At 63.7% G+C, this 57,202-nt stretch carries 54 protein-coding genes and 1 tRNA gene; 21 read left to right on the top strand and 34 right to left on the bottom strand.

Going from position 1 to position 57,202, the window contains the following annotated elements:
* Positions 1-117: 117 nt before the first annotated feature.
* The 9 genes from H1B27_RS32450 to H1B27_RS32410 form a co-directional block, all read right to left on the bottom strand.
* Positions 118-279: a DUF2934 domain-containing protein gene (locus H1B27_RS32450; RefSeq protein ID WP_082821920.1), complete on the bottom strand. Its 162-nt coding sequence runs from the start codon at positions 277-279 to the stop codon at positions 118-120.
* Between the two features lie 467 nt (positions 280-746).
* Positions 747-1,493 (bottom strand): SDR family NAD(P)-dependent oxidoreductase, encoded by a 747-nt coding sequence (locus tag H1B27_RS32445; protein ID WP_061877167.1) that lies wholly within the window; start codon positions 1,491-1,493, stop codon positions 747-749.
* Positions 1,494-1,545: 52 nt separating this feature from the next.
* Positions 1,546-2,508, bottom strand: a complete 963-nt coding sequence (locus tag H1B27_RS32440) for a carbohydrate kinase family protein (protein ID WP_197968857.1) — start codon at positions 2,506-2,508, stop codon at positions 1,546-1,548.
* Positions 2,509-2,540: 32 nt separating this feature from the next.
* Positions 2,541-3,233 (bottom strand): L-fuculose-phosphate aldolase, encoded by a 693-nt coding sequence (locus H1B27_RS32435; RefSeq protein ID WP_197968924.1) that lies wholly within the window; start codon positions 3,231-3,233, stop codon positions 2,541-2,543.
* 20 nt (positions 3,234-3,253) lie between these two features.
* Positions 3,254-3,913 carry a hypothetical protein gene (locus tag H1B27_RS32430; RefSeq protein ID WP_311977342.1) on the bottom strand — a complete coding sequence of 220 codons (660 nt, stop codon included), beginning with the start codon at positions 3,911-3,913 and terminating at the stop codon, positions 3,254-3,256.
* Positions 3,914-4,039: 126 nt separating this feature from the next.
* Positions 4,040-4,609 carry a peroxidase-related enzyme gene (locus tag H1B27_RS32425; protein WP_197968855.1) on the bottom strand — a complete coding sequence of 190 codons (570 nt, stop codon included), beginning with the start codon at positions 4,607-4,609 and terminating at the stop codon, positions 4,040-4,042.
* Positions 4,610-4,623: 14 nt separating this feature from the next.
* A complete protein-coding gene (locus H1B27_RS32420) occupies positions 4,624-6,936 on the bottom strand; it encodes a molybdopterin-dependent oxidoreductase (protein WP_197968854.1) in 2,313 nt (770 codons plus the stop codon).
* Positions 6,933-7,691, bottom strand: coding sequence for a CoA transferase (locus tag H1B27_RS32415; RefSeq protein ID WP_197968853.1), 759 nt, complete (start codon positions 7,689-7,691; stop codon positions 6,933-6,935). Before H1B27_RS32415 ends, H1B27_RS32420 begins: the two co-directional genes overlap by 4 nt.
* Positions 7,691-8,500 (bottom strand): CoA transferase subunit A, encoded by an 810-nt coding sequence (locus H1B27_RS32410; RefSeq protein ID WP_061877173.1) that lies wholly within the window; start codon positions 8,498-8,500, stop codon positions 7,691-7,693. The genes H1B27_RS32415 and H1B27_RS32410 overlap by 1 nt, the downstream gene beginning before the upstream one ends.
* A 246-nt stretch (positions 8,501-8,746) precedes the next feature.
* On the opposite strand from H1B27_RS32410, the gene H1B27_RS32405 reads away from it, so the two are divergent.
* From H1B27_RS32405 to H1B27_RS32390, 4 genes are all read left to right on the top strand, one after another.
* Positions 8,747-9,901 carry an ABC transporter ATP-binding protein gene (locus H1B27_RS32405; RefSeq protein ID WP_197968923.1) on the top strand — a complete coding sequence of 385 codons (1,155 nt, stop codon included), beginning with the start codon at positions 8,747-8,749 and terminating at the stop codon, positions 9,899-9,901.
* Positions 9,898-11,688: an ABC transporter permease subunit gene (locus H1B27_RS32400; RefSeq protein WP_197968852.1), complete on the top strand. Its 1,791-nt coding sequence runs from the start codon at positions 9,898-9,900 to the stop codon at positions 11,686-11,688. The genes H1B27_RS32405 and H1B27_RS32400 overlap by 4 nt, the downstream gene beginning before the upstream one ends.
* A 31-nt stretch (positions 11,689-11,719) precedes the next feature.
* The gene (locus tag H1B27_RS32395; protein WP_197968851.1) at positions 11,720-12,814 is read left to right on the top strand and encodes an extracellular solute-binding protein; all 1,095 of its coding nucleotides are present in this window, start codon (positions 11,720-11,722) and stop codon (positions 12,812-12,814) included.
* Between the two features lie 113 nt (positions 12,815-12,927).
* The gene (locus tag H1B27_RS32390) at positions 12,928-13,743 is read left to right on the top strand and encodes an IclR family transcriptional regulator (RefSeq protein WP_131869492.1); all 816 of its coding nucleotides are present in this window, start codon (positions 12,928-12,930) and stop codon (positions 13,741-13,743) included.
* A gap of 105 nt (positions 13,744-13,848) precedes the next feature.
* Here H1B27_RS32390 and H1B27_RS32385 read toward each other — a convergent pair whose 3' ends face one another.
* From H1B27_RS32385 to H1B27_RS32370, 4 genes are all read right to left on the bottom strand, one after another.
* On the bottom strand, positions 13,849-16,359 hold the full coding sequence (locus H1B27_RS32385) for a two-component system VirA-like sensor kinase (protein WP_197968850.1): 2,511 nt from the start codon (positions 16,357-16,359) through the stop codon (positions 13,849-13,851).
* On the bottom strand, positions 16,356-17,285 hold the full coding sequence (locus tag H1B27_RS32380) for a cytochrome-c peroxidase (protein WP_247800977.1): 930 nt from the start codon (positions 17,283-17,285) through the stop codon (positions 16,356-16,358). Before H1B27_RS32380 ends, H1B27_RS32385 begins: the two co-directional genes overlap by 4 nt.
* 8 nt (positions 17,286-17,293) lie before the next feature.
* The gene (locus H1B27_RS40465; protein WP_246515855.1) at positions 17,294-17,995 is read right to left on the bottom strand and encodes a DUF1127 domain-containing protein; all 702 of its coding nucleotides are present in this window, start codon (positions 17,993-17,995) and stop codon (positions 17,294-17,296) included.
* A 155-nt stretch (positions 17,996-18,150) separates the two neighbouring features.
* Entirely contained in the window at positions 18,151-18,915 is a 765-nt protein-coding gene (locus tag H1B27_RS32370) for a response regulator (protein ID WP_061877181.1), read from the bottom strand.
* 328 nt (positions 18,916-19,243) lie between these two features.
* Between H1B27_RS32370 and H1B27_RS32365 the strand changes: the two genes are divergently transcribed.
* A complete protein-coding gene (locus H1B27_RS32365; RefSeq protein WP_197968849.1) occupies positions 19,244-20,389 on the top strand; it encodes an aldo/keto reductase in 1,146 nt (381 codons plus the stop codon).
* A gap of 244 nt (positions 20,390-20,633) precedes the next feature.
* Here the strand turns inward: H1B27_RS32365 and H1B27_RS32360 are convergent, their stop codons facing one another.
* A complete protein-coding gene (locus H1B27_RS32360) occupies positions 20,634-21,614 on the bottom strand; it encodes a helix-turn-helix domain-containing protein (RefSeq protein WP_197968848.1) in 981 nt (326 codons plus the stop codon).
* Positions 21,615-21,864: 250 nt separating this feature from the next.
* Between H1B27_RS32360 and H1B27_RS32355 the strand changes: the two genes are divergently transcribed.
* From H1B27_RS32355 to benB, 3 genes are all read left to right on the top strand, one after another.
* On the top strand, positions 21,865-23,202 hold the full coding sequence (locus H1B27_RS32355; RefSeq protein ID WP_197968847.1) for an SRPBCC family protein: 1,338 nt from the start codon (positions 21,865-21,867) through the stop codon (positions 23,200-23,202).
* Between the two features lie 56 nt (positions 23,203-23,258).
* Entirely contained in the window at positions 23,259-23,999 is a 741-nt protein-coding gene (locus tag H1B27_RS32350) for an SDR family oxidoreductase (protein ID WP_061877184.1), read from the top strand.
* A 192-nt stretch (positions 24,000-24,191) separates the two neighbouring features.
* Positions 24,192-24,683, top strand: coding sequence for a benzoate 1,2-dioxygenase small subunit (benB, locus tag H1B27_RS32345; RefSeq protein ID WP_061877186.1), 492 nt, complete (start codon positions 24,192-24,194; stop codon positions 24,681-24,683).
* Between the two features lie 78 nt (positions 24,684-24,761).
* Here benB and H1B27_RS32340 read toward each other — a convergent pair whose 3' ends face one another.
* The 5 genes from H1B27_RS32340 to H1B27_RS32320 form a co-directional block, all read right to left on the bottom strand.
* Positions 24,762-25,865: an NAD(P)H-dependent flavin oxidoreductase gene (locus tag H1B27_RS32340; protein ID WP_197968846.1), complete on the bottom strand. Its 1,104-nt coding sequence runs from the start codon at positions 25,863-25,865 to the stop codon at positions 24,762-24,764.
* Between the two features lie 42 nt (positions 25,866-25,907).
* Entirely contained in the window at positions 25,908-26,624 is a 717-nt protein-coding gene (locus tag H1B27_RS32335) for an SDR family NAD(P)-dependent oxidoreductase (RefSeq protein ID WP_197968845.1), read from the bottom strand.
* A gap of 180 nt (positions 26,625-26,804) precedes the next feature.
* Positions 26,805-27,626: a response regulator gene (locus H1B27_RS32330; protein WP_197968844.1), complete on the bottom strand. Its 822-nt coding sequence runs from the start codon at positions 27,624-27,626 to the stop codon at positions 26,805-26,807.
* A gap of 86 nt (positions 27,627-27,712) precedes the next feature.
* A complete protein-coding gene (locus tag H1B27_RS32325; RefSeq protein ID WP_197968843.1) occupies positions 27,713-28,612 on the bottom strand; it encodes a helix-turn-helix domain-containing protein in 900 nt (299 codons plus the stop codon).
* Positions 28,613-28,815: 203 nt separating this feature from the next.
* A complete protein-coding gene (locus H1B27_RS32320; RefSeq protein WP_246515853.1) occupies positions 28,816-30,009 on the bottom strand; it encodes a pyridoxal phosphate-dependent aminotransferase in 1,194 nt (397 codons plus the stop codon).
* Positions 30,010-30,333: 324 nt separating this feature from the next.
* On the opposite strand from H1B27_RS32320, the gene H1B27_RS32315 reads away from it, so the two are divergent.
* Positions 30,334-31,680, top strand: a complete 1,347-nt coding sequence (locus H1B27_RS32315; RefSeq protein WP_197968842.1) for a glycosyltransferase — start codon at positions 30,334-30,336, stop codon at positions 31,678-31,680.
* Positions 31,681-32,745: 1,065 nt separating this feature from the next.
* Positions 32,746-33,468 carry a response regulator gene (locus H1B27_RS32310; RefSeq protein ID WP_197968841.1) on the top strand — a complete coding sequence of 241 codons (723 nt, stop codon included), beginning with the start codon at positions 32,746-32,748 and terminating at the stop codon, positions 33,466-33,468.
* Between the two features lie 147 nt (positions 33,469-33,615).
* Here H1B27_RS32310 and H1B27_RS32305 read toward each other — a convergent pair.
* The 4 genes from H1B27_RS32305 to mnmA all read right to left on the bottom strand — a co-directional run bounded on the left by H1B27_RS32305 (position 33,616) and on the right by mnmA (position 36,516).
* Positions 33,616-33,692, bottom strand: a tRNA-Met gene (locus tag H1B27_RS32305).
* 266 nt (positions 33,693-33,958) lie between these two features.
* Complete coding sequence (locus H1B27_RS32300; RefSeq protein WP_197968840.1) at positions 33,959-34,315, bottom strand: hypothetical protein; 357 nt, start codon at positions 34,313-34,315, stop codon at positions 33,959-33,961.
* 46 nt (positions 34,316-34,361) lie between these two features.
* Entirely contained in the window at positions 34,362-35,000 is a 639-nt protein-coding gene (locus H1B27_RS32295) for a class I SAM-dependent methyltransferase (RefSeq protein ID WP_197968839.1), read from the bottom strand.
* A gap of 334 nt (positions 35,001-35,334) precedes the next feature.
* Positions 35,335-36,516 (bottom strand): tRNA 2-thiouridine(34) synthase MnmA, encoded by a 1,182-nt coding sequence (gene mnmA, locus H1B27_RS32290; RefSeq protein ID WP_197968838.1) that lies wholly within the window; start codon positions 36,514-36,516, stop codon positions 35,335-35,337.
* 349 nt (positions 36,517-36,865) lie between these two features.
* Here mnmA and H1B27_RS32285 point away from each other — a divergent pair, with 349 nt between their 5' ends.
* From H1B27_RS32285 to H1B27_RS32245, 9 genes are all read left to right on the top strand, one after another.
* Entirely contained in the window at positions 36,866-38,461 is a 1,596-nt protein-coding gene (locus H1B27_RS32285) for a flagellar hook-length control protein FliK (RefSeq protein ID WP_197968837.1), read from the top strand.
* Positions 38,462-38,474: 13 nt separating this feature from the next.
* Positions 38,475-39,182, top strand: coding sequence for a flagellar hook assembly protein FlgD (locus H1B27_RS32280; protein ID WP_061881322.1), 708 nt, complete (start codon positions 38,475-38,477; stop codon positions 39,180-39,182).
* A gap of 444 nt (positions 39,183-39,626) precedes the next feature.
* Positions 39,627-39,902 carry a CtrA inhibitor SciP gene (gene sciP / locus H1B27_RS32275; protein WP_002714638.1) on the top strand — a complete coding sequence of 92 codons (276 nt, stop codon included), beginning with the start codon at positions 39,627-39,629 and terminating at the stop codon, positions 39,900-39,902.
* Positions 39,903-40,083: 181 nt separating this feature from the next.
* Complete coding sequence (gene fliF / locus H1B27_RS32270) at positions 40,084-41,700, top strand: flagellar basal-body MS-ring/collar protein FliF (protein WP_061881323.1); 1,617 nt, start codon at positions 40,084-40,086, stop codon at positions 41,698-41,700.
* Between the two features lie 45 nt (positions 41,701-41,745).
* On the top strand, positions 41,746-42,837 hold the full coding sequence (gene fliG, locus H1B27_RS32265) for a flagellar motor switch protein FliG (RefSeq protein WP_028180684.1): 1,092 nt from the start codon (positions 41,746-41,748) through the stop codon (positions 42,835-42,837).
* Complete coding sequence (locus tag H1B27_RS32260; protein WP_061881324.1) at positions 42,837-43,460, top strand: FliH/SctL family protein; 624 nt, start codon at positions 42,837-42,839, stop codon at positions 43,458-43,460. Before fliG ends, H1B27_RS32260 begins: the two co-directional genes overlap by 1 nt.
* 3 nt (positions 43,461-43,463) lie before the next feature.
* Positions 43,464-43,814, top strand: a complete 351-nt coding sequence (fliN, locus tag H1B27_RS32255; RefSeq protein WP_057027996.1) for a flagellar motor switch protein FliN — start codon at positions 43,464-43,466, stop codon at positions 43,812-43,814.
* 49 nt (positions 43,815-43,863) lie between these two features.
* Complete coding sequence (gene flbD / locus H1B27_RS32250) at positions 43,864-45,249, top strand: sigma-54-dependent transcriptional regulator FlbD (protein WP_197968836.1); 1,386 nt, start codon at positions 43,864-43,866, stop codon at positions 45,247-45,249.
* Between the two features lie 313 nt (positions 45,250-45,562).
* Positions 45,563-46,711 carry a M20 family metallopeptidase gene (locus H1B27_RS32245; protein ID WP_061881326.1) on the top strand — a complete coding sequence of 383 codons (1,149 nt, stop codon included), beginning with the start codon at positions 45,563-45,565 and terminating at the stop codon, positions 46,709-46,711.
* A 140-nt stretch (positions 46,712-46,851) separates the two neighbouring features.
* Here H1B27_RS32245 and H1B27_RS32240 read toward each other — a convergent pair whose 3' ends face one another.
* The 8 genes from H1B27_RS32240 to H1B27_RS32210 form a co-directional block, all read right to left on the bottom strand.
* A complete protein-coding gene (locus H1B27_RS32240; protein WP_166813576.1) occupies positions 46,852-47,007 on the bottom strand; it encodes a hypothetical protein in 156 nt (51 codons plus the stop codon).
* 94 nt (positions 47,008-47,101) lie between these two features.
* On the bottom strand, positions 47,102-47,683 hold the full coding sequence (locus H1B27_RS32235) for a flavin reductase family protein (protein ID WP_197968835.1): 582 nt from the start codon (positions 47,681-47,683) through the stop codon (positions 47,102-47,104).
* 33 nt (positions 47,684-47,716) lie between these two features.
* Positions 47,717-48,553 (bottom strand): ATP-binding cassette domain-containing protein, encoded by an 837-nt coding sequence (locus H1B27_RS32230; RefSeq protein WP_197968834.1) that lies wholly within the window; start codon positions 48,551-48,553, stop codon positions 47,717-47,719.
* 21 nt (positions 48,554-48,574) lie between these two features.
* A complete protein-coding gene (ssuC, locus tag H1B27_RS32225) occupies positions 48,575-49,381 on the bottom strand; it encodes an aliphatic sulfonate ABC transporter permease SsuC (RefSeq protein ID WP_197968833.1) in 807 nt (268 codons plus the stop codon).
* Complete coding sequence (gene ssuD, locus H1B27_RS32220; RefSeq protein WP_197968832.1) at positions 49,378-50,541, bottom strand: FMNH2-dependent alkanesulfonate monooxygenase; 1,164 nt, start codon at positions 50,539-50,541, stop codon at positions 49,378-49,380. The genes ssuC and ssuD overlap by 4 nt, the downstream gene beginning before the upstream one ends.
* Positions 50,542-50,551: 10 nt before the next feature.
* Positions 50,552-50,674, bottom strand: a complete 123-nt coding sequence (locus H1B27_RS40900; protein WP_256469019.1) for a hypothetical protein — start codon at positions 50,672-50,674, stop codon at positions 50,552-50,554.
* A 2-nt stretch (positions 50,675-50,676) separates the two neighbouring features.
* The gene (locus H1B27_RS32215) at positions 50,677-51,627 is read right to left on the bottom strand and encodes a sulfonate ABC transporter substrate-binding protein (protein WP_197968831.1); all 951 of its coding nucleotides are present in this window, start codon (positions 51,625-51,627) and stop codon (positions 50,677-50,679) included.
* A gap of 556 nt (positions 51,628-52,183) precedes the next feature.
* Entirely contained in the window at positions 52,184-53,350 is a 1,167-nt protein-coding gene (locus H1B27_RS32210; RefSeq protein WP_061881332.1) for a cytochrome P450, read from the bottom strand.
* Positions 53,351-53,806: 456 nt separating this feature from the next.
* On the opposite strand from H1B27_RS32210, the gene H1B27_RS32205 reads away from it, so the two are divergent.
* Positions 53,807-54,058 (top strand): hypothetical protein, encoded by a 252-nt coding sequence (locus H1B27_RS32205; protein WP_061881334.1) that lies wholly within the window; start codon positions 53,807-53,809, stop codon positions 54,056-54,058.
* 363 nt (positions 54,059-54,421) lie between these two features.
* Here the strand turns inward: H1B27_RS32205 and H1B27_RS32200 are convergent, their stop codons facing one another.
* Positions 54,422-55,291, bottom strand: a complete 870-nt coding sequence (locus tag H1B27_RS32200; RefSeq protein ID WP_197968830.1) for a L,D-transpeptidase — start codon at positions 55,289-55,291, stop codon at positions 54,422-54,424.
* Between the two features lie 371 nt (positions 55,292-55,662).
* Positions 55,663-56,067 carry a VOC family protein gene (locus H1B27_RS32195; protein WP_197968829.1) on the bottom strand — a complete coding sequence of 135 codons (405 nt, stop codon included), beginning with the start codon at positions 56,065-56,067 and terminating at the stop codon, positions 55,663-55,665.
* A 325-nt stretch (positions 56,068-56,392) separates the two neighbouring features.
* Here H1B27_RS32195 and H1B27_RS32190 point away from each other — a divergent pair, with 325 nt between their 5' ends.
* On the top strand, positions 56,393-56,863 hold the full coding sequence (locus H1B27_RS32190) for a hypothetical protein (RefSeq protein WP_197968828.1): 471 nt from the start codon (positions 56,393-56,395) through the stop codon (positions 56,861-56,863).
* Between the two features lie 153 nt (positions 56,864-57,016).
* On the opposite strand, the gene H1B27_RS32185 is transcribed toward H1B27_RS32190, so the two are convergent.
* On the bottom strand, positions 57,017-57,202 hold a 186-nt coding region (locus H1B27_RS32185), incomplete at its 5' end, for a transposase (protein ID WP_197965826.1).

The raw sequence follows: 57,202 nt of genomic DNA, 5'->3' as shown, positions 1-57,202 counted from the left end.
AGGTGCAGGGCATGCCCTCGCCTCAGCGGCAGCCGGCCAGCTTCTCACTCCAGACCCGGAGCGGATGGTTTTCGCAGACCCATCCCAGTCCGTGGCAGGAGGGGCAGGTCTTGTCGGTCACAGCGTATCCGGCGTCCGCAACGTGTTCGACTTGTCCTCGTTGCGCAGCTCCTGCTCGGCGGCCTGCCAGAACTCTTCCTCGCGGCCTTCAGGCCTGCCGGCTTGCTCCCACAAGCGATGCGCACGTTCTCTGATCTCTTGCTCGGTCGGCTCGGACAATTGCACCTCCTGCTTTGGAAGCACGGCCCCACCCTTGGGGGGTTCCCGTGGGGGTCCTGGGGGGCTTGGAGGCGAGGCCGTGCAGGCCAGCCATCGGCGGCGACGCTGGCCCGCAGAGTCAAGCTTCGACCATGTGCAAGAGTTCCTGCGCGCCCGTCCACGCCGGGCGGAATCCATTCTCACCAGCGAAATTGCGGCTGACGCGGGTTATCAAATAGCGGCTTCGCGCTCTCGCGGCGCAATCCGCCCAAGGTTTGCTTGATCGCTCCACCCTCTAAAGCCATGAGGCGCAGGAAAGCCAGGAGCTGACCTCGCACCCGCGGTCTGCTGCGCGAAAATAGCGAAAAGGGAGACCGCACAGCAGCATACAGGTCGTGCCAATCACTCGGCCTTCCCTGCGCGATGGTTGCACGGCCTATGCCGTACTCGCGGGGCCAGAAACTTGCTGGCGGCGCACGGTCCGGCCGCTAGCTGTAGAAGATGCCTCCATCCACGTTGAGGGCCTGGCCGGTCACGAACGCGGAATCATCCGACGCAAAGAACGCTACTGGACCGACGACGTCCTCCGGTTGCCCGAGCCGGTGCAGGTCGGTGACCTTCTCGAAATAGGCAACTCGTTCGGGATCGCGGAGATTGTTGAGCCCCATCTCCGTCACGATGATGCCCGGACATACGGCATTCACGGTGATGCCGTGGCCTCCGAACTCCATGGACGAGACGCGCGTGAAGCCGACCACGGCCGACTTCGATGCAGCGTAGTGGGACTGTCCCGGACCGCCCGTTCGGGCGGCGAGCGAAGCGATGTTGACGATCCGTCCGTATTTGCGCTCCTTCATATGGGCCACCACGGCCTGGGTCATCTGGAACACGCCGCGCGTGTTGACGGCGAACGTCTGGTCCCACGTGTCGGTCGTCAGCTCGTCGATGGACGCCAGCCTGAGGATTCCCGCATTGTTGACGAGGACATCGATGTGCCCAAGTCCCTGGATGGCTTCAGCCGCGGTCCGCCTGCAATCGCCGGCATCGCTCACATCGCCCAGCACCGGGATGCATCGGCCGCCAAGCTTCCCGACCTCTGCAACGGTCTCGAGAAGGACCTTCTCCTGGGCAGCGATGTCGGTCAGCGCGAGATCGTAGCCGCGCCTTGCAAGGCCGATGGCTATCGCGCGGCCAATTCCACGGCTTGCTCCCGTCACGATCGCATGTCGGGCCATGTTGCGTTCTCCCCTGTTGTTCGGATGAATAGTTTCTGCCGGTGTGAATGGATCAGGCGCGAGCGGCCTTGCGGACCGGGAGGGTGTTCATGGCCTTCACGGTCTCCTCGAACGAGACGAGATTGGCGCCCGAACCCAGCCCGGTCGCGACGATCGCGGCCGTCGCGGTCGCGAGCCTGGCGCAGTCGAGCAGGTCCCAGTCGCGAACCAGACCGGCGATGAAGCCGCCCGTGTAGGAATCGCCGCATCCCGAGGTATCGCGGACCGCGACCTCGAACGCCGGCACCGTGAACTGACGTCCGTCGCGTGTCATCACGAACGAGCCATCGGCACCGAGAGAAATGGCGCAGGCCCCCGCGCCCTTGTCGATGAAGAACCGCGCACACGCGGCGGGATCGTCGGTTCCCACCATCGCACTGGTCTCATCGATGCTCGGCATGAAGAAGTCGACATAGGGCAGCAGCGGCTCGACCAGCGCCAGCGTTTCGCGCCGCGCCTGGATGAGATCGAGCGTCGTCGTGCAACCGGCCGCCTTCGCATCGCGCAGCAATGCGACAGAAGGCGCTCCATCCATCGCGAGCAAGGAACCAACCCCGCCGAGATGCAGAATCTTGCTCCGGCAAGCGGCCTTTTGCGTGTCGGGCGCGATACGCCAGCGGGCGGAGGCGCCCCTTGCGTGCATGACCGGACGCGAGCCGTCGGGCCGGATCGGCAGGATCGTGGCCGAGGTCGGACTGCCGGCCATCCGCTCCATGAGAGAGATGTCGATACCTTCACGCTCCAGCGCGTTCAGCATCCAGTCGGCCTTCTCATCGGAGCCGACGGCGCCGACCGCGAGCGCCTTCAGACCGAGACGCGCGCAAGGGACGACCGTTCCGCCGGCGGTACCCGCGACCGCGAGCCGAATTTCTTCGATCAACAAGCGGCCGCCACCGGGCGGAATCTCGGTCACCGGGACCCCCAGAATATCCAGAATATAAGTACCGCAGACGCTGACGTCGTGAGTGTAGGCCATGAGTTCTCGCAGGACAGTGGTTGGATCGTGATCTAGCTCGACAGCTGAGGGACCTTGGGCGTGCCCTCGCTATCGCGCAGGCCGTATTGCCCCCATCGCTTCAGGATGCTGTCGATTTCCTCGTCCGGCAGCAGCGGAGGAGAGCCAAGTTGAAGACAGCCGTGATACTGCTTGGCGAGCACTTCGACCTCCACCGCGAGCCACATGGCCTTGCGCAGGTTGGGACCGACGGCGATCAGCCCGTGATGCGCGAGCAGGCAGGCGCGGCGATAGCGAAGCGCGTCCAGCGCAGCCTGCGACAGCTCCGCCGTGCCGTATTGGGCATAGGGCGCGCAGGGAATGTCGTTTCCGCCGGCAGCGGCGATCATGTAGTGAATCGCGGGGATCGAGCGATTCATGATCGCGATGATCGTGCAGAAGATCGGATGGGCGTGAACCACGGCGCCAACCTCCGGCTTCGACCTCAGGATGTCGAGGTGAAAACGCCATTCCGTCGAAGGGACGTTGCCGGCCGACGCGGTCCACGAGCCGTCCCACTTCATGGCCACGATGTCCTCGGGCCTCATGCGGTCGTAGGGAAGACCGGACGGCGTGAGCAGGATGCCGTCTTCGGTTCGGACGCTGATGTTTCCGGACGTTCCCTGGTTGATGCCCTGCGCCGCCATCTCGCGACACGCGTCGATGATGGATTGACGAAGTTCGAGCTCCGTATCGCAACCGCTCATGCCCTGCTTCCCATTCGCGTTCATGCACTTGCTCCGAGCTGGACCTGCCGGTCGACCAACAGCCAGGTGGCGCGCGCGGTTGCCAGCACCTCCTGCTCCGCATCAAGCAGGGCGCTTTCGGCAAATAGCTTGCGGCCTTCCCGCCCCGTCGGCCACGCCACCACCACGCATCGATCTCCGGGACGCGGCCGGCGATCGATCCGAGCGGCCATGCGTCCGAGCAGAACCGTCTCGTCACCGTTCAATCCGAGGTGACGGGCGCCCACGCTGCAATAGCCGGTCGGGCAATCGAGAGCGGCCCAGACGAATTCGGGCGCGACATGACCGTCCTCGCCGGACAGACTGCCATGAGGCATCCAGGAGGCCGCGAACACGACGGGCTTGCCCGGGACTGCCCCCGCCTGCAGCGGACCTGCGAAGATCCGGAGACCGTCGCCATGGCCACGTGCGGGGCCACAGACGAAGCATCCCGGAAGATTGTGGGTCTGCTCGTCGTAGGGTGTTCTACCGACCGCCTCTTCGGCCGCCGCGTAGCTCACCCTGGGAACGTCCGACACATCGATGCCTGCTGCACGCGCCGTCGCGAGCAGTTCGTCTTTTTCGCGCAACTCGATCGCGCCGTCGGCCTTCGTCAGCACGTCGAGCGGCCGCTCCAGCGGCGGCGGGGCACGCAACGTCACTTCGGCGTCTCCGGCGACGTGCCTTGCGAGACATCCGCAAACGTAGCCTCCGTTGCCGGAATTGGGCGGGCCCCGGAAGCGTCTGTCGATGACCAACGATACCATTTCAGCTTTCGTCCGCGGCGTTCAGCGTCCCATCGCGAAGAACTCGTCGTTCGGACGCATGCTGGTGACGTTGGCGAGGCGGTTCGACATGCCGAAGAATGCCGCGATGGCGGCAATGTCCCAGACGTCCTCCTCGGTGAATCCGTGTCCCTTGAGATCGACGATGTCGGAGTCGTCCACCTCATAGGCGCGCGCCGAGACCTTCATCGCGAAATCGAGCATCGCCCTTTGTCGCGCGGTGATATCGGCCTTGCGGTAATTGACGGCGACCTGGTCCGCGATCAGCGGATTCTTCGCTCGCACCCGCAGGATGGCGCCGTGCGCCACGACGCAATACTGGCACTGATTGGCGCTGCTGGTCGCGACAACGATCATCTCGCGCTCGGCCTTGGTGATCGGCCCCGGCTTGTCCATCAGCGCGTCGTGATAGGCGAAGAACGCCCGGAACTCGTCAGGACGATGCGCGAGTGTCAGAAAGACGTTGGGGACGAAGCCGGACTTCTCCTGAACCGCCTCGATCCGCGAGCGGATATCCGTAGGGAGCGTCGCGATATCGGGGACGGCAAAGCGGCTGATGGCGGGCGCAGACATGTTCCAAGCTCCTGTTAGACTGCCGCGAGCGCGACGAGCGATTCCTGATAGGCCTCGAACGCATCGCGCCGATCGGCGGCGTACGGCTCGACTCGCACGAGGCAGGTGTGAGCCGAGCAGCCCTGGCCGAATTGAGAGGTGCCGATATCGAGCGTGAGCACGTTCGGATTGCCCGCGACCTCCAGGCCGCTATTGCCCGTCGGCGTGAACCAGGCACCGGTCGGAAGCACCAGTACGCCCTGACGGACCTTGTCGGTGACCTCCGCCGTCGCGAGGCACTCCCCGCGGCCGTTCCAAATGCGGATCGTCTTGCCGTCGGCGATGCCGAGAGCAGCCGCGTCGTCAGGATGAAGGCGAGCCTGTTCGCGGCCGTTGCGTTTCATCGCCCGGCTCGATGCGCCGGTTTCGAGCTGGCCGTGAAGTCGGCCGGCCGGCTGGTGCGAGATGAGGTGCATCTGGCCGGCGTCGGAGGCATTGCCGAGCCATTCAGCCGGCTCGATCCACGCGGGATGCGGGCGACAGTCGGCATAGTCCAGCCTGGCCAGAGTCTCGCTGCCGAGCACGATCTTTCCGCTTTCGGTCCCGAGCGGATGCGCCTCCGGCTCGTTGCGAAAGTCGGCCAAGAAGGTGTGTTTTGCCTTGACCGGGCAGCGGGCATAGCCGGCTTCCCAGAACGCATCGAAATCCGGCATCGCGAAGCCGAAGCGCTGCGAGGCATCGCTGCGGCAGGCCTCGTAGAGATGCCGGACCCAGCCCATTTCGCCCCGGCCCTCGTTGAACCGATCGGCCACCCCGAGCTTGCCTGCGATCGCGTTGAAGATTTCGAAGTCGGAGCGGGATTCGCCCAGCGGCTCGATCGCCTTCTTCATCGCCAGGATGAAGTCGGAGCGCCTGTTGCCGGCAAGATCGTTGCGCTCGATCGACGTGGTTGCCGGCAGCACGATGTCGGCCCGCTGGGCTGTCGCCGTGAACATCGGGTCCTGCACGACGATCGTTTCGGGCCTCGTCCAGGCTTCCGACAGGCGATTGAGGTCCTGGTGATGATGGTAGGGATTGCCGCCCGCCCAATAGACCAGCCTCGTATCCGGATAGGTGCGGATCTCGCCTTCGTAGCTGAACGGCCTGCCGGGATTGAGCAGCATGTCGCTGATCCGCGCCACCGGAATGAAGCTGTCGATCGGCCTCGTCAGCTGTGAAATGGCAGGAGAGCGGCCCATATTGAGCGGCGCCCCCACGCCCCCCAGTGAGGCGTAGCCGTAACCAACGCCGCCGCCCGGCAATCCGATCTGGCCGACCACCGATGCAAGTCCGAGCGCCGCCCAGAACGGCTGTTCGCCGTGATGGGCCCGCTGCAGGCTCCAGCTCACCGTCAGCATGCTCCGCGTGTCGACAAGGCGCCTCGCCAGCGTCGCGATCCGGTCCGCATCGAGGCCGCAGATGTTCGCGGCCCACACGGCGTCCTTGCGCACGCCATCCGTCTGGCCTTCGAGATAACCAAGCAGGCGATCCGCGCCGCTGGTGCAGCGCGCGAGGAAATCCGCATCGTGCCGGCCCGCCTTCACGATCTCGCCGGCAAGCCCGAGCATCAGCGCAGCGTCCGTATTCGGTCGAACCGGCCACCATTCGGCGTCGACCCAGTCGGGCAGATCGTCCTTCAGTGGCGATACGTGGACGACCTTGACGCCGCGCTCGACGATCTCCCTGAGATAAGTCTCGAGGCGATGGCTGCCAATTCCTCCGGCCTCGTTTTGCGCGGTTCGCGGCGACAGAGCGCCGAACACCACCAGCGTCTCGGTGTGCTGCGCGATGGTGTCGAGCGTATTGGCGCGGCCGCCGCAGGCGTCGTCGCTGCCCAGCGTGTGCCGCAGGATCACGGGACCTGCCGCGATGGAATAGGTGTCGACGTGCCTGGTGAAGCCGCCAACCAGGTTGAGCATGCGCTTCAGAAGTGATGAGGCATGGTGCAGGCGGCCCGAGTTTGTCCAGCCATACGAGCCCGCGAATATCGACGCGTTGCCGAACGTGCCGGCGACGCGGCGCACTTCGTCGGCGACCAGCGTCGTCGCCTCGTCCCAGCTGACCGGCACGAATTTCTCACGGCCGCGGCCCCGACGATCGCTTTTCTCGCGCTTGTCGAGCCAGCCCGAGCGGACCATCGGTCGCAGCACGCGCCGTTCGGGGTTGGCCCATTCGGCAATGGAATGGATGATCGGGGAAGGCGCCGGATCGTGCTCGAATGGCTCGACGCCGACGATGCGATCGTCCTCGACGAGGATCGTGTATGCACCCCAATGGCTGCAATGCGGGACCCGCTTGATCCTGCTCATGCGTCGACCGCCACAAGATCGCGCCGCATCTGCGCGGCGAATTCGGGATAGGTCTCGGCGAGCTCGTCGAAGACACGGCCGCGAAGCAGGTCGAGCGTCGATCGATCGGGCAGCGGGGTCTGCCGCGGCTCGGCATCATGGCCAAACCGGAAACCGGTCGCCTGCTTGATCTCCGCAAGATCGTGCCCGGGATGAACGCTCTCGAGATCGAATCCGGGCCGGGTCTTATCGAACCGAAAGAGGCCCTTACCGGTCAAGAGAGCAACGGGGCCGCCGCTCCGAAACACTCCCTCGGGACTGACGCCCGGCGCACTGATGAAGTCCACGTGCTCGACGAAGACGCGGGGCGTATGCTCCTCGCGGAAGAGGATGACCCGCGGCACGACGAAGTAGAGATAGGCCGACCCGAACGAGCCGGGCCAGCGCACGCTCGAGCGCGGATAATCACCGGTCCCGACGAGGTTCACGTTGCCGAAGCCGTCGATCTGGCCCCCGCCGAGGAAGAACGCGTCGATCCGGCCCTGACCGGCACAATCGAACAGCTCCGCCGAGCCGTTGGTGAAGAAATTGTGCTCGACAGAACCGAGAATGGAGATGCGTGGGCCGACGGTGCCGCCCGCTTCCTTCATGGCACGCAGCAGCATCGCGCCGGCGGCGGGAATCGGAGAGGAGGCGCCTACGGCGACGTGCCTGACCCCGTCGAGCAACCGCGCGATCGTGCAAATCAGCACTTCGCGAGGGAGAACTTCAGCCATCACGCGGGCTCCATCTGCGCCTGCGTCATATAGGCAGAGAAGCCGTCGGCCGTTCGCGCGGCCTTCGCATAGCGGGCGATCTCTGCGCTATCGGCCGGATATTCGCCCCACAGACCGTAGGGCCACGCGCCCCTTGGCGCGCACGCGACCGCCGTGACGTAGAGTGCCGGCAGCACACCGGCCGCGCTCATCTCGTCGGCGAGCAGATTCTCCTCGACGATTCGCTCCACCGTGACGAGAACCGTCTGCGAGGCGTAAGCCATGGCGGCAAGCTCTCGGCGCCGCCCGATCCAGACATTGCCGAAGCGATCGGCCATGGGCACATGGAAGATCGTGACGTCGGGCTTGATGGCGGGAATCAGCACGATCGGATCGCCGCCGTCCGCCAGCGGATTGTCGACGACGCGCCAATCGTCGCGATGGCGGAGCAGATCCGTTCCAATCAGCCCTCGGAGCGGCATGAAGGGACTGCCCTTCTGCGCCGCGATCAGGCCCGCATGGATCGCAGGACACGTCGCGTCCTTCAGTCGAACCGCGCCTTCCTTGACTGCGGCGTTGAAGCGGGGCGCTCCACCCGCTTCGCCGAGCGAGACGGCGCTGGTCTCAACGGTCCGGACCAGACCCGCGCCGACAAGCTGGTCGACCTGCAATCCACCGGTAGGCACGCAGACGAGATCGAGATTGCCCGCGCCATGCTCGATGATGGGCCGCGTCATGGCCATGGAGACGCCGGCGTAGTCGACCGGCAGCGCCACGCGCATGCCCGGCTCGATGTGCTTCGCCATTGCGCGAGGCTCGCTCAACACCATCATCCTCCCTGCGTTGCGTTCTATATTGTAGAACGCTATTCCAAGTTTATGTTAGGCGGATCGAGACGACCCTGTCAATCTGGCTTCACCAATGGCGCCTTCGTTTGCAGGGGATCCCGCCTCCGCATGGATCGCAGCGGCGCGCCATTGCGCCGCGATCGGGTGTCTCGACTTGACAAGACGGCGCGCTGCGCCAACAATAATTGGAATAGTGTTCTACAATATAGAACGATTTGGGAGGAGAGAATGGCTGAGCCCGCGGCTCTGCGCGCAATGCGCTCCGGCGATGCGAACGTTGGGACGTCGCCGACCGGCCGCCTCCGGGAACGCGACGCCATCGGATCGAGCATCGCGGTCCGCGACGCGGTGAAAAGATACGGCAGCTTCCACGCGGTCGACCAGATCAGCATCGACATCGAGCCGGGCGAATTCATCACGCTTCTTGGCCCTTCCGGCAGCGGAAAGACGACGCTGCTCAATCTCGTGGCCGGATTCCAGAGCCTCGACAGCGGCGAAATCCTCGTCGACGGCAAGCCTGTCCACAACGTTCCGACGCACAAGCGCGGCTTCGGCATGGTGTTCCAGAGCTACGCGCTGTTTCCGAACATGACGGTCAGCCAGAACGTCGCGTTTCCACTTCGCATGGCCGGTGTCGACCGGGCGACCGCGGAGCGACGTGTCGCCGAAACGCTGGAGATCATGCGGCTGACGGAGCATGCGACGAAGTCTCCTTCGCAAATGTCGGGCGGGCAGCAGCAGCGTGTCGCGATCGCCCGCGCGATCGTCAGGAGGCCCAAGGTCGTGCTGATGGACGAACCCCTCAGCGCCCTGGACCGGCGGTTGCGCGAGCAGATCCAGATCGAGATCCGCGACCTTCACCGGACCATCGGCAGCACGATCCTGTTCGTCACCCATGACCAGGGCGAAGCCCTGACGATGAGCGACCGCATCGCGGTACTCAACGCCGGCAAGATCGTTCAAATCGGCCGCCCGCTGGACATCTATCGGCATCCGATCGATCGCTTCGTCGCCTCGTTCGTCGGCGAGAGCAATCTGATCGAGGCTGAGATTCTGCAGAAGCGCGGATCGACGCTGACGATGAAAAGCCGCACAGGATACGTGTTCAACGCCGAAAGCCGGGACACGATCGACGTCGGGCGAGCAACGGTGCTCGTGCGTCCGGAACGCATCGCCGTGTCGAACGAACCGACTGCGAATTCCGCGCCCGTCAGCGTCACGTCTGCGATCTTCCTTGGCGAGATCCTGCGGATCGAGGCCCAGATGGAGGGCGGAGAGCCGCTCCTGATCAGGTGTACCGACATGGCCGACCGGCCCCTGCCGACCGTCGGGGATCGTCTCCACGTGAGCTGGGGCGCCGCGGACTGCTGGGTGCTTGCATGACCTCGGCATCGATCGGCGTCCAGGCGGACCGTCCTGCGGATCTCGATCTCGTCAGGAGGTTAAGGGATCCTGCGCTGCTGCTCGTGCCCGCGCTTGCGTTTCTGGCCTTCATCTACCTGCTGCCGCTGATCGATCTCATCCGCATCAGCGTGAGCGGGCCGTCGTGGTCGTCCTACTTTGAGCGGGTGTTCGCGATACCGCTCTATTGGGATTCGCTCGTCCGCACGATGCAGATCTCGGTCACCGTCGCGGGCCTGTGCCTGCTGTTCGGATATCCGACTGCGCTGCTCATCCACCGCAGCCGCGGCCTTGCGCAGGCCCTGATCGCGACCGCGATCGTGCTGCCCTATTTCATCGCCATCCTGATCCGGACCTACGCCTGGATGGTCCTGCTCGGCCGCAACGGGCCGGTCAACAAGCTGCTGGTTTCGATCGAGATATTGAGCGAGCCCGTGCAGCTGCTCTTCAATCGCGGCACGGTGCTTCTCGGCATGACCGCGGTGCTTCTGCCGTTGATGGTGCTGACGATCTATTCCAGCGTGGCGCGGCTTGATCAAAGCCTGACGCGCGCGGCGCTGGCCAGCGGTGCCGGACCCATTGCGGCGTTCTGGCGCGTGATGCTGCCACTGACCTTGCCCGGCATGGGCGCCGGCTTCCTGCTCGTCTTCGTCGCCGCGATCGGCTTCTTCATTACGCCGACCCTGCTCGGCGGACCCGGCGACCAGATGTTTGCCATGCATATCACCCAGCAGGCAGACTCGGTCACATCGGAGGGATTCCTGCAGGCGTTGGGCGTGGTGCTGCTGACGATCACCTTGGCAGTGGTCGCGGTGGCCGGACGCTTTCTGGGGTTCGAGTTCATTTGGGGCGGCCGCAAGTTGACGGAGGCTACACCAGGGAAGACAGACCTCCGCGCCGCCGATGGCAGCCGCCGCAGTCTCGGCGCCTCAGCGGCCGACGTGATCGGCTGGCCGCTTCTGAGGCTGTTCGGGCGCCTGCCCGCGAGCTGCGGGACCTGGACCGTCCGCATCATGGGCGGCCTGGTCATTGCCATACTGATCCTGCCGATCATCGTGGTGATGATCATTTCGTTCAGCAGCGCAAGCTATCTGACCTTTCCGCCGCCGGGCTTCTCGCTGCGCTGGTATGAGCAGTTCTTCTCCGACTCGAACTGGATGCGGGCGTTCTGGACCTCCCTGGTCGTCGCGGCGATGTCCGCCGGCATCGCGATCGTGCTGGGCGCCTCGGCGGCCCTCGGCATCGTCAGGAGCAGCATTCGCGGCAAATCAGCCATCATGCTGCTTCTCGTAAGTCCGATCATCGTCCCTCCGGTCGTGCTCGGCCTGTCGCTCTACAGCCTGTTCCTGCGCTTCGATCTCGTCGGCTCCGTCTTCGGCCTTGCCGCGGCGCATGCGATCGGCGGCCTTCCCATCGTCGTGGTGATCCTGTCAGCATCGCTTCAAGGCGTCGATGCCAGGCTCGAACAGGCGGCTGCCGTCCATGGCGCATCATCCCTGACGGTGTTCCGCCTGGTGACGCTGCCTGCCATCATGCCGGGCCTGGCTGCCGCGACATTCTTTGCCTTCCTGCACTCGTTCGACGAGCTGGTGCTGACGCTGTTCCTGTCGAGCGCGGAGCTGAAGACGCTTCCGCTCATGCTGTGGGGCGACATCAACTATCGGCTCAATCCGGTGCTGGCCGTGGTCTCGACGCTGGAGGTGCTTCTGGTGGTCGCAGGGCTCGTCCTCGCACGACCCGTTCTCGCCACGTCACGGAAGGCGACGTGACGCAAATCAATTTCAACTGGAGGAAAGAGAAATGCTGGGAATGAAACGCTTGCGACTATCGGCTTCCGTATTGGCCTCGGCCCTGTTCGTCGCGATGGGGACGGGCCTGGCTCAAGCGCAGAGCAACGTCGTGATCATGCAGGATCCGGGCGGCGGCTATGGCGATGCATTGCGCAAGGTCATGTACGACCCGTTCGAGAAAGAGACCGGCATCAAGGTGGTCACCGTCCAGGAGGCCCGTAGCGGCCCGCGCATCAAGGCTCAGGCCGAAGCCGGCAAAGCGCAATGGGATCTGACGTTCATCTTCGACCAGGAGACGAAGCTGCTCGGCGACTGCTGCCTGGCCGATATCGACTATTCCAAGCTGTCGGACGGAGCGAAACAGACGCTGGCGGCGATGCCGGACAAGCTGAAGCGCAAGAAGGGCGTGGCACTGCAGGTAATCGGCGTCGGCCTCGTCTACAACAAGGACAAGTACAAGGGTGAGAATGTACCGACCACCTGGGCCGACTTCTGGGACGTGAAGAAATTTCCCGGCCGGCGCTGCATGCCCGCCTGGCCGCGTTTCGTGTTCGAAGCGGCGCTGATGGCCGACGGCGTCGAGAAGAACAAGCTCTACCCGATCGACATGGAGCGGGCGCTGAAGAAGGTCAAGGAGATCAAGCCACATATCGCCAAATGGTGGACGACGTCGGCACAGCCGCCGCAGCTCCTGCTCGATGGCGAGGCCGACATGTGCATGGCCTACACCGGTTCGATGAGCAAGCTCGCCCTGGAGGGCGCCCCAATCGAGCTGACCTTCAATCAGGGCTTCGTCTACTACGACTTCTTCTCGATCCCCAAGGGGGCGCCGAACTACGACAACGCGCTGAAACTGCTGTCCTGGCGGCTCGAGCCCAAGCGCGCGGCGCAGCTCACCTCGACCTTCCCGGTCGCCCTTCCCTCCCCGATCGTGTTCGAGGCCGCGACCGACAAGAAGCTCGCGCGCTACTGGGCCAACAACCCGGACAACGTCTCGAAAGCGATCGAATGGAGCCCGGATTATTGGGGCGCGACTTCGCCGGCCGGAAATTCCACCAATGAAGAGTACGGGCAGGAGAAGCTCAACGCCTTGCTGGCCCAGTAGGCAGGCTGATCAGCCCCGATCCGAAAGGATCGGGGCTGATTCCACACCCGGGCTATTGCCGTTCGCGCGGCCATGCTAGATCGAGTGAAAGATCATTCTATTTTGGCTGGTGGATGGATAAGGCTTTTACCAAGGGACTGCGTCTCCTGGAAGCACTTGCTCTGAGCGAGCAGCCCCGCGGGGTCACGGACCTCGCGAGCGAGCTGAAGCTCACCAAGAGCAACGTGCATCGGCTGCTGATGACTTTGCAGTCCCAAGGCTATGTGCGCCAGATCCCTCCGCACAGCACTTACGAGCTCACGACCAAGATCTGGGCGCTCGGCAGCCATGTCATCCACCGGATGGATCTCATCAACGTCGCGCGACCGGCAATGACCAAGCTTGCCGAGATCACCGGCGAAACCATTCACCTGTCCGTGCTCGAAGATACCGACGTCGTCTACGTCGATAAGATCGAAAGCGCTCACCATATCCGCGCCCATACGAGCGTGGGCATGCGCGCACCCGCTTTCACCATGGCGACGGGAAAGGCGATGCTCGCGCATATGCCTGATGACTACCTGGAACGATTCCGGCCGCATCTGAGGCGCTACACCGAAACGACGCGAACGACGATCGAGGAACTGCGGGAGGACATCGAGCTGGCACGCGCGCAAGGCTACTCCTCCGTGCTGCATGGCGAATGGCGCGAGGGCATCGCGGCCTGCGCTTGCGCGATCCTCGGCCGCTCCGGCGAACTGGTGGGAGCGATCGGCATGTCCGGCCCCGACACCCGCGTCAAGCGCAAGCAGATCAAGGAATATTCGGTTCACGTCATGGAGGCGGCCCGGACCATCGGCGCCGCCCTCGGCTATTCCAGCAGGCCGGCGGCGTACCCTGCCGTGAGAGGCGATTCTACACCGTCACATCAATTGCGACGCGCCCGTTGATCTTGTTTCCTTTTGGAGGGCATCCTGGCTCGTACCCTTGCGCGCCGAAAAGCGTCAGGTGACAGGAAAGTCCGCAAGTCCCTCCGTCTCGCCAATTGCTCCGCATCACGATAGCGCCGGAAGTGTCGCTGACGCCTCCGATATCAGTCGCCTCGAGACCTCGCGCCTGCCGACGCGGGAGATCTGCGACAGGACAACCGCAATCTCCTCGGCAACAATGGGCCATCGCACGACGTCAGAAATGCCGGCCCCCAATAGCGCATCGGCACCGATCTCGAATGCCGTCTTCGTCGCAAGGACGATCGGAATCAACGGAAGCTCGCGATGCAGCACGGTGGCCAGTTCAAGGGATTGCCCGAGCGAGCCGACCGGACCCACGACCACGAAATCGAACCGGTCGCGAGCTGCTTTGGACGCGGAACGTGCGGCCTCAGCCGTGGCGAAGCCCACGGCTTCGAAGCCGAGCGCAGCAATCATTTCCTCGTCACCGCGAAGGCGGTGAATGTCGCCGGCTACGAGCATCACGACCTTGCCCGGTCCTGTCGTATGCTCAGGCAGACGCTGCTCCGGGAGGGCCGCCGCCGTGGCCCGCGGCAACCAGACGTCGAAATGGCTGCCCTCGCCCGGACAACTGCGCACATTGATCCCCCCGCCGTGGTCGAGAACGATCTCCTTCACCGTTGCGAGTCCCAATCCGTTTCCGCTGGACCTCGTCGTGAAGAACGGCTCGAATATCCGGTCCAATGTCGGTCCGTCCATGCCCGCCCCCGTGTCCGAAACCGAAATTCGCACGTACTGGCCAGGCTCGATCTTGTCGTGGCTGAGGCAGATCGGGTCGAGCACCTCATGCAGCTCGATCTCGATCTCAATTCGTCCTGACTCCGGCATCGCGTTCGCCGCGTTGTTGCACAGGTTCATGATGACCTGTTGCAGCTGCACGCTCTCGCCAATGACGATCAATCCGGCCGGATGCTGTCTGACCACCATTTCAATCCGGGGCGGCAGCGCAACGCGCAACAGCGAGACCGTTTCGGCGACGAGCGCACCTATGCTGACGGAGTCGCGACGAATATCGGAGCGACGGCCGAACATGAGGATTTGACTGACGAGATCGCGGGCCCGGTCTGCGCTTCGCCGTATCCCGGCGAGATGGCGCACCAGTGCCGGGCTGGAGCGGGCGTGCTCCTCCATCACTTCGGCATATCCGAGGATTCCTCCCAGGATGTTATTGAAATTGTGAGCGATGCCGCTGGTGAAAGTGCCGATCCTCTCCATGCGGCGCGCCTGCTGCAAGCGCTTTTGCAGGCGATTTCGCTCCTCGTCGACACTTTGCCGCTCGACGGCATGGATGAAAGTGTCCAAGGCCATACGCAGGAGAACGAGTTCGCCAGCGTGAGAAACGCGACACTTGCAGCCGACGGCATCGAAGCCGAACGCGACCATGCGGCCTTGACGATCGCTATTGATCGCACATGCCCATCCCCCGAGACCCATGCCCTCCAGGAAGAGCTTGTTATCGCCCACGGGCATACGGCGCACGTCGGGCACGTGGACGACTCCTTCCCCGTCGACCATCCGGCAGGCCAGATCAACCGCGGCTTCAGGCCAGCCGGGCGGGAACTCCCTGCCCGGCTGATGCCAGACATACGACCGTGTGGTCGCGCCGGACACGACGACATAGACGCGATCAGATCCTGCAAAAGTTCCGAACGAAGCGATGGCTCGCTGGATTTCCGCTTCGACGCCTTGCGGCGTCGCATTGATGAAATTCATCGATATGTCCGCAATAATGTGTTCCAGCGCCGCGCGTCGATGCAGCGCGTTGGCACGTGATCTCAATCGGAGACCGAGATAGATCAGGAATGCTATCAGCGCGATCGAGGAGCCGTAGAGCATTACGCGATAGAAGCGGGCCGAATTTCGCGAGGTGACCTGCAGGTCCAGGATAGTCGCGCGCAAGGCCGCCTGATCCTGCTCGTGTCGCAGCGACAACATCTTCTTCAGGATGTTGTCGACCGAAGGCAGCAGCCGATGCAGCAAACGGCCATGGGCGAGGAAGGGCTCGATCTGGACCACCTGCCCGGATTCGGCCGCCTGCCCGTCCAGTTCGTCCAGGCGATCCTCGGCTTCCTTGACCGCAGTCGACGACGTGTCCAACGTCAAGTGGAGGATGGCCGTCCCCGCGGACCTGATGGCGAGGTCCAGATCGCGGCGGTCCGAATTCGCCGCGAAACGCGCGAAGAAGGACAGCGAGTTGTGCATGACCGCATTCTGGCTCTTGAAATACTCGACCAGTTGCTCCTGGCGGTCCACCGAGGCGGCGAGCCGGTTGACCATGTCGGCGGTCCGACCGTCGACCTCGACGGTTGCGCGCAAGCGGGCGATGGCCTTGTGCAGCCCATCGATCTCGCTGACCAATGGGTCATAATTGAGTAACAGGCCCGCGCGGGCGGTGAAGAGGTCACGGTACAGCGCGTCCTCGATCATGCCGAAACGATCGATCTCGATCAGTGCACGATCATAATGCTCCGCCTCCGGATTCACCGCGCGCCATGAGAACCAGGTCAGCAGAACCGACAGCCCGATCACGACCGCCGCCCATCGCGCGGCCCTCATGGCGCCGCTCCGGTCAAGGGTTTGCCACGGTAGTTGCCCGTTAAGGTTCCGAGGAAGGCAACCAGCGAGGCGACCTGATCATCGTTCAACGTCCGATCGAGCTGCGCAGCCGCCATCCGGCGCACAGCGTCTTCGAGAGTGGCGGCGCTTCCGTCGTGGAAATAGGGAGCGGTAACGGCGACATTGCGCAGGCTCGGCACACGAACCCGGAAAGGCCCGCGTGCAACCAGGGGGCGGAAGATGCCCTGACGGGCGATCAGATTGCCCCCGACGTTGACGCCTTGATGGCACGCGCTGCAACCGAAAGCCTTGAAGGTCTTGTAGCCCTCGAGTTCGGCCGGAGAGAGCGCGGATGCATCGCCTGCGAGCCACCGATCGAAGCGGCTGTCCGGCGTGAGCAGGGATCGCTCGAATGTCGAGATGGCATCGAGCAGGCTGTCGCGATCGACGTCGCGGCCGTAGGCAGCACGAAACTGCTTGTTCAGGGCCGCATCGGCCTTCAACTTCAGCACGACGTCGGCAACAGTGCTGCGCATGCTGGTGGGGCTTCTGATCGACTCCTCCGTCTGATCGGAAAAACTGCGAAAACGGCCTTCCCACGTCAGACGAAAGCTCAGAGCTGCATTGAACACGGTGAGCGTGTCGAGCTGCCCTGAGGCCGGATTCCGGCTCCTACCTCCACCCGCTCCATTGGTGCGGAGGTCGTGGCAGGATGAGCAGGCAAACCTCCCGTCGGCGGACAGCCGCGTATCGCCAAACAGGCGCTCGCCCAGAGCGAGTTTTCGGGGATCCGCCGGCGGCGGCGGCGGGATCGGCGTGATCGGCTCGCCATCGGCTTCGATCGGGGCCGTCGAAGAAGATACCGTCGACGGCCCGAGGCCGGCAAACGTTCCTGCAAGTAACACTGTTGCGCAGACGGCTGCCACAATCGATTTCATCTCAGATCGATTTCACCTTTGACTGCGTTTTCGATATCGAGACGACAAAGCCCCATGTCTCGCAGGAGACGATCATCGAGCTGACGCAGTTCGGCCACGGAGCGCCGCACGGCCCTGCGTTCGGCGATCGATCTGCCCAGCGCCAGCGCCGCCGCGCCGATCGATGCGTACCAGGCTGGGGACGATTGCGCCGGCTGACTGACGAGGGGAACGTTGGACATGAACGGCTGCGCATCCGGTAGCGGCAGTGGCCGATGCGATTCCACGTCCTCGACCGGAAGGCTCACCTGACGCGCGATCAAGCGCAGGTTTCCCCGACCCGTGTGCGCCCGATCGCTCTTCGCCCGATCGGAAACGGGCTCGAGCTCGACTTCCGCTTCGCGTTCTTCCGGCACAGCATAGTATGGATACATCGCACAAGCATAGGCGGCACAACCAGCAAGAAACTCGGCAGTCAGAACGGAGCCAACGGTCACCGTGAAATCGACAAGCGCCTTGGCCGGGACCATCGCCGATCGTGCGAGGACATTCGTGAAGCGCCTCGTCGCCTTCGGCTGAAGCGCACCTTCTTCGATTCGCGCGGGCGAGGATGAGGGCCTTATTCCGGGCAGAGATCGTTCGTGCCGCACACGTTCGTCAGGTCGCTCCTGGATCGCGCTTCGTGGACCATCGTATGTTGTCTTCTTGACCATCAGCATGATCGTCTCCATGTCGTTTGCATGGGAGACTCTGCTGCCGTCACGTTTCCATGACATTCCAACGCGGGCCAAAACGACTACATCCGTAATACGAATCCGGCACATTCGAAGCGGCGCGCCGCCGCCGAATGGGTGGCTCCTCACCCCTCCGACCGTCAAAGCCGCTCCACCGATAGCGTGAAGACATAGCCAATGCCGCGTTCGGTCCGGATGACGGACGGCACACTCGGATCTGTTTCCAGCTTGCGGCGCAGCCGGAGTACCTGCACGTCGATGCTCCGGTCGTATACATCCTCGTGCAGACGCGTCGCCTGCAGGAGATGCTCACGGGACAGCGGTTTCTGCGGCGCATCGAGGAAGGCCATCAGCAGCGCATATTCGCCTTTCGTAAGGCCGACTGGTTCGCCGTGCGAATTTGTCAGCCGACGCAGGCGCCGATCGACCTCCCAGCTGCCAAAGCGCCAGCGGCCTTTCTCGGCATCACGCTGCTGGGCCAGGGACGGGACGGCCTCTCGTCGTCTGAGAACGGCTTTGATGCGGGCGACGAGTTCCCTCAGGCCGAAGGGCTTCGTCAAATAGTCGTCCGCGCCCAACTCAAGGCCGATCACGCGATCGATCTCGTCGCGCCGATGCCCCGTCGTGATGATGACCGGCACGTCCGATTGAGCGCGTATCTCGCGTAGCAGATCCAGACCGTCCTCTTGACCAAGGCGAAGATCGAGCACCACGAGGTCCGGTGAATTGCGGAGAAGAAGAGCCGGGACCTCCTCTCGCCGCGAAGCAGAGAGGGTCCGAATGTCATGGTCTTCGAGATAGTTGGTCACCAGATGCCGCATAGTCATGTCGTCCTCGACGACAAGACAGAGTGGCACCCGGCGCTTTGAGGTGTCGCTTGGGGGCAATGGAAGATCCGACCGCATCAATTCCGAGGATGGGTGGCAAGCGCGGTCGGTCTTGCAGTCTTTTGGGTGTTCCATATCGCGGCTCCCCTGAAGATATAGGAAGGCCCCCCGAACCGCAGCACACGTTTTTGAGAGTTGCTGTCAGAAAGCATCTGGTGTCCGGCCTCTGGCAAGCGGCGAAGCGCCCCAACTCGCGATGATTACAATGGTAACAAGGCGGCTCGCACATGAGCATTGGGATCACAACCGATCACGCCGATATCAAGGCGGCATTGAGCACGGCTCAACGAACGTAACCTTCTTTCGATTGTTAGCCGAACGATATCACTCGCGAAGGAGGAGACTCGTGCCTGACAAAACGAACAGCCGTCGTGATTTTCTGAGAATCGCCGGAGCCGCCGCAGCTGGGACCATCCTGGCGCCGTCGCCGGCAACTGCCGCGCAGCAGCCCCCTCACGGAGACAGAACCATGACCAATCGCGCAAAACAGATCTTCACATCGGGACACCGCTTGGGGCTCGGCGGTGTGCCACTGGGCAACGAGTTCGAGGTCGTCACCGACGAAGACGCCATCAAAACGCTGGAAGCGTCCTGGAAAGCCGGCATCCGCTACTTCGACGTTTCACCGTGGTACGGGTTGGGCGCTGCCGAGCGGCGCTTCGGCATGTTCTTGCACAATCAGCCTCGCGACAGTTATCTGATCTCCACCAAAGTTGGAAAGTTGCTCAAGGCATCTCCAAAGAACGATGCCAGATCGAATTTTCCGTACGGAAATTCGCCGAACAACGTTGTTTTCGACTATTCGGCTGACGGCGTGAAGCGTTCGATCGAAGACAGTCCCCAGCGGCTCGGTATCGATCGCATCGACGTCGTGTTCGTGCACGATATATCCTCGGACAACAAACTGCTGCCACGCCCGTGGCAGGAGGAGTTCGCGATCGCGATGAAGGGTGCCTTCCCCACGCTGTCCAGGATGCGGGAGGAGGGCATCATCAAGGCGTGGGGGATCGGCGTAAACACGCCGGAACCGATCCTGCGCGTCATGCAGGAGGCGGACCCTGACGTGTGCCTGCTCGCCTCGCAATACTCCCTGATCGATCATGCCAATGCGCTGAACAATCTCTTCCCGGTCGCACGGCAAAAGAACATGAGCTTCGTCGTGGGATCATCCCTCAATGCCGGCTTCATCACTGGTAGTTCGCGATACAATTACGGCCAGAACAGCTGGAAGATCCCGGCGGAGCATATCGTCAAGCGAGACAAGCTGCGCGCCATCGCCAACCAGTTCGGCGTTGATCTTCGCACGGCCGCGCTGCAGTTCTCGTCAGCACCGGATGTCGCCGTATCGCTGGTCGTCGGCGCCCACACGGAAGCTCAGGCCCTGGCCAATGCCAGCTCGATGATGGCAACCGTTCCTCCGGGCTTTTGGGAAGAGCTGAAGCGCCAGCGGTTGATCGAAGACAACGCGCCGCTGCCCCAGTTCCCCGCCTAGCGCCCGCCAACTCGCCGCTCTGCAACAGCGGCCCACGATGCCCTCCGCTGTTGCTGGGCGCCCTCGGAACCGAGCCGCTGCCGCTGCCGAGGCGTCGCTGGTGCCTCCGAGGGGCCCACTGACGATCTACTACCCGGGCCGGCGCCAGACGCCGCCGGGGCTCCGGCAGTTGATCGACACGATCAGGGACATGGAGCGCCTGCCCAAGCTGGCCTGATCGTCCCCATCCGCGTCGCGAAAACAATCATCGCGCGGCGAGCTCCATTCCATCGCTTCCGCCGCGGCCTTCGCCGCCGATCGAACCCGGCGTTTGACCGAACCGGCAGCGGAACCTGCGATGAAAGTTGGTATAGTCGCTGTAGCCGGAGGCGTAGGCGATATCACTGATGGACTGGCTGGTTCTCAAGGCCGACCTGCGCTTCAAGAGGGCAAGGGCATGATCGAGACGCACTGCGTTGATGAATTGAGTGCACGTCGAATGTCTCTGCGTGAAGAGTTTCTGGAGATAACGCAAGGAAATTCCGGCCTGGTCCGCGACATCGCCGGGGCCGAACGCCGGATCGGCAAAGCCGCCCCTGACGATTGCACAAATTCGCGCGAACAGCTTGTCGGTATGGCGGAGAACGTCCTCACCTTCGGATGGCGCAAAAAGTGCGCCGATCAAATCGTAGATGGCCAGACGCATATAGGCATCCGCCGCAGTTGATGGACAGGCCCCGTTTTCGACGTCCTCATGAAGCAGCTGGCGGAGCAAACGCGCGGCGGTCGTGCCCCTGCCCTCGCAAGGGCATTGCGGCTCCGACCCGAGATGAGACGTCACCGATCGACGCGACAGTTGCAGCGAAGCCCAATGGCCACCCGCCTCGGCCAGATACGTGGTGGGCAGCGCCGCATCGACGAGCGCAACGTCACCGACGTCAAGCTCCGTCGTCCGATCGTTCTGCACGACCATCGATCGGCCGGTCATCTGAAACAGGACATAGTAGTGGTCGATTGCGTCGGCACGGACGTCGCGATGCGTGCGCTCGAGTGTTCGGGCATTGAAACTCACGTCCACGGCCTTGAAACCGCAGATATTTCGCGCGCGCGCCCGGCCCGAAAAGGCCTCCGGATCGATTCCGCCGGGACTGTAGCGCCCGCAAATCGTACGGACCGCATCCCGCCACGCATCGTAATCCAGACTTGGCGCGCCGAAAAAGTCGTCACTCACACCGCCCGAATGCATGGCCATCCTCCTGGGAGGCCGAAGTCTAGTCAGCAGAGCACCCGGACCAAAGTGGACATCGCATCACGATCGTTCACGACACAGGCACTCCACACAGCAGTAGGACATCAAGCCGGTGGTCTCCGTCCAAGCAGAAAGGGCGCGGCAGTCCAGTGACGTGAGTCTGGCGCCGTCCCTATTCTGGTCACTCGCCAAGGTCGCCGTGCCAGCATCGACGGCGACATATCGGTCATCCTCGGAGAGTCCCGTCATGTCATCGAGCATCCTAGAACGCCTGGAAGCGGCCGTTGTCGAGGACGCCGCCAATGGGCTGTTTCGTTGCGACCGCGAGATCTTCACCTCCGCCGAATTCTTCGAGCTGGAGATGAAGCACATATTCGAGGGGAACTGGGTCTATCTCGCGCACGAAAGCCAGATCGCCAACAACAACGACTATTTCACCACGTGGATGGGGCGCCAGCCCGTCTTCGTCGCACGCAGCAAGGACGGCGCGATCAACGCATTCATCAATGCGTGCAGCCATCGCGGCGCAATGCTCTGCCGCTACAAGCGTGGCCGCAAGATCACATTTGCCTGTCCGTTTCACGGCTGGACCTTCAGCAGTTCGGGCAAGCTACTGAAGGTCAAGGATGCGGACGATGCCGGATATCCGGAGCAGTTCAACAAGGCGGCCTCGCATGATCTGAAGGCGATTGCCAGGCTCGACAATTATCGCGGCTTCCTCTTCGGCAGCCTCAACCCCGCGGTGAAACCGCTGACGGAATATCTCGGCGAGGCCAGAAAGATCATCGACCTGATGGTCGATCAATCTCCCGACGGCCTCGAGGTCCTGCGCGGCTCATCGACCTACATCTACGACGGAAACTGGAAGATGCAGGCCGAGAATGGTGCCGACGGCTATCATGTGTCATCGGTCCACTGGAACTACGTGGCGACGACGAGCCGTCGCAACGCGGCGACGGACAGCATCAAGGCAGTCGACGTCGGCAAGTTCAGCAAGCAGGAGGGCGGCTACTATTCATTCGCAAACGGCCATCTGGTGCTCTGGTCGAGATGGGCCGACCCTACATCACGTCCGCTTTACGCGCATCTCGACGATCTCACGGCGAGACATGGACGGGCCAAAGCGCAATGGATGGTCGAAAACCTTCGCAATCTCTGCGTCTATCCAAACCTTTACCTGATGGACCAGATGAGCTCCCAGATACGCGTGGCCCGGCCGCTGGCAGCGGACAAAACCGAGGTGACGATCTACTGCATCGCGCCGAAGAACGAGCCGCCGGCAGAGCGGGCACGACGCATTCGTCAGTATGAGGACTTCTTCAACGCCAGCGGCATGGCAACGCCTGACGACCTCGAGGAATTCCGGGCATGCCAGCAGGCCTACATGGCAAGAACCATGCGTTGGAACGACCTGTCGCGCGGCTCGTCGCAATGGATCGAGGGAGCGGACGAAGAAGCCAAGGCCATTGACCTTCATCCACTGAGGAGCGGCACCAAGACCGATAGCGAAGGTCTTTTCCTCGTCCAGCACAGCTACTGGCTGGACACGCTGCGACAAGCGGTACTGCACGGAGACGGAACTTGAGCACGCCACGGCGGCACCAGCCGTCTTCGTGACTATCAAGGCAACAGGAGCACGACATGTCAAAGAACATCGAAGGAAAGATCGTCGCAATCACCGGCGCTTCGAGCGGGATCGGCGCGGAGACGGCCAAGCTGCTGGCGTCCAAGGGGGCGATCGTGGCGATAGGCGCCCGCCGCCGCCAACGGCTCGACGCGATCGTCGCAGAGATCGATAGAGCGGGCGGGAGAGGCAAGGCCTATACCGTCGACGTGGTGAAACGGGTCGACGTCGCCAACTTCATCGAGGGCACAGTGAAGGATTTCGGCCGCATCGACGTTCTCGTGAACAATGCCGGCGTCATGCCCGTCGCTGCGCTGTCCGAGTGCCGCATCGACGAGTGGGACCGCATGATCGACGTCAACATACGTGGCGTCCTCCACGGCATTGCGGCGGCCCTGCCCGTCTTCCAGAGGCAGAAGTCAGGACAATTCGTCAACCTGAGTTCCGTGCTGGGCTTCAAGGTCTTCGCGCCGGGCGGGACCGTCTACTCGGCAACGAAATTTGCGATCCGGGCGATCTCCGATGGCCTACGCGTCGAAGCTGGGGATGGGATCCGGGTCGCATCGATCGAGCCCGGCATCGTCGATAGCGAGCTCAAGCACAACACCACCGGCGCCGCAAAGGACATGGTGATGGGCTTCTACCGGCAAGCAATTCCGGCGGAGTCCGTGGCAAGGGCGATCGCATATGCGATCGAGCAGCCGGCCGACGTGGATATCAGCGAGATCGTGGTCCGCTCCACCGGTCAGCCGCTGTAGATGGCGGACAATCGGCGCACGGCTGCCCGCTACGTCAGGAGCAAGGGTGGCCGCATCGGCGGCCAAGAGAGCTTCAACCTCGTCGCCGGTCGCTCGTTGGCGGCCGGCGACACCCCACACAACTGTGCGCAGCGCTGCTGGAAAGCCGCCAGGCTTGCGACAGCGCTCGGCGCGACTTCATGGCGATGAAGCATGACCACCATCACCCGACCCGATCTCGAAGCATTTCTCTATGCCGAGGCCCGCGCCCTCGACGATCGCGACTGGGACACCTGGCTGACCTTCTATGCTCCGGATGTGCGGTTCTGGATGCCAGCCTGGGATGACGACGACTGCCTGGTCGAGAATCCTCAGACCGACATTTCCCTGATCTACTACCCCAGCCGCAGCGGCCTCGAGGATAGGGTCTTCCGCATCAAGACCGAACGGTCGAGCGCCAGCACCCCGGAGCCGCGCACGCTCCACAATATCTCCAATATCGAGATCACCGCTAAAGCAGACGGAATCGTCGATCTCCGGTTCAACTGGCTGACGTTGAGCTATCGGTACAAGACGATCGACAACTATTTCGGCGTGTCGTTCTACACGATCGACGCGACGGGGCATCGTCCGCTGATCAAAGCGAAGAAGGTCGTGCTGAAGAACGACTACATTCATCACGTGATCGACATCTATCACATCTGACGTCGCCGGGCAGGTCGACGGCGCATGCTTCGACATGAAGGGAGATGCCGTCCGGCTTAGCCTTGGCGGCACCCGAGTTCAGGATTTCCTCCGCATATCCCCGATCGTGCCAAAGCTTGGTTCGGCTTGGCCATCCGACAGCCATCTCGTCAACGCGGCAGCCGAAAGCGCGCGGCCCAGGCGCGCTGACTGACCGCACCACAGCGGGGTGAAATCCGTGCGCCCTTGACGTTCGGATGCAGCACGCAACGGCGCCAGCGGAGCCGCCGGAACGGGGAACTCGGGCATGTCGATCCCGATCGGGCCAAGCTCTCGAACGACCCGCGTGTCGCATACGCGCGCCGGCCGTCCGGTGAAGATGTTGGTGATCACCGTTTGCTCGGGCGGCGTCGAGCGTGCCGCCTCTCGATACAGAGGGGAGACGTTCGCTTCCTCGCAAAACAGAAAGGCGGTACCGACCTGGACGCCCGAAGCCCCGAGTGCGAATGCTGCAGCAACTCCCCTGGGATCGGCGATGCCCCCGGCTGCTATGACAGGTACCCGTACTGCATCGACGATTTGCGGAACGAGGGCCATGAGACCGACCTGCCGAGTGGGATCCCGGTGCAGAAACGTGCCTCGATGCCCACCGGCTTCAAATCCCTGGGCAATAATCGCATCACAACCGGAATCCTCGAGCCACAACGCCTCTTCGACGATGGTTGCCGACGACACGATCTTCGCACCCGTCCTGCGCACTCGTTCGAGCAGGTGCTTCGGCGGAAGACCGAAGTGAAAACTGACAACCTCCGGCGAGATCTCCTCCAGCAGATCGCAATGTGCGCTCCCGAAGACCGGAATGGGAGAGCCGGAGCCGGAGGCGGACTGCTCGGAGGTCAGCCCGAGTTCGCGATAGTACCGCGTCAGACGCTGCAACCAGGCCTCCTCACGCCGCCGGTCCCGTGTGGGCGCCTCATGACAAAGAAAATTCATGTTGAGCGGCTTCGGCGTGCGCCGCCGTATTTCACCGACGATGCTACGGGTTTGTTCCGCACTGAGACCGGACGCGGGAAGCGAGCCGAGACCACCTGCTTCGGCAACTCCGATGACCATGTCGGTTGTCACTATGCCGAGCATCGGAGCCTGGATGATCGGCAGATCAATTCCGAACAAGTCAAGTATGGGTCGAGGATAAACGCTCAACACTCTCTCCCGTATCCTGACACCCGGAGATCCCTCCGGTGGTCACCAACGTCCGGCGTTGGCGCCGCCATCGACGTGCAATATCTCCCCGGTCACGAAGGATGCATTGTCGAGGTAGAGGACCGCGTCGACGATATCCTGAATTTCCCCAATGCGCCCGATCGGGTGCATCGTCGCGAGAAACCCATGGCTCTCGGGGGCATGCATCGGCGTACGAACCACGCCGGGAGCTACCGCATTCACACGGATGCCCTTATCCGCGTATTCGATCGCAAGCGACCGTGTCGCCGCGTTGACGCCACCCTTGGTGATTGCCGTCAAAGCCGCGGGCAATCCTTTCACCGGCTGCTCGGCCAGGAGACTGGACGTAATGTTGATGATGTGGCCGCTCGCCTGACGAAGCATCTGGGCAATGGCCAGCTGCGAGATGTGAAAGAAACCTCCGAGATTGACCTGGACGAGGTTCGCAAACTCGCCTTCCGTGTACTCGGTGAAGGGCTTCGACAGGAAGGCACCGGCATTGTTGATCAGGGTATCGAGGCGGCCGAAGCGCTCTCTTGCCGCCTGGATCACGAGCCTGGCGGTTTCGGGCCGTGAGACGTCGCCGGCCACCTCGACAAGATCTGGCCGGCCGCTGCTGGTGATGTTTCGCGAGCAGGCGACGACGCGGTAGCCGTTGTCGAGGAATTTCTCGACTATTCCGGCGCCGATGCCCCGGGATGCCCCGGTCACCACAGCCACTTTCTCCGAATTGCTCATCGTTCCTCTCGCATCGAGACAATCGCACTCGGGCCAGCGTGACAAGATCGGCGATATCCGTCTTGGCAGTTTCGGACGGCTGCGTCAGGTTTACGTGACAGACGTAAATCGCTCATGTCTCGGCGCGCTTCCGTGGTGCCTGCGGGACGCTGCGACCGAACAAAGCCCACGCTCCGCCGGTTAGAATGCCTCAACCGGGGGAGTGAACAGATAGCCGATAGCGCGTTGGGTCTTGATGATCTCCGGCGCACGCGGATCAATCTCGAGCTTGCGTCTGAGACGCCAGACCCGCACATCGATGCTCCGATCGAACACATCCTCGTGGATTCGGGTCGCATGGAGCAATTGCTCGCGCGAGAGCGTCTGCTGCGGTGCTTCGAGGAAAGCGACGAGCAGGACGTATTCGGCTTTCGTCAGCACCAGGGGACTTCCGTCGGGCCTAACCAGCCGCCGGGCGCGGCGTTCGAGCGTCCACCCGCAGAACCTGAACCCGCCGCGCTGCGAGCCGTTCGTCCGAGCCGTCCGGCCGCAGTTCTGCCGCCGAAGCACGGCGCGAGCGCGCGCGAGCAACTCCCTCAGGCCGAAGGGCTTGGCGATATAGTCGTCGGCCCCGAGCTCGAGGGCAATTACGCAACTGATCTCGTCGCAGCGGTCGCCGGTCGCGATAATGGGAACGTCGAAGCGGGATCGAAGCTCCCTCAAAAGGTTCAAATCGCTGTCCTGGCCCAGTTGCAGGTCGAGAATGAGCAAGTCTGGATGATTGCAGGCGAAGTATCGACTGATCTCATGCCGGCGGCAGATTGAGTGAACGGCAAATTGATGATCTTCGAAAAGATTAACGACCGACGAGCGCGTTTCCGGGTCGTCCTCGACAAGGAGGATATTGTGCGCGGCGCTGGCGGTTGCACCCGCACTGTCGCGAATCCGAGCCAAGCCGGAGTGGGCGGAGGTCTTCTCCGCCGCATTCTCAACCGGCCCGGGGGCTCTCAGGGGAGCCAACATGTTTCACCTTCGCTCGAAACAACCAATGCGTTTCAGCTAGGTGAACGTTCAAGACCGTTCTTGGCCGTTTCGGAAGTCCGCATCAACTAATTGCGATCGACCGTTCTGGCCGTTCGCTGGATGATGAGGTTGGCTTCGTCCATTCCGTCGGCGCCGATGCGTAGCTCGCGCGTGAAGAATTGCGTCGGTGCCTCGCCCACGAGATCATGGAACTCGCCGATGAGATGGGCCTGATCGGAAAGACCACAGGCATGGGCGACCTGCGCCCAGGAGCGGTCGAGGCGCCGCTCGGCGAGAATTCTCTGAAACCGCGCAAGGCGCGCAAACCGCTTCGGGCTGAGGCCGAAGGCTCTCTTGAAGCCGCGTGACAGGTTGCGCTCGCTGGTGCCGAGCAGCGCGGCCAGCGTGCTGACGGGCATGGCCGGATTTTTTCTGAGATAGGCAGCCGCGCGGTTGGCGAGACTGTCTATTTGGGGACTCAGCTGCCGAAGCAGGAAGGCCTGGACACCGGCGATCCGCTCGTGGCTCGTCCTCGCCCCGGCGAGCAGGTCGTCACACATATCGACTTCCCAATTGCCGAACAGATCCCCGAGATAGAGACTGGCGTTCGCGAACTCCCTGAACGGAGCCTTGACGATGCGGCTGGCTGCGTCCGGCCTGAGGCAGACGATGACGGCTCCGAACGCTCCCGTGGGGAACAGAGTGAGAGCATGCGACTGAACATGGGTAGCGCATTTTGACGGAAGGACCGTCTTGCTCTGTGCAATTCTGGCCGGCTTCCGGTACTGGCCGATCAGCTGCAAGGATGTGCCGGGCGGGCACTTGATCGTAACCGACTTGGCGAAATCGCCATCGGGAATGTCACAGTCCCAGATTGCTTCGATGATGTCGGATAGTGGGAACGATCGAAAACACCTCAGAACACCAGGCTGCTCCTGCACCGAAATGGTCGCACCGCCGCCGATCGGATATTCCACAACGTTCATTCAGTATGACACTCTGTTGTCGCAGGAGGCGAGGGCTGAGCAACTGGTGAGACTATCGACGCTTCACGTAGTTACAGCCGCGACCGCGATCAACTCACGTCTCTGTCAGGCAGGGAGGGATACGAGGCCGCTCCCGGACAGAGGCAGGGCAGTCGGATCGCGGCCGGGACGGTGGAGCCGCCAAAGACGCGATCGAGGTGGTCTCACCGCAACAGTTCGGCAACGGCAGCACGCGTCGCCGCGTTCTCGTGGGGCAGACCGATCGTGATACGGACCCAGCGCTCAAGCGGCGGAAAGGCGCGGCCAATGTCGATACCTTTGCTCCGCAGGGCCGCAGCTATCTCGGTCTGAGGACGGTCGGCCTCGAAGAAGATGAAGTTTGCCTGCGAGTCGGAGTGGCGAAGCTTCAGACTGGCGAGCAACTGGTACCATTTGTCTCGCTCGGCGGCGACCTTTGTGCGCGTCGTCGCCACATAATCGATATCTCGTATGCTTGCTGCCGCCGCCACGAGGGCGAGCCGATCAAGTGCGTCGACCCGGCCGAACCCGGCCCGCTTAAGCGACGTTGCGAGCGCCGGAGGCGCCGCCGCATAGCCAAGCCCGAGACCGGCCAATCCGAACATCTTGTCGAAGGTCCGGAACACGACCACGTTCTCGCCCGCCCGAACGAGATCCATGACCGTTCGCTTCTCGAAATCAGGATCGAACTCCAGATAGGCCTCGTCGACAATGACGGCCGTTTGCTTCGACATCGCGCGAACGTGAGCGCGAAAAGCAGCCGGATCGCTGACAGTGCCCGACGGATTATGAGGATTGACGAGGTAGATCGCCCGCGTCCGTTCGCTGACTTTGGCAGCAATGGCGTCAAGATCGTTCTCAAGCCTCGAATTGAGAGGAACGCCGACCACGACCCCGCCACTTGGACGCGCCGCATCCACCAAAGCCGCATAACCCGGCTCGGAATAGATGAACTCGGCTCCGAGCGGCGCGCCCTGGGCGAGATGTGATCCGAGAGGCTTGAGGATATCGCCGATCACGATCTGGTCGTCCGGCACGCGTTCGCGCAAGGCCAGCAACTCCGTGAGTGCAGCTCCGAGATCCCCTCCATAGCGGCACAGTTCGCCAAGTTGATCGCGGACCGCCGCGAGCGCGCGGGGCGATGGGCCGAACGGGTTCTCGTTCAGTGAAAGCCGGATGAGATCCGATTGTGCAACGCTGGCAGCTGCGGGTTTTGCGAGCCCGCTCAGTGCAAGGCAGCTGGTGATCAGACAGTCGCGACGGTTCAAGGATGCGGCTCCCATTTTCAGTTCGCCAAGCCGCCACCCGGCAGGTGACGTTTGAGGCCAGGGAGCCTGAGGCACCGCGATGTCCGCATCATTGCGGATCGGCAAAATCATGCTACGGCTGCAACATTCGCAGCCTCTTTCGCAACATCGTCGCCTGTCGACTGGGGCGGCTGGCATTATGCCGTACGTGGCGGAGCGTTCCGAACGGCACCGCTGCGAGCCTGCCGCTGCGAGCCGCAGCTTCCCGCCGTTGAGCTGGTAGCCGCCGCGCACTGGGACGCGCAGCCAAGTTGGGCTGCATCCCGAATTGGCCTTGCTGCGTTGCCGCCGTAACCAATTGGAGGCGCGCCGAAGCTTGGCCGTAACAGGCAGCTTAGCACCCTCCCTCTGCTCGTCGACCAGCCACGGTCGAGGTTCGACAATCAGAGGCCAACCATGAAGATTCTCATCGCTTCGACGCCTGCGGCGGGCCACATCAGTCCGATGCTCGCGATCACGCGGATACTTCTCGACGACGACCACGAGATCGCCTTCCTGACCGGGACCGCATTTCGCGAGCGCATCGAAGCCAGCGGCGCGCAATTCCTTCCTCTTCCGGCCGACGCCGATTTCGACGGGCGGGATCTGCCCTCGCCGATTCCCGAACTGAAGGATGTCCCACCGGGATCCCAGTGGCTTCGCATCGTCTGCGAACGCCTCTTCGTCGATGCCATCCCTGCCCAGGACCAAGGCCTTCGCGAGGCGCTGAAGCACTTTCAAGCCGACGTCATCGTCGGCGATGACCTGCTGTTCGGCGTCCTGCCGATGCTGCTCGGACCGCGCGAGACGAGGCCACCGATCGTGCTATGCGGCACATCGTTCTTGCACTGGAAGCGCGATGACGGCGCACCGGATTTCGTTGGCCTGCCGCCTGCGACGACGAAGGAGCAGCGCGAGCAATACGCCGTCCTGGCGGGAGAGCACGACGCCAACGTCGACCAGCCCGTCCTGCGCAAACTGAACGAGGTGCTGAAGACCTGCGGCGTGGGACCGGTGTCGGTGCCGCTCTTCCATTCCGTCGTCGGCCTGGCCGATGCCTACTTGCAGCTGTCAGTGCGGAGCTTCGAATTCCCGCGCGAGCTTCCACCCACGGTGCATTTCGTCGGAACGCCGCCTATCATCCGAAATCAGGCCCCGTTGCCGCCTTGGGCGCACGAGCTGGATGGTTCACGCAAGGTCGTCCTGGTCACGCAGGGTACCGTGGCCAACCTCGATTTCGGGCTCCTGCTCGCGCCAACATTTGCGGCTCTCGCCAACGAGCCCGACCTGCTGGTTGTCGCCACCGCCGGCGGCCGACCGATTGAAACGATCCCCGGACCCATACCCTCCAATGCGCGGCTTGCCAGCTACCTGCCGTTCGAATGGCTGCTCCCCCGCGTGGATGCACTCGTCACCAACGGAGGCTATGGCACCGTCAACCAGGCACTCAGCTTCGGAATCCCTCTGGTTACGGTGGGCCTGATCGAGGACAAGGCCGACGTCAATGCACGCGTGGCGTGGTCGGGCGTCGGGATCAACCTGGCGACCAACGCACCGACATCTGAAGCACTGCGAGAGGCAACGCGAACAGTGCTTGATCGTCCTTCCTACCGCATGCGCGCCACCCAAATGGCCGACGAATTCGCCAGCATCGACACACGTTTGGAGGTTCTCCGGATCATCCACCGTCTGGAAAGACAACGACGCGCGCAGCCGCGCGCCGCCACCATGAAGCCCGCCCGCTCCCGCCGAGCAGCAAGGTGACATAGCCCTGGGTTGGGAAACGATCCCCTCCCTTGTCCGGGCTATCGCATAGGAGAGAAACCCGATCGAATGGCTCTTGGTGAGCCATTCCCTCAGGGCGCCCGCTTCCGGCGGGCGCCTGGTCTTGTTCTGCGCCAAGGTAAATCCTTCGGCTCGGAATGGACACGAGTACCACGCGAACGGGCGCTGTCACCCCCCACGCAGTCAAGCGTGAGGCATCAAGTTCGACAGCGTCAACTCTTGGCGCAGTTGACGCATTGCCGCGGCTGCCGGTGACCTATGGGAGCCTGGCGGAACGCGCCGGCATGCTCCGAGGCTTGATTCTGGCCAAGCGAGCCGGCTGCGATCCCGTGAACCGCACCGATCGTGCTTGCATCGGCCGCAAGGGCGGGCATCCAGTTGAACAGCAACGAAGCGGCGACTGCCGTCCACCGCCCAAATCGTTTGTACATCGGCATTCCCCTATCTCGATCACGTCGATCGTCCCGGTTGCGAACGACCGCCTGTCATGGATAGGACGTGCGCGCTACATCAGGACTTCGCGTGCGCGACATCGCGCTACCGCTGAAACCGCCTGATCGTTCGGACCGGCCAAAGTCGCTCCTGCGCGGGCGCGACACGAAGCACGCGGCTCGCCGATGGTGTGGAGAAGTCTCTCCCCTCGAGCGTGGGCTCATTGCCGGGGAGATTGATGCCGAGCCGCACCATGCGCGAGCCGCAATGACGCAATTGGATTACGATTGTAACGCGGGCTGCCGGGCCTGAAATGGGACGGTAATTCTGCGCTCGTAGTCGGAAGAGCGCCGTTCGGCGCGCCGCAGAGATACGGCGGCGACTTTGGTCGGAAGCGGCAATTGATGACCGAGACATCACGCCGCTCTGATCGTGCGGGTTTAGGAAGGGCGAGACCGCTACGCGATGGCAAGTGCCTCTTATTCCATGAGGATGGCCGTGAATGTCACGGCCAGGATCTCGCTGGCGGCTTTCCGGGAGAATTGCGCTCGTTTGGATTCGACCCTGGTATCCTCAGGGATCAGGATGCGATAGCGGATTTTTGAGTGAAGTATGCATGCAGTTGGCCACGTCGTAGTTGTCGATGACGATCCCACCTTGCGACAGATGGTGATCAAATATCTGGAGGAGCACAATGTCCCGACCAAGGCGGCGTGCAACAGGTCCGAACTCAAACATCATTTCGAGGCCGGCCGGCCCAGCCTGATCATTCTCGACCTTCGCCTTGGTCAGGATGACGGTCTGGATGTGCTGCGGGAGATCCGTTCTCATTCCGATGTGCCTGTCATCATCACGACGGGCCACCGCCCAGACGAAATCGATCGCATCGTCGGGCTCGAGCTCGGCGCCGATGACTACATCGTCAAGCCGTTCTCGCTGCGCGAGCTGCTGGCACGCGTTCGGGCGGTGTTGCGACGGCAGGAGATAGGCCGTGCCGCGCGCGCCCGCGATCCCGAGCGCGGAGGCTATCGCTTCAATGGGTGGAAGCTGGAGCGGCGTGGTCGAAAGCTCATTGATCCCAGTCAAGCGCAGGTCCCGCTCAGCAAGGGAGAATATGCCTTGTTGCTAGCGTTCCTCGAGGCGCCGCAGCGTCCCCTGACCCGCGAGCATCTGCTTCAGGCGACCCGCATTCATGAAGACATTTTCGACCGCAGCATCGACGTTCAGGTGCTGCGGCTGCGGCGCAAGCTGGAGGTCGATCCAAGTGCGCCGCGCGTCATTCAGACCGAACGCGGCGTCGGCTATATCTTCGCGGTTCCCGTAGATCCGTTCTGAAGCGCGATGCGCATCTGTGCCGGGAACGGGGTTTCCGACCGTATGCGCGGCCCTTTCAGCCGACGCCAATTCACGCATCGGCTCGGCTTCCTACCGCCTGCGGACGAGATCGCATGAAATCGTAGTTTAGGGGCAAAATCGAACGATTGGTAGCGGGGGAGGGACTCGAACCCCCGACCCCAGGATTATGATTCCCGTGCTCTAACCAGCTGAGCTACCCCGCCACAGGGATCGCGGCGGCGACTTGAGGCCGATCTCGCGAACGCGCGGCATATAAGGAAGGGGGCGGCGGGAAGTCAAGCAAAGTGGGCCGCCTTTTTCCGGCCTCGCCGAGGCTACGTCGGGACAAGCCGCCTTGCGAATACGGCCCTTTTTCAATGCGTTCGTCATGGCCTGGCTTGTCCCGGCCATCCACGCCTTCATTCGCAGCCCCGGGAACGTGGATGCCCGGGACAAGCCCGGCACGACGAGATTCTGGGGGACTAAGGGCCTATTTCGGCCTCACGTTTGGATCCCCGCCGGGGCTGCCGGGGGGCGGGATCACCGGGGTGTTGCTGCCGGTGTCGGGGGCCGGCGCGTGCATCTCGGGGTCGATGCCGGAGGGCGGGCAGAGCACGCCGTCGGATTTGGCCAGCTTGTCGCCGAGCGGTTCCCGGGACTGGCCGATGGTGGTGCCGTCGGCCTGACGATTCGGACGGTCCTGCGGCGTGCAATTGGCCGCGTGCTGCGGGGACGGCGGCGCGGTCTGTTGTGGCGGCGTCGCCGGGGCGGGCGGGGCCTGCGCGATCGCGCTGCCTGAAGCGGCGATCAGGAGGCCGGCCAGAATGATGTGTGATGTCGTGCGCATGAAAAGGAAACGCCGGGGCGGCGTCCCCTGTTCCCATATCACGCAATCACGATTTGCAGTAGCGGATCAGCGAGAAATGGCCCATCGGCGGCATGGGTCGGCGCTCGGTGAGGGTGATGCCGCCGTGCCTTGTGGCCCAGCCCTCGAGGCGGGCCCACGGGAATTCCGGGCGCCAGCCGAGGCGGCGGGCGATGGGGGCGAAGGCGAGCTCGAACAGCTTTCGGGGGCCGCTCTCGGCGCCGATGTGGTTGACGAGGATCAGCTCGCCGCCGGGCTTGAGCACGCGGACGAACTCGTCGAGCGTGCCTTCGGGATCGGGCACGGCAGTGATGACGTATTGCGCGACCACCGCGTCGAAGGCGTTGTCGGGGAAGGCGAGGTTCTTCGCATCCATCACCGAGAGCACTTCGACATTGGAGAGGCGCAGCGCACGCACGCGCGCCTGCGCCTTGCGCAACATCGGCTCGGAAATGTCGACGCCGCAGATCTTCGTGGTGCGCGAATAGTCGGACAGCGAAAGCCCGGTGCCGACGCCGACGTCGAGAATGCGGCCGCCGATGCGGTCGGCCTCCGCGATGGTCGACTGCCTTCCGGCGTCGAACACCTTGCCGAACACGAGATCATAGACCGGCGCCCAGCGGCCATAGGCCTTCTCGACCCCGGCCCGCGAGATGTCTGCTGCCATGCCCCCTGCCCTTGCGCGAAGATTCTCTAAGGTGTGTTTGTTGGTGAGAACGGATCCTGCCCCGCGCGCGGTCTGGAGCCTCTCGCGCTCTTGTCCGACGAAGCCTTGGCGAAGGCGGATGCGGAAGAGGTCGGCGCGCTCGCAAGAGCGTGGCGGGTGAGGGTTCTTTCCGCTCGCGATATATCTCTGGTGGAGCGAGCCCTCTCCCGTAGCCGATGCTTCGCATCGGCGTCCAACTTCAGAACGGCCGCCAAGGGCGGCCTGTGCCTCTCCCGCAGGCGGGAGAGGGGGCACACCGCTGTTGCGGCTAGAGTCGGGCCCAATCTCATCGCTCTCAGCCGCGGACCGCTTCCGCCAGCGGGCGCGAGATGGCCGCGCCAACCTTCGCCGCGGCGCTCTGGATGAAGCCGCCGCCCAGCACGCGGGCCTGGCCGCTGGCTGCGTCGTAGAACACGCAGGCCTGGCCGGGCGAGACGCCCTCCTCGCCGGCGACGAGCTCGACCTCGTATTGGCCATTGCCGCCGCGCAGCCACGCCGGCTGGGGGCTGCGGGTCGAGCGCACGCGCACGAACATCTCGAGGCCGCCGCCGATCGCGCTGTCGATGTCGCCATCGCCGATCCAGTTGACGTCGCGCAAGCTGATGCGGTGCATCTTCAGCGCATCGCGCGGACCGACGACGACGCGGCGGTGCGCTGCATCCAGCCGCACCACGAACAGCGGCGAACCGGATGCAATGCCAAGACCGCGGCGCTGGCCGACGGTGAAATTGGCGATGCCGTTGTGCCGGCCGAGCACGCGTCCGTCGAGATCGACGATGTCGCCGGGGTCCATCGCATTCGGACGCAGGCGCGTGATGATGTCGGTGTAGCGGCCCGTCGGCACGAAGCAGATGTCCTGGCTGTCGTGCTTGTCGGCGACCGCGAGCCCAAAGCGGCGCGCCAGCTCGCGGGTCTGCGGCTTGGTCATATCGCCGAGCGGGAAGCGCAGGAAATCGAGCTGCTCGCGCGTGGTCGCGAACAGGAAATAGCTCTGGTCGCGGTCGGCATCGGCGGCGCAGACCAGCGCCCGCGAGCCATCGGGCAGGCGGCGGGAGGCAACATAATGACCTGTCGCGAGCGCCTGCGCGCCGAGCTCACGCGCGGTCTTCAGGAGATCGCGGAACTTGACCGAGCGGTTGCACTCGACGCACGGCACCGGCGTCTCGCCGAGCGCGTAAGAGTCGGCAAAGTTGTCGATGACGGACTCGCGAAAGCGGTCCTCGTAGTCGAGCACGTAATGGGGAATGCCGAGCTTGGCCGCGACGTCGCGGGCATCGTGAATGTCCTGGCCCGCGCAGCAGGCGCCCTTGCGGTGGGTCGCCGCGCCATGGTCGTAGAGCTGCAGCGTGATGCCGACGACGTCATAGCCCTCCGCCTTGAGCAGCGCAGCCGTGGTCGAGGAATCGACGCCGCCCGACATGGCGACGACGACCCTGGTGTCCTCGGGACGGCCTTCGAGATCCAGACTGTTCAGCATGGGCCTTAAAGCGTTGTGACGGCGGCGTAGCGCGATCCGCGATTGCTGTGCCTTCTCGCGGGACATCGGCGATCCCCCGGAACTTTAGTTCCCGAAGGTCACGACTGCCCAAGTCGAAAGCGGCTGTGAGTGACCTCTTTAATATAGGCGGCATTCCGGTGAAGCAATCACGCGGGCGGCCAGCTTAGGGCAATTCTTGCCGGGGCGGCAGAAATGGCGGGGGGCGCGGCGCGCTGCCGGGCGGCGGCATAAACAATCAACACTTTGATTTTGTTGTATAAATCTACATGAAGGGACGCTGGCCCGCTCCTTGCTACCCCTTGTCCGAGTTGCTCCCAAGGGGTCGCCTGTGGTTGGTCGTACGTCAGATGTCGTGGCAAGCGTGCAAGTCCAGAGCGCGCAGCAAAAGCCTGCCCGGTCGCAAGCCTCGAAAGACACGCCCGCCAGCGACGCTTTCGGCTCGCTGGTCGACAGCAATACCCAGGCAATCGCCAACAAGGCGCAGGACACAGCCCCGCGCCGGAGCGATTCGACGTCATCCTCCACAGCATCCGACCGGAGTCCGCGCGACACCTCTTCCACGGACCAGCCTTCGCAGAGCAGGGCAAGCGACGATACCGACACGTCTGCGCCGGCGAAGAACGACAAGAGCGACGCGGCCAGCGATTCCGCCAAGGACGCCGGCAAGATCAAGGACAAGTCCGAGACATCGGAGGCCAAACCGGCGAACGAATCCGACGAGGCCAAGGGCGACAAGTCCGACGGCGCCGACGCTCCTGCCGCCGCCGATGCGGCTGCCGCCGCGTCGACCGATGCGACGCAGCCCACCCTGCCCGATCCGAACGCGATTGTCGTTGCCGCGCCCGTCGTGCCGGCCGATCCGAATGCGGCTGCGAACCAGGCCAGCGATGCCGCCGCCTCGCCGCTGACGATCGCCGCAGCAGGTCTTGCCGCCAGTGCCTCCACTGCGGCGCAGATCGCCGGCAGCAAGACCGATACCGCCGGCGACAAGAGCGCCAAGGCCGCGGGCGCCGAGGTCGATGCCGAGACCACGACGACGCTCGGCGAGACCGCGGCCGGAGCGAGCGAGGCGACCCCGACCGATGCAAAGGCCAATGGCGGACTGATCGCCGCCGTCAGCCAGGGCACGCCGAAGACCTCGTTCAAGGACGCCGTAACCGCGCAGGCCCAGACCGACGTCTCGAATATCGGCCAGGACACCGGGAAGGCGAACGCCGCACCGGCTCCGGCGAGCGCGACGGCCGCGCATCCGCAAGCCGCAAAGCCGCAGGCAGATGGCGGAGCGACCGAGGCCAAGGCAGCTCTCGCCGACCGCGCCGCCGATCCGGCACAAGGCGCGCCGGCCACGCACGCGCATGCGGGCACGCAAGCCACCATCGCCCCGACGGATACCGGCGCGCAGGCCGCTTCCGCCATGCAGGCGCCGCTGACCAATACGACCTCGGCCGCCACAGCATCGACCGCGACGCTCACCGCGACCGCGGCAAGCCATGCGGCCGTGCCGATCAGCGGCGTGCCGATCGAGATCGCGGCTGCCATTCGCGCCGGCAAGTCCCGGTTCGACATCAGCCTCGACCCGGCAGAACTCGGCCGCATCGACGTCCGCATCAATGTCGACCGCAACGGCCAGGTCACTTCGCATCTCACGGTGGAGAAGGCGGAGACGCTGTCGATGCTCAAGCAGGACGCACCGCAATTGCAGCGCGCGCTCGACGATGCAGGCTTCAAGACCGGCGGCAACGGGCTGTCCTTCAGCCTGCGCGACCAGAATTCATCGGGCCAGCAGTCCGGACAGAACAACGACAATGGTGGCAATGCCCGCCGGCTGATCATCAGCGAGGACGAAACCGTTGCTGCCGCGCCGGTCGGGCGCGGCTACGGCCGCATGCTCGGATCGAGCAGCGGCGTCGACATCAGAGTGTGAGGAGTATTCGATTATGACCACCACGAATGCCGCCACCGCCCCTTCCGTCGTCTCCGGGACGACCGACATCCCGAAATCCTCCTCGTCGAACTCGATGAGCTCGACCACGGGGTCGACGCTCGCAGGCAACTTTCAGACGTTCCTGACGCTGCTGACGACGCAGCTCCAGAACCAGAACCCGCTGGATCCGCTCGACACCAACCAGTTCACCCAGCAGCTGGTGCAGTTCGCCGGCGTCGAGCAGCAGCTCAAGACCAACGATTCGCTGGCCCAGCTCGTCACCCTCCAGCAGACCACGCAGGCGACCCAGGCGCTGGGCTTCGTCGGCAAGACCGCGCTGGTCGACGGCTCGACGACGAGCATGACGAACTCGGCGGCGATCTGGCATCTCAACGTGCCGACGGACTCCACCGTCGAGATCTCCATCGCCAACTCCAGCGGCCAGACCGTGTTCACCGGCAAATACAGCTCCTCCGCCGGCACCGACATTCCCTTCACCTGGAACGGCATGGGCAATGACGGCACGCAATGGCCCGACGGCAAGTACACGATCTCGGCCACGGGCAAGGACGTCGCGAACAACAATGTCGGCATCGCCGCGCAGGTGCAGGGCGTGGTGTCGTCGGTCGACCTCACCCAGTCGCCGCCGCTGCTCACCATCGACGGTGCCAGCTACACGCTGAGCCAAGTCAAGAGCATCATCGCGACAAGCGCCTATTGAGGGAAAACGCTGCAACGACAAATTCAGTGTCATCCTCGCCTAGTGCGCAATTGCGCACGGGGGGCCGGGGATCCATAACCCCAGGAAGTCGTTTTCGCGTGAGGCAGTAACCCCGAGTCTTCGTAAGAACTACTCCCTGGGGTTATGGGTCCGGGCTCGCGCGGAGCCTGTCATCGGGCTGCGCTTCGCGCGGACCCGTTGGCGCGACCCGGGACAGACGGTTGGGGCCTGCGCGACACCGCGCTCGGGTCCGGTTCGTTAGTAAAGTATTTACCTTCTGCCCCGCTTGGCCCGCCGGAATCGTATCACCCGCCGGCCGAGACGGCCGTGTTCCCGCAAGTTTCAACGAGAATTGTATTGAAGCCTTAGGCTTAGCGGATTTTTAAGCCGCGGGGCGTAGGGTTACGGGCGTGAGTTCAGTGGTTGAGAGTTTGTGAGTACGCCATGACAGAACCCCATCGCCCGAGGGTAAAATACGTCATCGGGCCGGACGGCAGTCCGTTGACGATCGCGGATCTGCCTGCTCCGGGCACCAAACGCTGGGTCATCCGCCGCAAGGCCGAAGTCGTCGCCGCTGTCCGTGGTGGACTTCTCTCGCTCGAGGAGGCCTGCAGCCGTTATACCCTGACGGTCGACGAATTCCTCTCCTGGCAGTTTTCCATCGACCAGCACGGTCTGGCGGGTCTTCGCACCACCCGCATCCAGCAATATCGCCAGTAGGCGATCCGGAAATCTGCGGCTTTTGAAGAAAATCGGCCTCGCTCTGCGAGGCCGATTTTTTTGATGATGCAGTTTTGTCTGACCTCTTAACTCTCGTTAACCATATCGAAACCATCACCTAGGCAATAATTGCCCACTCGGCCTTTCCGGTGAAAGCGGCCGAATCTGTTGGGGCGGTTGCTTGCAAGGGCTTGCGGACTTTCTGAAGAGCATCGGTGCCGCCAGGTTCGGGGCGATGATCGCGGTCACTGCCGCGCTTATCGGCTTCTTCGCCTTCGTCATCATGCGCGTCACCACGCCGCAGATGACGACGCTGTTCACGGACCTCAGCGTCGAGGATTCCTCGAGCATCATCAAGGACCTGGAACGCCAGGGCATCCAGTTCGAGATCCGCAATGAGGGCTCCATCATCATGGTGCCCAAGGACAAGGTCACGCGGCTGCGGATGAAGCTCGCCGAGGGCGGCCTGCCCAAGGGTGGCGGCGTCGGCTACGAGGTGTTCGACAAGTCGGACGCACTCGGCACCACCTCCTTCGTCCAGAACATCAATCATCTCCGCGCGCTGGAGGGCGAGCTCGCCCGCACCATCCGCGCCATCGACCGCATCCAGGCCGCGCGCGTCCATCTGGTGCTGCCCGAGCGCCCGCTGTTTGCGCGCGAGGCGCCGGAGCCATCGGCCTCGATCGTGGTCCGCGTCCGCGGCTCGCTGGAAGCCCAGCAGATCCGCGCCATCCGCCATCTCGTCGCCTCCGCTGTCAACGGGCTGAAGCCGCAGCGGGTCTCGATCGTCGACGAGGCCGGCCAGCTGCTCGCCGACGGCGCGGCGACCGATCCGGAGCAGACGGTCGGAGACGAGCGCCGCATCGCCTTCGAAAAGCGCTTGCGTAAGCAGGTCGAGGACATCGTGTCCTCCGTGGTCGGCTCGGGCCGCGCCCGCGTGCAGCTCTCCGCTGATTTCGACTTCAACAAGATCACCCAAACCTCGGACAAGTTCGACCCCGAAGGCCGCGTGCTGCGCTCGAGCCAGACCCGCGAAGAGCAGAGCATGACCGCCGACAACAACGGCCAGGTCACCGTCAACAACGAGTTGCCCGGCAACCAGCAGAACAACGCCGCCGCCGTCGCCAAGGACCAGAGCAAGAAGTCCGAAGAGACCAACAATTACGAGATCTCCCGCACCACCAAGACCGAAGTGACCGAAGCCGGCCGAGTCAACCGCATCTCGGTCGCGGTGCTGGTCGACGGCATCTACAGCAAGAACGACAAGGGCGAGCTGGCCTACCAGGACCGCACCAAGGAGCAGCTCGACAGCATCGCCACCCTGGTTCGCTCGGCGATCGGCTTCGACCAGAAGCGCGGCGACCAGGTCGAGGTCGTGAATCTGCGCTTTGCCGACGCGCCCTCAACCGCGCCGATCGGCGAGTCCTCGGGCTTCCTCGGCATGCTCCAGTTCACCAAGGACGACGTCATGTACTTCGTCGAGCTCGGCGTGATGATGCTGCTCGGCCTGGTCGTGCTGTTCCTGGTGATCCGCCCGCTGGTCAAGCGCATCCTCGCCTCCGACGAGGTCGCCGCCGCCATCTCCGGCGTGCTGACGGGCCCCGCCGCGTCGGAAGAGGCCGCGCCGGCCTCCGGCCAGCCGCTGCTGCCGAGCGGCGCCGCCAGCGCCATCGACGTCGCCACCATCCAGGGCCAGGTCCACGCCCAGTCCGTTCATCGCGTCGGCGAACTCGCCGAGCGCAACCCCAACGAAACCGTCGCCATCATCCGCCAATGGCTCACCGAACCCGCGAAATAACCCAAGCCACGCAACTCTGCCAAGTGAATCAAGAAGTGATCTGACATGGCCGCCTCTCTGCAAAACGCCAATTCGAACGACATCACCAGCGTGATCTCCACGCTGGGCCAGCGCGCCGGCAGCCGCGGGGGCAGCAAGACCGAGGCGCTGGCCGGGCCGAAGCGTGCCGCGATCCTGATGCTGGCGCTGGGCGAGCAATATGGCGGCAAGATCTGGAGCCTGCTCGACGACGACGAGGTCCGCCAGCTCTCGCTGGAGATGTCGACGCTTGGCACCGTCGAGGTCGAAACCGTCGAGGACATGCTGCTGGAATTCGTCTCGCGCATGTCGGCTTCCGGCGCGTTGATGGGCAATTTCGACGCCACCGAGCGCCTGCTCCAGCAATACCTGCCGCCGGAGCGCGTCAACGGCATCATGGATGAGATCCGCGGCCCCGCGGGACGCAACATGTGGGAGAAGCTCTCCAACGTGCAGGAAGAGGTCCTCGCCAACTACCTCAAGAACGAATATCCGCAGACCATCGCCGTGGTGCTGTCGAAGCTGAAGTCCGAGCACGCCGCCCGCGTGCTCGGCATCCTGCCCGAGGAGCTCGCGCTCGACGTCGTCAACCGCATGCTGAAGATGGAGGCGGTGCAGAAGGAGGTGATCGAGAGCGTGGAGAAGACGCTGCGCACCGAATTCATGTCCAACCTGTCGCAGACCCGCCGTCGCGACGCCCACGAGGTGATGGCGGAAATCTTCAACAATTTCGACCGCCAGACCGAAACCCGCTTCATCACCTCGCTGGAAGAGGACAACCGCGAATCGGCCGAGCGCATCAAGGCGCTGATGTTCACCTTCGACGACCTCGTGAAGCTCGATTCCGGCTCCGCCCAGACCCTGATGCGCAACGTCGACAAGGACAAGCTCGGCGTCGCGCTGAAGAGCGCCAACGAGGACGTCCGCAACTTCTTCTTCGGCAACATGTCCTCGCGCGCGGCCAAGATGCTCCAGGACGACATGGCGGCGATGGGCCCGGTGCGCCTGCGCGACGTCGACGAGGCGCAGGCGCTTCTGGTCAATCTCGCCAAGGACCTCGCCGCCAAGGGCGAGATCATGCTGACCAAGAACCGCGCCGACGACGAGCTGGTGTACTGATGGCCGCTCCGGCAAAATTCCTGTTCGATACCGACTTCGCGGCGCCCGAGCGGACGACCCGCGAGAAGGCCGCGACGGCAGCCGAGATCGCCCATAAGATCGCGGAAGCCGAGGCGCGCGCCTACCAGCAGGGCTTTGCCGCCGGCCAGCACGAGGCCAAGGCCGAGAGCGACCGGCGCGTCGCACTCGCCATGGAGGAGATCAACATCGCAATTCGGGGCGTCGCCTCCGGCATCGGCAACATCGAGACCAGGATGGAGACCGAGGCGGTCGAGGTCGCGGTCGCGGTGGCGCGCAAGCTGTGCGCCGATCTCGTCGCCGCCGAGCCGCTCGGCGAGGTCATAGCGCTGGTCAAGGACTGCTTCTCGCATCTGGTCGCGACGCCGCATCTCGTCGTCCGCATCAACGATGCGCTTTACGACGCCGCGCGCGAGAAGATCGAGCGGCTCGCCAAGCAGAGCGGCTTCGAGGGCCGGCTGGTGATCCTGGCCGAGCCGGAAATCGCCACCGGCGACTGCCGGATCGAATGGGCCGATGGCGGCGTCGTGCTGGAGCGCGGCGCCATCACGGCCAAGATCGACGAAATGGTCGGACGCTATATCGCGTCCCGCAGGGGAAATTAAGCCATGAGCGACACAGACGGACAGGTCCCGCTGCCCGATCTCAACGGCCCGATGCCGCCGACCGGCACCGACGTCGGCTACAACGAGGACGAATATGCGGCGCGTGCCGCCGCCGACCTCGAAGCGGTGTTCGACGTGCCGGTGCAGGTCTCGGCCGTGCTCGGCCGCTCCAAGATGGATGTCGGCGAGCTCCTGAAGCTCGGACCAGGCACGGTGCTCGAGCTCGACCGGCGCGTCGGCGAGGCCATCGACATCTACGTCAACAACAAGCTGGTCGCCCGCGGCGAGGTCGTCCTGGTCGAGGACAAGCTCGGCGTCACCATGACGGAAATCATCAAGGCCGAACGCGGCTAGCACAAGGACATGACGCGCGGCAGCGCGAACAGACGGACAGGAGACTGACATGCGGCTTCTCATCGTTGGCACATTGAAGGGCCAGCTCACCACCGCCACCAAGATCGCGATGGAGAACGGCGCCACCGTGACCCATGCCGAGGATCACGAGCAGGCGATGCGCGTGCTGCGCGGCGGCAAGGGCGCCGACCTCCTGCTGGTTGACGTCGCCCTCGACATCCGCGACCTCGTGCTGCGGCTGGAGGCCGAGCACATCCACGCCCCGATCGTCGCCTGCGGCATCACCAACGACGCCCGCGCCGCGGTCGCCGCGATCCATGCGGGCGCCAAGGAATACATCCCGCTGCCGCCGGATCCGGAGCTGATTGCCGCGGTGCTCGCCGCGGTCGCCAACGATTCCCGCGAGCTGGTCTATCGCGACGAGGCGATGGCGAAGGTGATCAAGCTCGCCCAGCAGATCGCCGGCTCCGACGCATCGGTGATGATCACCGGGGAATCCGGCACGGGCAAGGAGGTGCTGGCCCGCTACGTCCATACCCGCTCGGCGCGCGCCAAGCGCCCGTTCATCTCGATCAACTGCGCCGCAATCCCCGAACACCTCCTGGAGTCCGAGCTGTTCGGCCACGAGAAGGGCGCCTTCACCGGCGCCGTCGCGCGCCGCATCGGCAAGTTCGAGGAGGCGACCGGCGGCACGCTGCTGCTCGACGAAATCTCGGAGATGGACGTCCGCCTGCAATCGAAACTGCTGCGCGCCATCCAGGAGCGCGTGATCGATCGCGTCGGCGGCACCAAGCCGGTGCCGGTGGACATCCGCATCATCGCCACCTCGAACCGGAACCTCGGCGAAGCCGTGCGCGAGGGCACGTTCCGCGAGGACCTCCTGTTCCGCCTCAACGTCGTCAATCTGAAGATCCCGCCGCTGCGCGAGCGCCCTGCCGACATCCTGGAGCTCGCCCAGCATTTCGTGAAGAAGTATGCGGAGGCCAACGGCGTGCCGCTGCGCCCGATCTCGGCGGAAGCCCGCCGCGTGCTCTCCGGCAACCGCTGGCAGGGCAACGTCCGCGAACTTGAAAACACCATGCACCGCGCGGTGCTGATGGCGCACGGCGACGAGATCGGAGCCGACGCCATCATCACGCCGGACGGCGACCGCCTCGATCTCGCCAAGACCGCGCCGGCCGTGGCGCATGCCACCATGGCCGCCGAGCAGGTGACGCGCGCACTGGTGGGGCGCACCGTGGCCGATGTCGAGCGCGACCTGATCCTGGAGACGCTGAAGCACTGCCTCGGCAACCGGACCCATGCCGCCAACATCCTCGGCATCTCGATCCGCACGCTGCGCAACAAGCTCAACGAATATGCCGACGGCGGCATCCCGATCCCGCCCGCGGGAACGCCGGGCGAATATCCGCGGATGCCGATGATGGGGGCGTAAGGGCCTCTTGCAAGTATCGACGATGCAAGTGCCTGGGCCTGTCCCGGGCATTTTCGTTTGGCGCGCACCGATACTCACCCCGTCATCCGGAGGTGCGAAGCGCGCGATGCGAACGCATCGCGTGCGGAGCCTCGAAGGATGAACGGCCACAGCCGGGCCGTCGCCCTTCGAGGGCCGCTGAAGAAGCGGCCACCTCAGGGTGACGGTGAGAGAACTTCGGCTGCTTCGAATGCAAAGGGGAGCCGCATTCGGCGACTAGGTCAAGCCCGCACAACGCCCTATAACCACGCCCGAAAACCACGCGAGGGACCACATGTCTGAAGCTCAAATCACGGATTGGCTGGCGTCGCAGCGGCAGGCGATGATCGACCTGCTCCGCGACGTCGTGAACATCGATTCCGGGTCCTACGACAAGGAAGGCGTCGATGCGGTCGGTGCGCGGTTCGAGCGGCACTTTGCCGAGCACGGCATTCCGTTCCGGCGCGAGGCCAATGCCAGCTTCGGCGATGCGATCCATGCCGAGGTGGCAAAGCCCGGCAGCAACGAGAAGCCGGTGCTGTTGATGGGGCATCGCGACACCGTATTCGGCAAGGGCGAGGCCGGTCGGCGCCCGTTCACGATCCGGGACGGCCGCGCCTATGGACCTGGTGTCGCCGACATGAAGTCCGGCCTCGTCATGAACGTGTTCGTCGCAACCGCCTTCCATAAATTCGGCGGCTCACCGCACCCGATCAAGGTGCTGATCACCTCGGACGAGGAAATCGGCTCGCCCTCCTCGCGCCCGGTGATCGAACGGGAAGGACGCGCCGCGCGCGCGGTGTTCAATTCCGAGCCGGGCCGCCCCACCGGCAATATCGTCACCGGCCGCAAGGGCGGCATCTTCATGCATCTCGGCATCACCGGCAAGGCCGCCCATTCCGGCGCCAATTTCGCCGCGGGCATCAGCGCGATCGGCGAGCTCGCGCACAAGATCGTGCAGATCCATGCGCTCACCGATCTGGACAAGGGCATCACGCTGAATGTCGGCCTCGTCTCTGGCGGGCAGTCCGTCAACACCACGGCGCCCTACGCCGAGGGCCAGATCGACCTGCGTTACGTCGATCCGGCGGATCGCGCGAGGGTGATGGCCGCAATCGAGACGATCGTCACGACCTCCTACGTGCCGGGCACGAGCGCGACGCTGACGATCAAGGGCGAGTTCGTGCCGGTGGTGCAGAGCCCGGATTCGAAAGCGCTGTTCGAAAATTATCAGGCCGCCGCAAGACAGGTCGGCCTCACCACGCTCCAGGGCGAATTCTCCGGCGGCTGTGCCGATTCCGGCTTCACCGCCGCGGTCGGCACGCCGACGATCTGCGGCCTCGGCCCGGTCGGCGGGCTCGCGCACACGCCGGAGGAATATCTCGAGCTCGACAGCATCGTGCCGCGCGCGCAGGCGCTGGCATTGGCGATCTCGAGGGGATAGCCGCCACGCACTCCGTCGTCATGCCCGGGCTTGACCCCGGGCATCCACGTCGATCCCAAACTGCCGATGCACGTGGATGGCCGGGTCAAGCCCGGCCATGACGAGAGAGGGCGGCGCGCACCCACGCGCACGCATTCAACTCACGAATAACTCGGCGCGTCGGGCTTGCGGAAGATGTGGATGGGGTCGCCCGGCACGATCGGAGAGCCTGAGAACATCGCGTAGGCGTAGAGCGCGAGATAGACGATCGCGAGCGCGCCGACGGCGTAGAAGGCCCAGGTTGCAACGCGTTTCATCGATCCGCTCCATTGCCGTCCCGCATGGGGGTTCAGGCGCTTCTAGAGCGACGACGGAGAAAAGGCCAGCCTTCCGCGCCGACACGCGTGGCGATCAAATGCCGCGCCGGCCGCGCGCGGGAAGGCTGAGGTCCGCAAGCCTGGCCGCGTCCTCGTCCTGGTCGACTGCCAGATACTGGCCGTGCCAATAGGCAAGGGCCGCGGTGCGGGCCGAGCTCCTGATGTCCCTGACACGGCCGATGACGATGCCGTGCGAGTGACGTTCGACGATCTCCTCGACCTCGCAATCGAAGGCGGACAATGCATCGAACAGCAGGGGAACACCGGAGACTGCCGTCACCCATTTGGCGCCTGCGAAGCGGTCGGCGCCCTTCAAGCCGCCCTTGCCGGAAAAGCGCTCGGCGATATCGAGCTGGTCGGCGTTGAGGATGTTCACGCCGAAGGCGCCGTGGCGCTTGATCAGCGGAAAGGACGATGCATCGCGGTTGATGCTGACCAGCAGCGTCGGCGGCTCGACCGACAGCGAGGTGACCGAGGTCACCGTCATGCCCGTAATATCCTTGCCCCGCCCGGCGGTGATGACGCTGACGCCGCCGGTGAGGTGGCGCATGGCGCCGCGGAAATCGACGGACGAGACGGGGATTTCGGTCATGAGATCGCGGGGCACTACATTCATGGCATTGCTCCCCGAAGCGGGGATCCCTCTTATTTAGGTACGATCGTCCGCCGACAAAAGGTGGCTGAGGATCGAGCCTTCAAGGCTTGCGAGTTCGGCCGAGCCGCGCTGGCGCGGCCGGGCCGCGTTGACCGTGACGTCATGGGCGATCCGGCCCCCCTCGATCACCAGCACCCGGTCCGCCAAGGCGACGGCTTCGGAGACGTCGTGGGTCACCAGGATCGCGGTAAAGCCCTGGTCGCGCCAGACGCGTTCCAGGAGCCGCTGCATCGAGATGCGGGTCAATGCGTCCAGTGCGCCGAGCGGCTCGTCGAAGGCGAGCACGCGCGGGCGCGAGACCAATGCGCGGCCGAGCGCGACGCGCTGCTTCTGGCCGCCCGACAGCACCGAGGGCCATTGGTCGCGCTTGTCGGCGAGACCGACCTCGCTCAAGGCTTTCTCGGCACGCGCATGCGCATCGCTGGAGGCACGATCGCGGCCGAGGCCGACCTCGACATTGGCGAGCACGCGGGCCCAGGGCAGCAGCCGCGGCTCCTGGAACATCACGCGGATGTCCTCGGGCTGGACGTCACCGCCGAAGCTGATGCTGCCGGCATCGATCTCGTCCAGGCCGGCGATCAGACGCAGCAGCGTGCTCTTGCCGCAGCCGCTCTTGCCGACGATCGCGACGAACTGGCCGGCGGGGATGTGCAGATCGATGCCGCGCAGCACCTCGTTGGCGCCGAAGGATTTGCGCAAGCCCCGGATGCTGAGCGGCCGGCCGCCGGTGTGAGCCGTACGCTCCTCGTGCACGACACGCGCATGAGGGACGAAATTGGCGCGGCTGGGGAGCTCGGTCTCGGGAAGAGAGGTACGAAGCGCTGTCTGCATGTGATTCCCAGTATTTCTTGCTCATCGTTTCTGGAAGGCGGGGTGCCAGGAGAGCGTCGCCCGCTCCAGCACGCGGGAGGTGCTGTCGGCGAGCTTGCCGAGCAGCGCGTAGATCAGGATCGAGAGCACGACGACATCGATCAGCATGAACTCGCGGGCCTGCATCGCCATGTAGCCGAGGCCCGAGGAGGCCGCGATGGTCTCGGCGACGATCAGGGTCAGCCACATGATGCCGAGCGCGAAGCGGATGCCGACGAAGATCGAGGGCAGCGCGCCCGGGAAGACCACGCGGCGGAACAATTCGCCGTCGCTCATGCCGTAAATGCGGCCCATCTCAATCAGCTGGGGATCGACCGTGCGGATACCGTGCAGCGTGTTGAGGTAGATCGGGAAGAAGACGCCGAGCGCCACCAGGAACAGCTTTGCGCTCTCGTCGATGCCGAACCAGAGGATGACCAGCGGGATCAGCGCCAGATGCGGTACGTTGCGCACCATCTGCAGCGTGGTGTCGGTGAGCCTTGCCGAGAGCTGCGACAGGCCGTTGGCGAGGCCGAACGCGAAACCGATGCTGCCGCCGATCAGAAAACCGATCGAGGCGCGCCAGAACGAGACCCAGATGTTGCGGAGGAGCTCGCCGGAGAGCAGCAGCTTCCAGCCCGCGAGCACGACGTCGCTCGGCGCCGGCAGCACCCGCGTCGACACGAAGCCAGTGACGCTCGCGACCTGCCAGATCGCGATGATGGCGAGCGGCACGATCCACTGGATCAGGCCGTCGAGACGCGGCAGGCGCAGGCTGCGCGGGAGCGAAACGCTGTCGATCAGGCTCATGACTGCGACACCCGGTGCTGCGGACGGAAATCGCTGCCGACCGTCTCGCCGACCGGACCGCCGTTGAAATGGAGCTTCGTCACGTTGCTCGGCCGCTCCAGCGAAAGTAGCGGGAACACCAGCTCGGCGAAGCGATAGGCTTCCTCCAGATGCGGATAGCCCGACATGATGAAGGTATCGATGCCGAGATCCTGATACTCCCTGATGCGAGCCGCGACGGTCCGGGCGTCGCCGACCAGCGCCGTGCCGGCACCGCCGCGCACGAGGCCGACACCGGCCCACAGGTTCGGTGCGATCTCGAGCTTGTCGCGCTTGCCGCCGTGCAGCTGCGCCATGCGCTGCTGGCCGACGGAGTCCATGCGGGCGAAGTTCTTCTGCGCCAGCGCGATGGTCTCGTCGCTGACATGCCTGATCAGCTCGTTCGCAGCGCTCCAGGCCTCTTCATTGGTCTCGCGGACGATGACGTGAAGACGGATGCCGAAGGAGAGTTTTCGGCCACGGGCCGCGGCGGCCTCCCTCACCTTCGCGATCTTCTCGGCGACCTGCGCCGGCGGCTCGCCCCAGGTGAGATATTTGTCGACGGTGTCGACGGCGACGTCGATGCCCGCATCCGAGGAGCCGCCGAAATAGAGTGGCGGCCGCGGCGACTGCACCGGAGGAAACAGCAGCTTGCCGCCCTCGACACGGATGTGCTTGCCTTCGGCGTTCACCGTCTTGCCGGCGAGCAGATCGCTGTAGACGTTCAGGAACTCGCGGGTGACCTCGTAGCGCTCGTCATGGCCGAGGAAGACGCCGTCGCCCTTGTTCTCGACCGGATCGCCGCCGGTGACGACGTTGACGAGGAGCCGGCCATTCGAGATGCGATCGAGCGTCGCCGTCATGCGAGCGGCAACGCTCGGCGATTGCAGGCCGGGACGGACCGCCACGAGATAACGCAGCCGCTCGGTGAACGGCGCCACGCTCGCGGCGACGATCCAGGAATCCTCGCACGACCGGCCGGTCGGCAAGAGCACGCCGAAATAGCCGAGTTGGTCGGCGGCCTGCGCGACTTGGCGCAGATAGTTGAAATTGACCTCGCGGCCGCCGATGCCGGTGCCGAGATAGCGGCCGTCGCCATGCGTCGGCAGGAACCAGAGGATGTTGGCGCTGGATTGGCTCATGGATGTGCTCCTAACCGTAGGACGTGCCGACCGCGGCGGCGACGATGCCGATCGAGAGCACGATGGCTGCGATCAGACGCTGGATGATACGCCTCATGTTCAAACCCTTGTGGATGGGAAGGCCGGTCGGCACGATCAGGCTGCCGGGTTACGCCAGACGATGTCGCGGATGACGATCGGCTTCGGGATCAGGCCGAGCTTGTGGAAGCGGTCGGCGACGCCCTGCTGAGTCGCGACGATGTCGTCGGTGACGGGGCCGACCACGAATGACGAACGGTTCGCGGCGATGGTCTGGATGTCGAGGGGAATGCCGGTGACCGCAGCGAGCGATTTCGCGACCTCGTCGCGGTGCTGCTCGGCCCATCTGGCGGTCGCGGTGGTGACGTCGACGATCTGTTGCAGGATCGCGCCATGGTTCTTCGCGAAGTCGCGGTTGGCGATGTAGAACGAATTGGTCTTGGTGACCTCGCGCGCATTGATCAGGATGCGGCCGCTCTGCCTGGTCTCGCCGATCGCGAAGTATGGATCCCAGATTGCCCAGGCCTCGATGCTGCCGTTGGCGAAGGCAGGCCCGGCGTCCGGTGGCGTCAGGTAGACCGGCGTGATCTCGGCATAGGTGAGGCCCGCCTTCTCCAGCGTCTGCACCACGATGTTGTGGGCGCTGGAGCCCTTGGTGAAGCCGATGCGCTTGCCTTTCAATTCGGCGATGGTGCGGATCGGCGAATCCTTCGGCACCAGGATGCCCTGGCCGTTGGTGATGGGCTGGCCGGCGGCATAGACGATCGCGGCGCCCGCGGCCTGGGCGAACACCGGCGGGGAATCGCCGACCGCGCCGTAGTCGACGCTGCCGACGTTCATCGCCTCCATCATCGGGGGACCAGAGGAGAATTCGATCCATTTCACCTCGATGCCTTGCGGGGCGAAATGTTTTTCCAGGGCGGCCTGCTGGCGCGCGATGACCAGCACGCCGTTCTTCTGGTAGCCGATGCGAATTTCCTTCACCGCGCCTTGCGCGTTGCCGCGCGAAGTGACGGCAGCGGCGGCCGCTGTTCCAATCGACAGTATCAAAAAGTCCCGACGCTTCATTCCACACTCCCGGCCGCGTGCGGCCGTCATTCATCTGCGTTCGGGAATGATGGTGCGGCTTATCGGAGGTGTCGAGACGTGCGGAAAAATAGCGATGCGCGCACTGTGCGTGTGGCGGCGTGCATGATTAATCTTTCAATTGGCCGCGGTGATGCAGAGAGATTTTTCCGCACGCGAATGTGAGCGCACGGCTTCCGTCCGAGCCTTGACGACCGGATCATAGAAAGTCGCAAAACAACCCCATGCACAGTAGCCGGGCGTGCGAAAACAATGACTTACGCATTATCCGAAGTTTGTTTGACCCGTCGGGCAAAACAGGGGCATAATGGCATCATCGCGAACTGGGGGTGCTGGGGCGCTCCCTCCACCCCTCGCCGTCATTCCCCGCCATCGGGTCTCGCCTTCGGCGAGCCCGATGACAGGCTCCGGCGGGGAATCCAGTACGCCGCGGCGTCTCCGCATCAAACGACTGTCTCTGGAATACTGGATCGCCCGCCTCGCGGGCGATGACACTGAAGCCGTGGCGGGCGCGTGCCTCGCGCAGAACCGTTTGCAACTAGTGCAACCACCTCACCGGCAGATTCTGCAGTCCGCGGAACGCCCAGCCGCCGATCCGCACCTCCTCGTCATCGGCCAGTTCGAGCTGTTTGGCGCGCGCAAACACGGTCGGCAGCGCGACGTCGGCGATCATGGCGCGGGAGGCGAAGGCACCGGCGCAGAAATGCGGGCCGGCGCCGAAGGCGACGCTCTTGGAGGTGTCGCGCCGCACGTCGAACTGGTCGGCGCGCTCAAAATGCTTCTCGTCGCGGTTGGCGGAGCCGAACATCAGGAACACGCGCTCGTCGGTTTCGAAGGCGACGTCGCGGATGCTCCAGGGCTTTGCGATCCGCCGCGGCGACATGCCGATCGGCGAGATCCAGCGGGCATATTCCTCGAAGGCCTGCAGCCAGGACACCTCGCCCTTGCGCACGAGGTCGAACTGCTCGGGATGGGTGAGCAGCGCCCACACCGTGCCGGCGATCGCCTTGCGTGGCTCGTTCTGGCCGCCCGAGATCGCGAGCTTGACGTTGGCGCGCATGCTCTCCATCGGCATGCCCGAGGCGAGCAGCACGCCCAAAATGCTCTGGTCGGGGTTCTTGCGCATCACCGGCAGGATGTCGTCGATCGCGGCGTCGATGCCCGAGGTCGCCGCATGGCAGCGGGCCTCGACGGCAGGATCGCCGGCATAATTGGCGATACCCTCGATCATGCCTTGCGACCACGCATCCATGTGCTCGAAGCCGATATTGGTGAGGCCGGTGATCGACTTCAGGCATTCGCCGGAGAACGGCAGCGCGAAGTCACGCATGAAATCGATCCGGCCGGGCCCGAGGCGGTCGAGGATTCGATCCGCATGGGCCTGGAACAGCGTGGTCCAGTGCGCCTTCACCGTCTTCGGCGACACCGTCGGAAACATCGCGCGCCGCTCCACCTGGTGCGCCTCGCCGTCCTTGCGCATCATGTTGTGGCCCATCAGCCGGTTCATCAGGCCGGCGGGCTGGTGCGAGGAGAACACGTCGATCTGCTTCTCCGAGATCGAGATGTCGTCGCGGCTCGTCAGCAGCGTCGAGCCGAGCTGCGGCACGAAGGCGATCGGCGCCTCCCGCCTCATCTTCGCGAGCATCGGATAGGGATCGGCCCAGAAGGCGGCCGGGTCGATGTCGATGCGCGGCGCGGTGCTCAAGGCGGTCCCTCCTGATTTCGTATGCTTCAGGGCAGATTAGCGAACTCCGCGGCCGGCGTCTGTCCCTAGCGATAGGGACGGGCGGCATTGGTTTGTTTCGTGAGCCTCCGGCAATGAACTATTAATCGTGAGCACGCGCCTCACGTGCGAGCCGATCGATTATCGCCTAAGTTGCAATCGACAATCATCGAAGAGCTTTGGCGCAAAATCGCATGCAACCATCCGATTGGGCCGTTGTCCTGTACTACGCGTGGCCAGTCATCTTGATACCTGCGGGATGGTTCGTGTTAGGGCGATTATGCCGGGAACGCGCAGCTTCCGGGGCATCGATGATCGAATTGCGGCAGCAGCACCTCGCAGAAACACATCGGATGAGCGCTGTGATGGAGAGGATCGCAGCTGTTCTCGAGAAGAACAACGGGAAATAGTCGAAGTTACTGGCTTGGGAGGTTGAGGATGACCGTGGCCGATATACTGCTTGCGATGTACTCGTGGTGGCCATTCATCCTGATGGTGGGTGGATCGATCCTCGCGATGCGTGCGATGCGCCAACGCACTTCGTCAGGCGCCACGATGATCGATCTGTATGAGCAGCAGATTGCCGAAACGCGCAGAACGAATGCCGGATTGGAGCGAATCGCTGCTGCTCTCGAGCTTGGGATGGGCACGGCCGGATCCCAGGCCAATAAGGGTGGCGGAACCGCTTGAATACGCAAAATGTCCGCGAGACCAAATCGACGGCACCACGGTGAAGCACCCCAATCCAAAAAGGCATCGATCCAGTTGGCGATACCGCTGGACTCCGGATTGCGCGGGCACTGCATGGATGCTGATGTCAGCAATTATCGCTGTCGCCATCTTTGCGGCCGTCGTGATTCATTATCCATTCCTGCCACAGCGAAACGCCGGTGCCGGCTTTGGACCCGACTGGGACTGCACACCTCAGCCCAGTGGCGAACCCACTTGCATCAAGAAGATTGCTCGGTAAATCAGCCTGGACCTGTCGCCTGGACAATCAAGCAGTTGCTATCGCGACGCCTGGATCGCCGCCCGTCGAGACCGAGGACTGACCTATCGGACCTCGGCAACCTTCGGTCCAGGTGACATCATCTGCGCGTTGGCCGCCAAGGGCCGCTTTGACGGCGATGCCGGATCCGGCAATCGGAAGGCGGCGTCGGGCGGCGTTCCCGGACGCCGGGCAGCGGTTGCCGGAAGCACGATCACCTTGGCTCCGACCTTCACCCGCTCGTAGAGATCCGTGACGTCCTCGTTGGTCAGCCGGATGCAGCCAGACGATACCTTCTTTCCGATCGTCGCGGGATTGTTGGTGCCGTGAATTCGATATTCGGTCTCGCCCAGATACATCGCCCGGGCGCCGAGCGGGTTGCCGGGGCCGCCCGCCATGAACCGCGGCAGATAGGGCTGACGCGAGACCATCTCCGCAGGCGGATGCCAATCCGGCCATTCGGCCTTGCGGGCCACAGTCTGCTCACCGGACCATGTGAAACCTTCGCGGCCAACACCGATGCCATAGCGCATCGCCTGCCTGTCGTTCAGGACGAAATAGAGGAACGTGTTTCCGGTATCGATGATGACGGTGCCCGGGGCCTGGCGGCTCGTATAGTCAACCACCTGGCGGACGAATGCTCCGGGAGCATCAGCATCGGCTTTTGGCGGTTCGACCAGCGGAGCCGGGACCGGAATCGGAGCTGGAGCCGGGGTGAGAGCCGCCGCGGACGCATGAACTGGAGGTGCCACGTAAACCGGCGTTGACGATGCCCGGGCTTCGCGCGCGGGCGGTGTCCGTGCCGGTTGCACGCTCGCCGAGCGAGACAGCAAACCGTACCCCAATGCGGCGACGGCCACCGCGCCAATGGCAACTCTCGCGGCCATTGGTATTGCGAGCGTCTCAGCCTTTCTACGTTTCGCCCGCTTGCTCACGTCTCTCCCCAGGTCACCATGCCCAAGAGAGGTACCCAGCAAAATTTAAGAAACTTCCAAGAGATTTCGCTCAGACCGGAACCGTTAGCTGTGGTTAACGCTGAACTCCTGTTCGGCAACACAGGAACCGGGAGTACCGTCTGTTATTCAGGCTGCGGCATGAACGCGCGCTTCTCGTCGTGGAACGAGTCGAGATTTGAATCGCCCGGCGGAGCGGACACGCTCCGCTCTTCATGAACCGCGGCTTCGGGGCCAATCGCGTCGATTTGGCTTGGGTTCTGCCAAGTCCGATCCGACCTCGACCGCTGACGCGGCCAGACGCCATCACAATCTTCGCCTTCGGGGCCAACTGCAGACGTGCGGAGCGTACCTTATGATCGCATTGGCTGCCCGATTCCCAGCACGTTGCCTTCGCGGTCGCGGAACCAAGCGCCCCTCTCACCGATACCCTTGCTGGGATAATTCCCGGTAATTTCTGCGATCCCATCAACGGTCTTCAGTCCTGGCAGGTCATACTCCTCGAACTCAACTCCCCGGGCACGAAGCTCGCGCACGGTTGTCTCGATGTCCTCGACTTCCCAGGCCATCTGCGTGTGCGTGCCGGATTGCATTCCAACCGAGACGAAGATCGCAAACTCACCGCCCGCACAGACGTAGCGGAGCCCACCCTCACGCTGTTCGACCGGATCAAGCCCCAGTTTTTCCGAATAGAACGCCCGCGCCCGATTCAGGTCCCGGGCGGGAAGCCTGGTTGCCACCTTGGCGTTTATTAGCATGCCCTCTCTTCTCCCAAGACTTAGGCGCGGTCGTCTCCATACACATGGGTACTAGAGATCGACGACACCGCCTGGTTCGATAGAAGTTCCACTTTTGCTCACAACAATGACCGTAGTGGGTCAAAGCCCTGTTCGGGTCAGCTACAGGAAGCGGACCTTGCGGCGCTTTGGGCCGAGGTCAGGCATGGGTGATAGCGGACATTTCACCATGTTCAGGGAGCGCTCTAGCTCGCGGCTACTTAAGGTGGCATTCTCATCATTGCTCCGAATTCCAATGTAGGTCGCGACCAGCGAGGGGTCCTTGCAAATCCGTCGAGTTGTTTTCATGCCAATCTTGGCGCTCGTCTCCGCAATCGCATTTTTGCATTCCACCGCCGGACAAGGCAGCAGTTCGCTCGAAGGAACGTGGGAAGGTAAGCTTGAAGTCGCCTACAGCGGTTCGAGCAAAGATCCTGCTTCCGACGAGCGAATTAAGGCTGCATATGCGAAGTCGCCGTTTAGGATACGCATCAATCAACAGCGGGCTAGCGTCTATTTTGGCGGAGAAGAGGTCAAGCCGGGCTTGTTTCAATATCAGGCCTATATGACCAACGCTGTGATATTTGCCTCAAGCGCGGGAGAAGATCGCGATGGGAGGTGGGTAGAGACTTGGAATTTTACTCTGACTGAGAAAATTTCCGATACAATGATCGCTTGCTTCTCGCGCGTCGTGAACAATCTCGATCTTGGTGAAACGAAGGATGCTGGCAAGTTCGGCCTGCTTGCGGTCGGAGAGTTTCACCGGACGCCTAACTAGCAAAAAATTGGAATGTACGCGGCAACGTCGGAGTCGGCTTCGGGTCGATATTGTTGCAAAAGTCATTGTAACCGACGAATGCCCCTTCGGCCATTGGGCAAAGTGGACCGGCTTTGATCCGCCGACCCTGACGCTCTCTACGCAACTCCTACGCTACGCGATGCAGAGAGCATGAGCGGGCGGAGGTCGTGCAACGAGCGACGCGAGGCGCCTCAGATTTTGCGCGATGGCAGCAAGAACAAACTCATCCTGTGCGCCTCGTGGTCCACGCAGTCGAAGCCGACCGAGCCTGAGAATGCGCTTCAGGTGTGCAAACCGCATCTCAATCTTCTTCCGCTC

Source organism: Bradyrhizobium diversitatis, assembly GCF_016031635.1.
Taxonomy (GTDB): Bacteria; Pseudomonadota; Alphaproteobacteria; order Rhizobiales; family Xanthobacteraceae; genus Bradyrhizobium; species Bradyrhizobium diversitatis.
Note: the sequence above shows the minus strand (reverse complement) of the source record. Positions and strands in the feature narration are given on the sequence as shown.

Bases quoted from the DNA above. Each gene is read 5' to 3' on its own strand.
- mnmA (WP_197968838.1), bottom strand. From the start codon at position 36,516: ATGCTGAACAGTCTGGATCTCGAAGGCCGTCCCGAGGACACCAGGGTC.
- flbD (WP_197968836.1), top strand. From the start codon at position 43,864: ATGCGGCTTCTCATCGTTGGCACATTGAAGGGCCAGCTCACCACCGCC.
- ssuD (WP_197968832.1), bottom strand. From the start codon at position 50,541: ATGAGCCAATCCAGCGCCAACATCCTCTGGTTCCTGCCGACGCATGGC.
- H1B27_RS32355 (WP_197968847.1), top strand. From the start codon at position 21,865: ATGTCATCGAGCATCCTAGAACGCCTGGAAGCGGCCGTTGTCGAGGAC.
- H1B27_RS32425 (WP_197968855.1), bottom strand. From the start codon at position 4,609: ATGTCTGCGCCCGCCATCAGCCGCTTTGCCGTCCCCGATATCGCGACG.
- H1B27_RS32320 (WP_246515853.1), bottom strand. From the start codon at position 30,009: ATGATTTTGCCGATCCGCAATGATGCGGACATCGCGGTGCCTCAGGCT.
- H1B27_RS32205 (WP_061881334.1), top strand. From the start codon at position 53,807: ATGACCGTGGCCGATATACTGCTTGCGATGTACTCGTGGTGGCCATTC.
- ssuC (WP_197968833.1), bottom strand. From the start codon at position 49,381: ATGAGCCTGATCGACAGCGTTTCGCTCCCGCGCAGCCTGCGCCTGCCG.
- H1B27_RS32415 (WP_197968853.1), bottom strand. From the start codon at position 7,691: ATGGCTGAAGTTCTCCCTCGCGAAGTGCTGATTTGCACGATCGCGCGG.
- H1B27_RS32370 (WP_061877181.1), bottom strand. From the start codon at position 18,915: ATGCGGTCGGATCTTCCATTGCCCCCAAGCGACACCTCAAAGCGCCGG.
- H1B27_RS32310 (WP_197968841.1), top strand. From the start codon at position 32,746: ATGCATGCAGTTGGCCACGTCGTAGTTGTCGATGACGATCCCACCTTG.
- H1B27_RS32405 (WP_197968923.1), top strand. From the start codon at position 8,747: ATGGCTGAGCCCGCGGCTCTGCGCGCAATGCGCTCCGGCGATGCGAAC.
- H1B27_RS32240 (WP_166813576.1), bottom strand. From the start codon at position 47,007: ATGAAACGCGTTGCAACCTGGGCCTTCTACGCCGTCGGCGCGCTCGCG.
- H1B27_RS32300 (WP_197968840.1), bottom strand. From the start codon at position 34,315: ATGCGCACGACATCACACATCATTCTGGCCGGCCTCCTGATCGCCGCT.
- H1B27_RS32410 (WP_061877173.1), bottom strand. From the start codon at position 8,500: ATGGTGTTGAGCGAGCCTCGCGCAATGGCGAAGCACATCGAGCCGGGC.
- H1B27_RS32385 (WP_197968850.1), bottom strand. From the start codon at position 16,359: ATGAGGGCCGCGCGATGGGCGGCGGTCGTGATCGGGCTGTCGGTTCTG.
- H1B27_RS32445 (WP_061877167.1), bottom strand. From the start codon at position 1,493: ATGGCCCGACATGCGATCGTGACGGGAGCAAGCCGTGGAATTGGCCGC.
- H1B27_RS32295 (WP_197968839.1), bottom strand. From the start codon at position 35,000: ATGGCAGCAGACATCTCGCGGGCCGGGGTCGAGAAGGCCTATGGCCGC.
- H1B27_RS32360 (WP_197968848.1), bottom strand. From the start codon at position 21,614: ATGCATTCGGGCGGTGTGAGTGACGACTTTTTCGGCGCGCCAAGTCTG.
- H1B27_RS32420 (WP_197968854.1), bottom strand. From the start codon at position 6,936: ATGAGCAGGATCAAGCGGGTCCCGCATTGCAGCCATTGGGGTGCATAC.
- H1B27_RS32235 (WP_197968835.1), bottom strand. From the start codon at position 47,683: ATGAATGTAGTGCCCCGCGATCTCATGACCGAAATCCCCGTCTCGTCC.
- benB (WP_061877186.1), top strand. From the start codon at position 24,192: ATGACCACCATCACCCGACCCGATCTCGAAGCATTTCTCTATGCCGAG.
- H1B27_RS32335 (WP_197968845.1), bottom strand. From the start codon at position 26,624: ATGAGCAATTCGGAGAAAGTGGCTGTGGTGACCGGGGCATCCCGGGGC.
- H1B27_RS32245 (WP_061881326.1), top strand. From the start codon at position 45,563: ATGTCTGAAGCTCAAATCACGGATTGGCTGGCGTCGCAGCGGCAGGCG.
- H1B27_RS32390 (WP_131869492.1), top strand. From the start codon at position 12,928: ATGGATAAGGCTTTTACCAAGGGACTGCGTCTCCTGGAAGCACTTGCT.
- H1B27_RS32280 (WP_061881322.1), top strand. From the start codon at position 38,475: ATGACCACCACGAATGCCGCCACCGCCCCTTCCGTCGTCTCCGGGACG.
- H1B27_RS32190 (WP_197968828.1), top strand. From the start codon at position 56,393: ATGCCAATCTTGGCGCTCGTCTCCGCAATCGCATTTTTGCATTCCACC.
- H1B27_RS32195 (WP_197968829.1), bottom strand. From the start codon at position 56,067: ATGCTAATAAACGCCAAGGTGGCAACCAGGCTTCCCGCCCGGGACCTG.
- sciP (WP_002714638.1), top strand. From the start codon at position 39,627: ATGACAGAACCCCATCGCCCGAGGGTAAAATACGTCATCGGGCCGGAC.
- H1B27_RS32400 (WP_197968852.1), top strand. From the start codon at position 9,898: ATGACCTCGGCATCGATCGGCGTCCAGGCGGACCGTCCTGCGGATCTC.
- H1B27_RS32315 (WP_197968842.1), top strand. From the start codon at position 30,334: ATGAAGATTCTCATCGCTTCGACGCCTGCGGCGGGCCACATCAGTCCG.
- fliN (WP_057027996.1), top strand. From the start codon at position 43,464: ATGAGCGACACAGACGGACAGGTCCCGCTGCCCGATCTCAACGGCCCG.
- H1B27_RS40465 (WP_246515855.1), bottom strand. From the start codon at position 17,995: ATGCTGATGGTCAAGAAGACAACATACGATGGTCCACGAAGCGCGATC.
- H1B27_RS32440 (WP_197968857.1), bottom strand. From the start codon at position 2,508: ATGGCCTACACTCACGACGTCAGCGTCTGCGGTACTTATATTCTGGAT.
- H1B27_RS32325 (WP_197968843.1), bottom strand. From the start codon at position 28,612: ATGAACGTTGTGGAATATCCGATCGGCGGCGGTGCGACCATTTCGGTG.
- H1B27_RS32435 (WP_197968924.1), bottom strand. From the start codon at position 3,233: ATGAGCGGTTGCGATACGGAGCTCGAACTTCGTCAATCCATCATCGAC.
- H1B27_RS32260 (WP_061881324.1), top strand. From the start codon at position 42,837: ATGGCCGCTCCGGCAAAATTCCTGTTCGATACCGACTTCGCGGCGCCC.
- H1B27_RS32215 (WP_197968831.1), bottom strand. From the start codon at position 51,627: ATGAAGCGTCGGGACTTTTTGATACTGTCGATTGGAACAGCGGCCGCC.
- H1B27_RS32395 (WP_197968851.1), top strand. From the start codon at position 11,720: ATGCTGGGAATGAAACGCTTGCGACTATCGGCTTCCGTATTGGCCTCG.
- fliG (WP_028180684.1), top strand. From the start codon at position 41,746: ATGGCCGCCTCTCTGCAAAACGCCAATTCGAACGACATCACCAGCGTG.
- H1B27_RS32350 (WP_061877184.1), top strand. From the start codon at position 23,259: ATGTCAAAGAACATCGAAGGAAAGATCGTCGCAATCACCGGCGCTTCG.
- H1B27_RS32230 (WP_197968834.1), bottom strand. From the start codon at position 48,553: ATGCAGACAGCGCTTCGTACCTCTCTTCCCGAGACCGAGCTCCCCAGC.
- H1B27_RS32330 (WP_197968844.1), bottom strand. From the start codon at position 27,626: ATGTTGGCTCCCCTGAGAGCCCCCGGGCCGGTTGAGAATGCGGCGGAG.